At 40.1% G+C, this 57,671-nt stretch carries 41 protein-coding genes and 1 pseudogene (1 of these 42 running past the window's edge); 20 read left to right on the forward strand and 22 right to left on the reverse strand.

What is annotated here, in order from left to right:
• Positions 1-73: 73 nt before the first annotated feature.
• The 5 genes and pseudogenes from R9C00_07890 to R9C00_07910 form a co-directional block, all read right to left on the reverse strand.
• Positions 74-922 carry an SDR family oxidoreductase gene (locus R9C00_07890; GenBank protein ID WPO37368.1) on the reverse strand — a complete coding sequence of 283 codons (849 nt, stop codon included), beginning with the start codon at positions 920-922 and terminating at the stop codon, positions 74-76.
• A gap of 154 nt (positions 923-1,076) precedes the next feature.
• Positions 1,077-1,289, reverse strand: a pseudogene (locus tag R9C00_07895) (dihydrofolate reductase family protein).
• 1,853 nt (positions 1,290-3,142) lie between these two features.
• A complete protein-coding gene (locus R9C00_07900) occupies positions 3,143-4,060 on the reverse strand; it encodes an SDR family NAD(P)-dependent oxidoreductase (protein ID WPO37369.1) in 918 nt (305 codons plus the stop codon).
• An 84-nt stretch (positions 4,061-4,144) separates the two neighbouring features.
• A complete protein-coding gene (locus tag R9C00_07905; GenBank protein WPO37370.1) occupies positions 4,145-4,711 on the reverse strand; it encodes a Crp/Fnr family transcriptional regulator in 567 nt (188 codons plus the stop codon).
• A gap of 693 nt (positions 4,712-5,404) precedes the next feature.
• Positions 5,405-6,406, reverse strand: a complete 1,002-nt coding sequence (locus R9C00_07910) for an LLM class flavin-dependent oxidoreductase (protein WPO37371.1) — start codon at positions 6,404-6,406, stop codon at positions 5,405-5,407.
• 258 nt (positions 6,407-6,664) lie between these two features.
• Between R9C00_07910 and R9C00_07915 the strand changes: the two genes are divergently transcribed.
• From R9C00_07915 to R9C00_07925, 3 genes are all read left to right on the forward strand, one after another.
• Entirely contained in the window at positions 6,665-7,357 is a 693-nt protein-coding gene (locus tag R9C00_07915) for a hypothetical protein (protein ID WPO37372.1), read from the forward strand.
• Between the two features lie 153 nt (positions 7,358-7,510).
• Positions 7,511-7,987, forward strand: a complete 477-nt coding sequence (locus R9C00_07920) for a GNAT family N-acetyltransferase (protein WPO37373.1) — start codon at positions 7,511-7,513, stop codon at positions 7,985-7,987.
• A gap of 125 nt (positions 7,988-8,112) precedes the next feature.
• Entirely contained in the window at positions 8,113-8,862 is a 750-nt protein-coding gene (locus tag R9C00_07925) for a peptidase E (protein ID WPO37374.1), read from the forward strand.
• A 136-nt stretch (positions 8,863-8,998) separates the two neighbouring features.
• Here the strand turns inward: R9C00_07925 and R9C00_07930 are convergent, their stop codons facing one another.
• Positions 8,999-9,169 carry a hypothetical protein gene (locus tag R9C00_07930; GenBank protein ID WPO37375.1) on the reverse strand — a complete coding sequence of 57 codons (171 nt, stop codon included), beginning with the start codon at positions 9,167-9,169 and terminating at the stop codon, positions 8,999-9,001.
• Between the two features lie 597 nt (positions 9,170-9,766).
• Between R9C00_07930 and R9C00_07935 the strand changes: the two genes are divergently transcribed.
• Together R9C00_07935 and R9C00_07940 are read left to right on the forward strand one after the other, a co-directional pair.
• Complete coding sequence (locus tag R9C00_07935) at positions 9,767-10,315, forward strand: hypothetical protein (GenBank protein WPO37376.1); 549 nt, start codon at positions 9,767-9,769, stop codon at positions 10,313-10,315.
• 88 nt (positions 10,316-10,403) lie between these two features.
• On the forward strand, positions 10,404-11,915 hold the full coding sequence (locus R9C00_07940; GenBank protein WPO37377.1) for an arylsulfatase: 1,512 nt from the start codon (positions 10,404-10,406) through the stop codon (positions 11,913-11,915).
• Between the two features lie 278 nt (positions 11,916-12,193).
• On the opposite strand, the gene R9C00_07945 is transcribed toward R9C00_07940, so the two are convergent.
• Positions 12,194-13,276, reverse strand: coding sequence for a DUF4837 family protein (locus tag R9C00_07945; GenBank protein ID WPO37378.1), 1,083 nt, complete (start codon positions 13,274-13,276; stop codon positions 12,194-12,196).
• 441 nt (positions 13,277-13,717) lie between these two features.
• On the opposite strand from R9C00_07945, the gene R9C00_07950 reads away from it, so the two are divergent.
• Positions 13,718-15,652, forward strand: a complete 1,935-nt coding sequence (locus tag R9C00_07950) for a gliding motility-associated C-terminal domain-containing protein (GenBank protein WPO37379.1) — start codon at positions 13,718-13,720, stop codon at positions 15,650-15,652.
• Between the two features lie 78 nt (positions 15,653-15,730).
• Here the strand turns inward: R9C00_07950 and R9C00_07955 are convergent, their stop codons facing one another.
• A complete protein-coding gene (locus R9C00_07955; GenBank protein WPO37380.1) occupies positions 15,731-16,978 on the reverse strand; it encodes a glutamate-5-semialdehyde dehydrogenase in 1,248 nt (415 codons plus the stop codon).
• A 108-nt stretch (positions 16,979-17,086) separates the two neighbouring features.
• Positions 17,087-17,923, reverse strand: coding sequence for a hypothetical protein (locus tag R9C00_07960; protein ID WPO37381.1), 837 nt, complete (start codon positions 17,921-17,923; stop codon positions 17,087-17,089).
• A gap of 424 nt (positions 17,924-18,347) precedes the next feature.
• Between R9C00_07960 and R9C00_07965 the strand changes: the two genes are divergently transcribed.
• The 4 genes from R9C00_07965 (at position 18,348) to R9C00_07980 (ending at position 23,717) form a co-directional block, all read left to right on the forward strand.
• A complete protein-coding gene (locus R9C00_07965; GenBank protein WPO37382.1) occupies positions 18,348-19,622 on the forward strand; it encodes an aminotransferase class I/II-fold pyridoxal phosphate-dependent enzyme in 1,275 nt (424 codons plus the stop codon).
• A 243-nt stretch (positions 19,623-19,865) separates the two neighbouring features.
• Complete coding sequence (locus tag R9C00_07970; protein ID WPO37383.1) at positions 19,866-21,827, forward strand: amylo-alpha-1,6-glucosidase; 1,962 nt, start codon at positions 19,866-19,868, stop codon at positions 21,825-21,827.
• Between the two features lie 705 nt (positions 21,828-22,532).
• Complete coding sequence (locus R9C00_07975; protein WPO37384.1) at positions 22,533-23,093, forward strand: hypothetical protein; 561 nt, start codon at positions 22,533-22,535, stop codon at positions 23,091-23,093.
• A gap of 63 nt (positions 23,094-23,156) precedes the next feature.
• Positions 23,157-23,717: a hypothetical protein gene (locus R9C00_07980; protein WPO37385.1), complete on the forward strand. Its 561-nt coding sequence runs from the start codon at positions 23,157-23,159 to the stop codon at positions 23,715-23,717.
• A gap of 1 nt (position 23,718) precedes the next feature.
• On the opposite strand, the gene R9C00_07985 is transcribed toward R9C00_07980, so the two are convergent.
• The 3 genes from R9C00_07985 to pyk all read right to left on the reverse strand — a co-directional run bounded on the left by R9C00_07985 (position 23,719) and on the right by pyk (position 27,542).
• Complete coding sequence (locus R9C00_07985) at positions 23,719-24,627, reverse strand: DMT family transporter (GenBank protein ID WPO37386.1); 909 nt, start codon at positions 24,625-24,627, stop codon at positions 23,719-23,721.
• Between the two features lie 68 nt (positions 24,628-24,695).
• Complete coding sequence (locus R9C00_07990; protein ID WPO37387.1) at positions 24,696-25,772, reverse strand: LptF/LptG family permease; 1,077 nt, start codon at positions 25,770-25,772, stop codon at positions 24,696-24,698.
• A gap of 339 nt (positions 25,773-26,111) precedes the next feature.
• Entirely contained in the window at positions 26,112-27,542 is a 1,431-nt protein-coding gene (gene pyk, locus R9C00_07995) for a pyruvate kinase (GenBank protein WPO37388.1), read from the reverse strand.
• 683 nt (positions 27,543-28,225) lie between these two features.
• Here pyk and R9C00_08000 point away from each other — a divergent pair.
• Entirely contained in the window at positions 28,226-28,975 is a 750-nt protein-coding gene (locus tag R9C00_08000; protein ID WPO37389.1) for a geranylgeranylglyceryl/heptaprenylglyceryl phosphate synthase, read from the forward strand.
• 36 nt (positions 28,976-29,011) lie between these two features.
• On the opposite strand, the gene R9C00_08005 is transcribed toward R9C00_08000, so the two are convergent.
• Both R9C00_08005 and R9C00_08010 read right to left on the reverse strand, forming a co-directional pair.
• A complete protein-coding gene (locus tag R9C00_08005) occupies positions 29,012-29,938 on the reverse strand; it encodes an AraC family transcriptional regulator (GenBank protein ID WPO37390.1) in 927 nt (308 codons plus the stop codon).
• 147 nt (positions 29,939-30,085) lie between these two features.
• Positions 30,086-30,415 carry a tetratricopeptide repeat protein gene (locus R9C00_08010; protein WPO37391.1) on the reverse strand — a complete coding sequence of 110 codons (330 nt, stop codon included), beginning with the start codon at positions 30,413-30,415 and terminating at the stop codon, positions 30,086-30,088.
• A gap of 301 nt (positions 30,416-30,716) precedes the next feature.
• On the opposite strand from R9C00_08010, the gene R9C00_08015 reads away from it, so the two are divergent.
• Together R9C00_08015 and R9C00_08020 are read left to right on the forward strand one after the other, a co-directional pair.
• Positions 30,717-31,448: an electron transfer flavoprotein subunit beta/FixA family protein gene (locus R9C00_08015; protein ID WPO37392.1), complete on the forward strand. Its 732-nt coding sequence runs from the start codon at positions 30,717-30,719 to the stop codon at positions 31,446-31,448.
• 44 nt (positions 31,449-31,492) lie between these two features.
• Complete coding sequence (locus tag R9C00_08020) at positions 31,493-32,461, forward strand: electron transfer flavoprotein subunit alpha/FixB family protein (protein WPO37393.1); 969 nt, start codon at positions 31,493-31,495, stop codon at positions 32,459-32,461.
• 82 nt (positions 32,462-32,543) lie between these two features.
• Here the strand turns inward: R9C00_08020 and R9C00_08025 are convergent, their stop codons facing one another.
• From R9C00_08025 to speE, 3 genes are all read right to left on the reverse strand, one after another.
• Positions 32,544-33,035: an FKBP-type peptidyl-prolyl cis-trans isomerase gene (locus tag R9C00_08025; protein WPO37394.1), complete on the reverse strand. Its 492-nt coding sequence runs from the start codon at positions 33,033-33,035 to the stop codon at positions 32,544-32,546.
• Between the two features lie 110 nt (positions 33,036-33,145).
• Positions 33,146-34,048, reverse strand: coding sequence for an FKBP-type peptidyl-prolyl cis-trans isomerase (locus R9C00_08030; protein ID WPO37395.1), 903 nt, complete (start codon positions 34,046-34,048; stop codon positions 33,146-33,148).
• Between the two features lie 269 nt (positions 34,049-34,317).
• Positions 34,318-35,610, reverse strand: coding sequence for a polyamine aminopropyltransferase (speE, locus tag R9C00_08035; protein WPO37396.1), 1,293 nt, complete (start codon positions 35,608-35,610; stop codon positions 34,318-34,320).
• An 80-nt stretch (positions 35,611-35,690) separates the two neighbouring features.
• Between speE and R9C00_08040 the strand changes: the two genes are divergently transcribed.
• Positions 35,691-37,334: a sulfatase gene (locus R9C00_08040; protein WPO37397.1), complete on the forward strand. Its 1,644-nt coding sequence runs from the start codon at positions 35,691-35,693 to the stop codon at positions 37,332-37,334.
• A 54-nt stretch (positions 37,335-37,388) separates the two neighbouring features.
• Here the strand turns inward: R9C00_08040 and R9C00_08045 are convergent, their stop codons facing one another.
• The 4 genes from R9C00_08045 to R9C00_08060 form a co-directional block, all read right to left on the reverse strand.
• Positions 37,389-48,161 (reverse strand): leucine-rich repeat domain-containing protein, encoded by a 10,773-nt coding sequence (locus tag R9C00_08045; protein ID WPO37398.1) that lies wholly within the window; start codon positions 48,159-48,161, stop codon positions 37,389-37,391.
• Positions 48,162-48,299: 138 nt separating this feature from the next.
• Positions 48,300-48,770, reverse strand: a complete 471-nt coding sequence (locus R9C00_08050; GenBank protein ID WPO37399.1) for a hypothetical protein — start codon at positions 48,768-48,770, stop codon at positions 48,300-48,302.
• A gap of 416 nt (positions 48,771-49,186) precedes the next feature.
• Complete coding sequence (locus tag R9C00_08055) at positions 49,187-49,891, reverse strand: methyltransferase (protein ID WPO37400.1); 705 nt, start codon at positions 49,889-49,891, stop codon at positions 49,187-49,189.
• A gap of 77 nt (positions 49,892-49,968) precedes the next feature.
• Positions 49,969-50,397, reverse strand: coding sequence for a DoxX family protein (locus R9C00_08060; protein WPO37401.1), 429 nt, complete (start codon positions 50,395-50,397; stop codon positions 49,969-49,971).
• Between the two features lie 353 nt (positions 50,398-50,750).
• Between R9C00_08060 and R9C00_08065 the strand changes: the two genes are divergently transcribed.
• From R9C00_08065 to R9C00_08090, 6 genes are all read left to right on the forward strand, one after another.
• On the forward strand, positions 50,751-52,586 hold the full coding sequence (locus tag R9C00_08065) for a TonB-dependent receptor (GenBank protein ID WPO37402.1): 1,836 nt from the start codon (positions 50,751-50,753) through the stop codon (positions 52,584-52,586).
• A 243-nt stretch (positions 52,587-52,829) separates the two neighbouring features.
• Entirely contained in the window at positions 52,830-54,056 is a 1,227-nt protein-coding gene (locus R9C00_08070; GenBank protein WPO37403.1) for a carboxypeptidase-like regulatory domain-containing protein, read from the forward strand.
• Positions 54,057-54,386: 330 nt separating this feature from the next.
• Complete coding sequence (locus R9C00_08075; GenBank protein WPO37404.1) at positions 54,387-55,481, forward strand: putative zinc-binding peptidase; 1,095 nt, start codon at positions 54,387-54,389, stop codon at positions 55,479-55,481.
• Positions 55,482-55,516: 35 nt separating this feature from the next.
• Positions 55,517-55,807, forward strand: coding sequence for a YciI family protein (locus tag R9C00_08080; protein ID WPO37405.1), 291 nt, complete (start codon positions 55,517-55,519; stop codon positions 55,805-55,807).
• Between the two features lie 45 nt (positions 55,808-55,852).
• Complete coding sequence (locus R9C00_08085; protein WPO37406.1) at positions 55,853-56,563, forward strand: class I SAM-dependent methyltransferase; 711 nt, start codon at positions 55,853-55,855, stop codon at positions 56,561-56,563.
• 119 nt (positions 56,564-56,682) lie between these two features.
• Complete coding sequence (locus R9C00_08090; protein WPO37407.1) at positions 56,683-56,868, forward strand: hypothetical protein; 186 nt, start codon at positions 56,683-56,685, stop codon at positions 56,866-56,868.
• Positions 56,869-57,290: 422 nt separating this feature from the next.
• On the opposite strand, the gene R9C00_08095 is transcribed toward R9C00_08090, so the two are convergent.
• Positions 57,291-57,671 carry the final stretch of an IS630 family transposase gene (locus R9C00_08095; protein WPO37408.1) on the reverse strand. The gene runs 435 nt beyond the window's last position, so only the last 381 of its 816 coding nucleotides appear in the window; its start codon lies off the right edge, out of view; the stop codon is at positions 57,291-57,293.

Consider the following 57,671-nt stretch of genomic DNA (forward strand, 5'->3'; position numbering starts at 1 on the left):
TAGTAATCAAGGAACTCCTTTCTTTTCTTTTCATCTCAAGCCAGTACAGTACCTCGATTGGGCATAGTTTTCTCTAACTCTCTTTAAACTCCTTCATAATCTCTAGGGTAGACTTATGAGGTCTTCCCGTTGCCTTTTCAAAATCAGATTTCACGTAATTCACCCCAATTCTGATTCCATTGTATATACCTGCAATGACTGTCCCTATAAAATCTCCCAGTTCTTCTTTTCTTTCCTTTTCATATGCCTCTACCGAAACTGAGTTGTATGTCAAATCTGTATTAAACACCTGATTAATAAGTTCAGCTAATTGAAATTGTGAGATTGGTTCTCCTACCAAATTGTAGGTCTGCCCGTTGTGTTTGTCGTGAAGCAACATTTGTGTGTATGCGAAAGCCAACTCACCTCTGCTTGTATATCCACATTTTCCATCACTCGCACAGTTTCTAATCTCACCTTCTTTTACATAAGTGTCAAGATATTCAAGATCTGGTTCAAGGTAAATTCCATTTCTACCAATTACCCAATTCAAGCCTGATTCTCTTACATCCATTTCAGACTGACGATTACTTTTTACTATCGGGCTAAAAGCGGTTTTTTCTTCGTCACCAATAATGCTTGTATAGACTATTTTCTTGACACCATTTTGTTTAGCAGCCTCAATTACATTACTGTGTTGCCGAATCCTTTTTTGAGGGTCATCCATACCTGAAATTAGTAGCACTGAATCAACTCCTTTCAAAGCAGTAATGAATTCTTCTCGATTATTATAATCCCCTTTTCTTACTTCAATACCGAGGTGAGAAGCCTTTTCAGGTGTTCTAACAATCCCAATTACATTCCCTTTACCAATTTCCTTTTTTAATTCATTGACAATGGAAGTACCTAATTGCCCGTTTGCTGCTGTAACTGCGATTTTCATGTTCTGTTTTTAATTATGCCTAACGGTATCGGGTATGGTTTCGTTGCGGAAATGGACGCGAGTCACTTTCCGCCGTGGACTAAATTAGTAAAAAAGCGTGAATTTCCGATGAGGAAATTCAACCGAAATAAACTATACACGGTGTTGGGGTTCGTTATTTTTTTCGCTTGTAATACAATTGTACCAATCCCGTATCAAATGTTTTAGTACTTACAAACTCCAATAATTGCTCAGGTCTACCTTCTTTAAATAATCTTGTACCATTGCCAAGAAGAATAGGCACAATGGAAATAATAAGCTCGTCAATGAGGTCATTTTTAACTAGTTCGTTAACGACTTCAGCACCACCATCACAATAAATATCTTTCCTGGCACTTGCTCCGGATACAATAGAATTATCAATAAAAGTAATGTCATTGACTGCTGTTGAATTAATAACCCCACTTGTAAAAGTCGCTTCTATGCCAATATTTATTGGCGTATTTAAGGTTAGATTGTTAGAGGGCTTGTTTATTAATAATCGACTAAACGTTGGGGTAGTAGTAGCTGAAATAGACTGCGCAGAACTTCCCCAAAAAAAAGTAGATCCAGTGTCAGCACCAAATACGATACTGCCTACGCCATTGCAGGTTACGTTTGCATAAAACGCAGTAGTATTATTGTAGGCAGGTTCTAAAATGCCAAGTATTTGGTTAAAAGTTACTTCATTATTAAAGGTATCATTATTCATGGTGGCCAACCGAAGGGTAGCTGAAATATTATTACACGTTATGGTGGTAGTATCATTGAAATGGTTTCCTCCTTCACTTTCATTTAACCCAAGCTCAGTTTTATAGATTGTTAAAACATTATTGAACGTTGAGCCATTTAGAAAAAGTCCGTCTACAGCCCCATTTACTTCTACATTAAACGTTGTTCCTGAAAATGTAGCATCATCAGTACAATTTAGAGTTAGATTTGTATTGGAACCAGAATTAGTTATTTGACCTGTCTGAAAAGTCGCTTCATTGGCTATTGTTAAATTATAACCTCTTAGATCTATACTTCCGTTGTATCCATTCATGCGTATTGTTCCTACAGAAGTATTGGCATCTAAAAAACAAATGCCATTAAAATTACCCGATCCATCAAATATTGCGGTATCGCCAATTCCTGGGGGTGAGGCACCTCCAGGACCTCCCGAAGTAAGAGACCAGTTGCTAGGGTTACTCCAATTTTTATTACTATTAGTATAACTAAAATAATCAAACTCTATAGCTCCCTGCTGTGCTGTATAATTCGAACCACCAATTATAAAACGAATTTGTGTAGTAGAAGCATTCCATGTTATAGTACTTAAGTCAACTGAAAAATAACCAGTTGTATTTGTTCCAAAAAGAAGGTTTTGTTCTGTTAAATAAGTTCCGCTGGAATTAAATTCTTGAACTTGAAGAAAATAATTTTGAATACTTCCTGTTACAGAAATCAAATTAAATTCTACAATACCATTTATAGGATCCAACGGAAGTAACTTGGGAGAAGCTCCATCAACGTTAAAAATTCTATTGGCATATAGTCCTGCAGCATCATCCATTTTTAAGATTGCAGTTCCATTGCCAGAAAGTTGCCATGCTCCCGTTCCATTGTCTTCTATAAGGTTCCATTCATTAATTTCTGATGTTGTACTGAAATTAGTGAGATAAGTAGAGTTCCCTACCCAGTAGCGATTTTGAGAAAAAAGAAATGTTGAGAAAAAATAAAGAGGAATAAAAAATAATGTTGTTAATAATCCTTTCATTACTCTAATTTAAATTAGAAACACTACTTGATGTAATTTGTCAAATACTTATTGTACGAGTATCATTATAAGAAATTTTTGGTAGATATGTTAAAGAATCTAAGAGTTTTTTTAATGAGACCACCCAACAGGTTACCTTCTTCCAAGGGTATGTTGGATTGTCCCTTGTTAGAAGTCTTAATGTTGAACTGATATTTATTTTGTGTCATTGTTTCGACTATGAGTAGTTGCGCGGTTTGCACTTAACTTTGCAAGTACACACTAAGCTGAAAATCCGCGAGGATTTTCAGAAGTAGGCGAGAACAAGCAATTACTTATAGTCTTAGAATTCTAGTCCGTACGCTGGGTGGTGTGACCGGGCTGGCGTTCCAGAGGTGCACCGTGGGTTTATGGCTCACGGCCGTCTCGATTACCTGTTGCCATTTTTTTAAAGTTTCTTTATATTATTCTGTAAATGTGGTTTTTGTCAGTTCTAGGCTGCCATTCCACAGACTTTTTTGAAAAACTTTATTATAAGAATCAACAGATGTTTTAACCACTTTACCATCCGAGAAATAAATTCCTTTTAAGTATTTGTACTTTTCAGAAAATGCAAGGTTTGCTAAATTTTTTCCTGCTTGCGCTGGTGTATGGATATTGCTTTTGAATAAGGTCAAAACAGGGAAGATATTTTTCCATAAAAATCGCATAACAGGTGTGTAAGTTCTCGCAAGTCCTGTACCTGGTGTTAATCCTGGATCGTATGCGTTTACCCTAATATTTGTATGTTTTAAGCGCTCTTGCAATTCGTATGTTGTCATTATGTTGCACAATTTTGATGTAGAATACCTTCTTTGTCCAACTATGTTAGGTTTTTCGGAAGTTTCTTTTGGGTAAGCAAGTTCTTTGGCACTCGTATAAATAGGTGGTTCTATTGGTGTTTTGAGTGCTGGGTCGTGTGTTTCACTCGATGTGAATATTATATGTCCGTCATTTTTCATAAAGGGTAATAATTGCATAGTCAAGGCAAACGACCCAAGATGATTTACACCAAATGTCTGTTCAAATCCATCTGCCGTAAATTGTGTTTCGCCAATATTCTGTACTCCTGCATTATTTATCAAGATAGAAATGGAGTTGTTTTTTTCTTTGGCAAATGATTCAGAAAACTTTCTTATAGATTCTAAAGAAGCCAAATCTAATTCCAAGCATTTTAGGTTTTTATGACCTGTTTTGGATTTTATTTTTTCTATTATTCCTTTTCCTGCTTTAATATTTCTGGCAGGAATGATAATTTGTTCGTTTTTGGTTTTTTTAGCCATTTGTAAAGCACACTCAAAACCAATTCCACTGGTTGCTCCTGTAATAATTATTGAATCCATATTTTTTTTGTTTTCTATTAAAATGATGAAGCAAAGTTCAGCACTTCAAAAGCAAAAACTTTTGCCATTTGGCAAATAATGAATTCAGATGCTTTTTCGAATCCTGCTTAATGATGATTGCGTGATTCCTAAATAAGAAGCGAGATAGGAAAGTGGAATTCTGTTGGCTAAATTCGGGAATTTGTCTAAAAAACTAAGATACCTTGTTTTGGCATCTTCGGCTAACATTGGACTTAGTTTATTTACCTTTTCAACCAATGCTTTTTCGGTTATTTTATTGATAATGCCATCCCACTGAATGATAGTGGCTGACAAATCGTTGAGTGATTCTGTGGAAAACACAAGTAGTGTACAATCTGTTACGGATTGCACATATTCTGAAGAGGGGATTTTTTGATTGAAGCTGTTTATGTCCACAGCAAAATTGTTTTCATCAACAAAGTATTTGGTGATTTCATCCCCTTGGCTGTTGTAGTAACATACCCGTAAAATACCTTCTTCAATAAAAGCTACTTGTTTTGGTATTTTTCCTGCTTCGGAAAAGTAATCGCCCTTTTTCAATTCCAATACCTGTGCTTTTCTCTTTATCAAGTCAATTTGCTGTTGATTTAGCTGCCCAAATTCCAACAGATAGTTTATCAATTTATCCATAGTCACAAAGATTGTCATTACATTTTATTCGGAATTTGTCAAATGGCAAAAAGGGTTGGTTGATTTTAGTTTTGCTTCATTTGGTTGGGTTTTATGCTTGCAGGTAACAACGTTTTTATGTATGAGCATTAGCGGGTTTAAGCAACTACTTTTCAGATTACAATATACTTTAATATCCCTGTAAAAATCCACGTCCGTCCATAGGACGTGGATTTTTACAGGGATATTAAATTCAAAAATTGTTATCGCTTATTTTGGATGCAGAATGAGGTAAAACCGACAAGCATAGCAGCGCTACGTGCGGAGGTTTTAAGTATCTTGTAAACTAAGTTTTCGTGTTTTTTAAATAAAGCCTATTGTTGGTTTGCTACCGTAATTGATTGTTGCTGACGGTCCGCCGCTGCGATTGCTAGTTTTTTCTTAAAAAAATAATCTTTCACTTTTTAAGAAAAAGATAGTTAATCAACTCATTACTTAGTTGAAACTAGTAACCCGTAACTAGCACCTAGTAACCGTCAGCAGGGTCTAAAAATCAGAATAGTGATTCCCATTAAAATACCCGGTTATTTAGTTTACAGTGTACTTAACGAAAAAGAAGCACATAAGAATTTTGAAGTTATGTTTCTAAACAGCTTCTTAGGGCCTGACCAGTTCTTTTCATTACTATATGGTTCTTAATCGATGTTTTTATAATTACACCTCTGCCAAATGTAATTCCTTCAAAATCTCATAAGAGCGAAGTCTTGCTGCATGATCGTAGATATGCGAAGTGACCATGAGTTCATCTATTTGAGTGTTTTCCACAAACTTGCCGAGCTTGTCGCTTACTTTTTCCGCATCGCCAATGAATGAATAGGCTAGGAAAGGTTTGAGCGCCTGTTCAAATTCTGGGGGCAATACAAAGGAGCTATCCGGCGCTTGTAATGGGCGACGATCTTGCGTTAAGATACCCATGAATATTTTCTTCATGGAAGTAGCGAGGAGTTCTGCTTCCTTGTTGCTGTTGGCCGCGATCACGTTAACGCAGGCAATAGTGTAGGGTTTTTGTAACTGCTCCGAAGGCGTGAATTCGTTGTGGTAAATTTGCAAAGCTTGGTGGAGTTGTTGTGGGGCAAAGTGGCTGGCAAAGGCATAAGGCAAGCCAAAAGATGCTGCCAAATGTGCACTCTCCGTGCTCGATCCCAAAATCCAAATGGGGATATCCATACCCTCGCCTGGGATGGCTCTTACTGGCGAATGTCTATTATCTGTCGAAAAGTATTTTTGTAGTTCCCGAACGGTCTGGGGGAATTTGTATGCAGCACGTTCATCTCTTTGCAAGGCTTTGGCGGTATGTTGGTCGGTGCCGGGCGCTCTGCCCAAGCCCAAGTCGATCCTGTTGGGGTATAAGGATGCCAAGGTGCCAAATTGCTCGGCGACCATCAAGGGCGCATGGTTGGGTAACATGATGCCACCAGATCCTACTCTAATGCTGGAAGTTCCCCCTGCTACATGACCGATCAGTACGGAAGTAGCCGAGCTGGCGATGCTTGCCATGTTGTGGTGCTCGGCCAACCAAAACCGTTTGTAGCCTAATTCCTCTACTTTTTGTGCTAAGCTGAGGCTATTTTTAAATGCTTCTTTTGGACCAAAGCTCTCCAGTATCACTGCCAAGTCTAGCACAGATAGCGGGATGTTTTTCAATCTATTGTTCATATCGTCGATTCTCTCTTAGGTTAGTCTATTGGTTGATTTTAACTTAGTCTGTAACCGTATTTTGGGGCAAAAGTTCCATTTTAAGATTGAAAGGCAGGTAAACCAGCAGAAGAAGCGTCTCTACTCCACATAATATTTATTGAATTCTCTGTCCAATCTGAGCATACACCTTACGTTCTTTAAAAAATCGTGAACTACTGATCTATCGTTGAGCAGTTTTTATTCTAAAAAAAACCTTTCACAAACCAAATTGTATCTATGAGAATTCTTACGTTGTTAACTTTTTTTGCTCTCGCTTATTCAAGCACCCAAGCACAGTTTTTTGTACAAAAACTACCTCAAAGCGAGATTTTAAACAGTGAAAAAGCTTATGTGATTACCAATGCAGGTGATACTATTCGGGGACGAATTAGCGGGGCATCTCAATCTAATGGTCAGCTAAAAGCCTTTACCCTAAAAACTGACGAGGAAAAGCTGAAATTTAAGCCAATGGAGATTAGGTCGGTAGCCGTAGTGCCAGGAATGGGGGCTAATTATGAAGATATGGCCTTGATTACAACAATCAAAAGGGCTTCAGATACTACTTTCTTGAAGTTGGTAGAAACAGAGTGGGTGATTTTTGAGCGTATTCAGTTGCCAACCAAGAGAGAAAGTTACGCTTTAGTTCAGTTGGTGAACCCTGGCTTCGATTCCAAGATCAAGGTGTATGCAAACCCAGAAGCAAATGAAACTAGTACGCTTTCATCGGAGTCGATGATGCTAACTGGCGGTGACGATACTTCCCATTTTATTTCAGTAAACGGGGAAAGACCTACGCTGATAAAAAAGGGGAAGTATAAGAAAGAAGGTTTTGCCCAGCTATTTGGTGGATGTGATGCGCTGAACGATGAAGAACCAAAATGGAAATATTTCGCCAAGCATATTTTTATCTATGATCAAAAGTGCGAATAAGCTTTCTTAGTAGCTTCTTAAATAGAAAAGGCTCTCCAATTAGATTTGGAGAGCTTTTTTGTTTTCAACAAAGTATGATTTGAATGATAATCATTATTTATGTAGTAAGAAGAGCCCCGATCAATAGTTCAAAGTCAAACAAAACAATGCAACTTGGGAAATAACAATCATTCATCTGACTATATCATAGAAGGGTTACCAGCTGATTTGTCTAACGCTGCCCTAGAGTTTTTGGAAAGTGTTTTTTCCAAAGAGCAAAATATTCCTAAGGAATTGATTCCGCTTACCCAAGAAGAGCAAAAATGGTGGTGTATCCGAAAAGGTAAGGAGGTTGTGGGGACGGTTGCTGCTTGGAATCTTAATGCTGAATGGCACTGGGGAAGGCTGGCGGTTCATCAGCAATTGAGAGGGCTTGGCTTAGGCAAACAATTGGTGAGGAAATCTTTTAACGAGCTTTTCCAAATGGAAGTGGAAAAAGTGGTGATCGATGCGAGGGATATAACCGTTGAGATGGTCTTGGGGCTAGGGGGAAAAGTTACAGGGGAAAAGAGCTCCTTTTATAACTATCCTATAACGCCGATGGTGATTGAGAAAAAAGATTATATCTTTAAGTCAGAGCCAGGTTCGTGACCTGGTCTTACAACTTTTACCACAGAATCATCCTTCCTTACATATTATTTCACGCCTTAGCGAGCTTGCTTTTGGGTACGCTACACTGATTTATTTCACATTATTTACAACCACAAAAAAAGTCCATGAGAAAGTTTATTATTTTAAGTGTTATTTCTGTTTTTATTGCCAGAATGGCGGTTGCCCAAGACCAATATATTTTCCCTTCAGGAAGTGGGCCGAACAAACTGTTCATGAAGGAGATTATCAAACTTACTGGAAAGGAGCGACCAAAGATCTGTTTTTTGCCCACGGCTTCGGGAGATAGCGAGCGTGGAATTATCAGGTGGTACGATCTGGTGCACGACCTTTCGGTAGAACCCTATGTGCAGCGAGTTTGGATCAGCTCTTATAGGCAAAAAGAGTCGTTTGAGGATGTGTTGTTGGGTATGGATGCCATAGTGGTAGGAGGGGGGAATACCCTTAATATGATAGCCATTTGGAAGGTGCAGGGAATTGATACGGTGCTGCAAAAGGCGCTGGAAAAGGGTATTGTATTAGCAGGAGGAAGTGCCGGGTCACTTTGCTGGTTCGACAACGGGACTACGGATTCTCGACCTATTGAATTGACCGTGGTAGAAGGTTTGGGCTTTCTTCCATTTAGCCATTGCCCTCATTATGACAGCGAGGAGTACCGCAGGCCATTGTACCATAAGAATATAAAAAATGGCATTTTCAGAGCTGGGTATGCGATGGATAACAACGCAGGAATTATTTTCAAGAATGGAGAGCCTTTTAAGATAGTATCTTTAGATGAAGACCATAATTGCTATTTCGTTTCCATGAAAGATGGAGAAATAGTTGAAGAGAAACTCGACTCGGTTATTCTTAAATAATTCCAAAACAGCTTCTTGGAATTTATTTCTTCATGATGGTGAAGGTTTTCGTTCCTGTGGCTTCATATACTCGTAGGAAGTACATTAGCCTATCGGCAATTACATCGGTAGGCATCGAAAAGTAATCAAGTTCAGATCATATGTAGGAGTTATAGGTCTGCACTATAAGGTTACGGTAGGCATTTGAGCTGCCCTTGGCTCTCATCGTATCTATAAAAGTGTGGTTGTACGATTCTTGTACATCTATGTATTCGGCAGTAGGAGTGTTGTAGCCCGCACGAACCTCGTTTGTTCCTGAAAAAATCAAGTGCCCATCATAGCCTGTGTGGGCTGTGAGTAAAATAATTGGACCACAGTCTCGTGTGGTTTGATTATTATAAGAATTTGCATTGTTACTTTGTTGTTGACATTGCTTGTAACATTTTTCCAGAATGAGAATAGAGATGGAAAAATTTTATGAAAAAATAAAAACAACTTTCGCGTGCCTTTGGTTAGGTCAGTAATTGCTTTGTTAAAGGTGTGACTTCCTGTTCTGTTGCAAGATTGGCATTAGCTAATTTTAATGAAGTTCTATTCTACTATAAAAGTAAACCAGCATTTTTCTAACCAGCTCCGTTTTAATCAACATTGGTAAAACAGTTTTTATCAATACTTAGCTATGTATTACTATTCAACCTGCTGCAAAAGGGTTGAACATTACAATTGTGAGGGATTATTTCTACTGCTTTAATTGGAAAGAGTTGAGCTGAGCTCCCAAGGCCTCGGTGTGCCTAATCGTCTTGATTTAAGAATTATATAAATATTTGAACCATATATTCTCATGAAGAAAACGCTTCTGATTTTACTGGTAACATTTTTCTGCTTCAGTAGCGCTATTCATCAAACCTATAAAAACTGAAAAAGAATGAAAGCACCTGTACTTCTTATGTTTTTTTTCTTCTTGGTAAGCACCCTGAGTTGGGGGCAAGAGTATGAGACAGAACACGAAGAACTTGAAAGTGGGTTAAAACATCACAAAATCATGTTGGTTTTGGGGCATACTCATGTGCCTTCTGGAATAAATGTAGAGGGGAAAAAGACATGGTTGGCGCTAAGTAGTTGGGGGATAGATTACGACTATCGCATCAACCGACTATGGAGCGTAGGGCTTCACACCGACATGGTGCTGGAAAATTTTGAAATTGAAAATGAAAAAGAGGTCATAAAGGACAGAAGTCGCCCAATAGCTATGGCTCTTATGGCTTCCCGAAAATTGAATGGACACTTTTCTTTAATGGCCGGAGGTGGTGGCGAATATGCCAAGGAGGAAAGTTTCGCCTTGGTTCGGCTAGGCGCAGAATATAGCTTAGAATATAAAGAAGAATGGGAGTTTGGAGCTAGCTTGATGGCAGATTTTAAAATTGAAGGGTACAACTCTTGGGTAATAGGATTTGGGGTTGCCAAGCTATTTTGAAAAGGATGTTTATACATTAATAATGCATAAAACCTGATAGGTATTTGAGAATTTTTAATAGATAATATTTAACCTAATAACTGAAGCAATGAAGAAAATCTATTTTATCACATTATTGAGCATCTTTTTTAGCTCGGCAGTATTTGCCCAGAAAAAACCTAATATTTTGGTGATATGGGGCGATGATATTGGTTGGGCGAATGTGAGTGCTTATAACCACGGGATGATGGGGTACAAAACCCCAAATATTGATAGGATTGCCAACGAAGGTGCGATGTTCACCGATTGGTATGCCCAGCAATCATGTACTGCAGGTCGTGCGGCTTTTATCCTTGGACAGCACCCGTTCAGAACTGGTTTATTGACTATTGGAATGCCTGGCTCTAAGCAGGGTATTAAAGAGAATCAACCGACTATTGCGGAGCTGTTAAAGCCTCATGGCTACACTTCAGGTCAGTTCGGTAAAAACCACCTAGGTGACCGAGATGAACACCTGCCAACCAACCATGGTTTTGATGAGTTTTTTGGCAATTTGTATCATTTGAATGCTGAAGAAGAACCAGAATCGTACTACTATCCTAAGGACGAAGAGTTCCACAAGAAATATGGCCCAAGGGGAGTGCTGCATTCTTATGCCGATGGAAAAGTGGAAGATACAGGCCCTCTTACCAGAAAACGTATGGAGACTGCCGATGAAGAGTTTACCGATGCGGCCATTGCTTTTATAGAAAAAGCCCATGCACAAGGAAAGCCATTCTTTGTTTGGTTGAGCGCTACCCGTATGCACGTTTGGACGCACCTAAAAGAGGAAAGCCAAGGAGTGACAGGAATTGGTCTGTATCCTGACGGTATGGTAGAGCACGATAAAGCGATAGGAAGAGTACTTGCCAAGCTAGAGGAACTGAAGATTATTGATAACACCATCATTATGTATTCTACCGACAACGGTGCTGAGAAATTCACATGGCCTGATGGCGGAACTACTCCATTTGCAGGTGAGAAAGGATCGACTTGGGAAGGAGGTTTCCGTGCTCCATGTGCCATTCGCTGGCCGGGCGTTATCGAACCTGGGACTATTTATAATGACATCTTCTCGCATGAGGACATGATGCCTACCTTGGTAGCTGCTGCTGGTGAGCCTAAGGTTAAAGAAAAGTTGCTAAATGGCTATGAAGCTGCTGGCAAAACATTCAATGCCCACTTGGATGGGTACAACCTGCTGCCTTATTTTAAAGGGGAAGTAGATGAGGCGCCACGTAAGGAAATCTTTTATTTTGATGCGGCAGGTAACTTGAACGCCATCCGTTATAAAGATTGGAAGTTGCATTTTACCATTATGGAAGGTTCAATTAACGAAGCTTATCGTAAGTCTCCAAGCTGGCCAATCGCTATCAACTTAAGAGCAGATCCATATGAGGTTTCTTGGAAAGCTGCTTTGTACACAAGATGGTACGCTGATAATATGTGGCTATTTGTTCCTGCCCAAGAGTTTACTGCTAACTTCCTCGAAACATTTAAGAAGTACCCTCCTGTGATGGGTTCGTCTTTATCGGTTGATAAAATAGTGCAGAGCATGACTTCTCAATCTGGAAGGCAATAAGTGCTAGGAAATAAAGATTAGAAAAGGTTTAGTTTGCTAAATTATTCGGTGGCCGTAGATATTTTCTATGGCCATTTTTTATGACCTTCTAAAACTCGTCTATCCTCAAAAACTCCTGTTCAGCAGAGATTATTCCTGTTCAAATAGTTTGGTATGTGGAGAGGGGGAAATTCAGTGCATATTTGTACCAAGCAAGAAGAAAAGCAGAATTCAATGAGTGTTTTAAGTTAGAGAGGTATAAAAAAAACTCGGCGTTTTGCGCCGAGCTTTTTTTTGAATTAAAACGTCTGGAAAGTACGGAGGAGGACTTCCAGTTCGCGGATATGCTCCCGTTTGGTAGTGCCTGGAGCACTTACAAATCCTTCAATATAGAACAAGCGTTCACCAGCTTTGTCCACAAAAGTATAGCTTAAGAAAGGACCGCCCATAAACCGGTGTTTTAGCTTCCAAAGTCCTCTGGCCTCAATAGCATAGTTTCCGTTTATAGAAGTCTCTTTGAACACAGGCGGAATCAGTTCTTCGGTAACTACAAAGTAAGCGGCATTGTCAGGATCCTGCGTTTGTTTTTGCATGATATCGTTCCTGAGCTGTACTATATTTTCATGCTGAAACTCTTCGGTAGAGCGGTACGGTTTGTAGCTGATGAGAATATTTTTGTCAAACTCGTACTCGGTAAAGCGCAACCAAATAAAGTTGGTCGTGTCTTTTGCCAGCTTGTAACCTTGGGGAATCCTCATGCTGAAGTTGTGCTTCGTTTTCACTATTTCCATCAGCTTATTGTTCATTTTAGTTTTCCTGATGTCGCTGATAAGCCGTTCTCTTTCCACCTTATTGAAGGTTTCTCTTATTTTTTCCGCATTATTTTTTAGTTTTTGAAGAAGGGTGGCATCGTCTATGCCAAATAGGTTCACAACGAACTGCCCTTTGGCATATTCATCGGTGCTGGTTTGCATATAAAGGCTAGTGTCTATCTTGATGCGCTCGAGCGCTTCTGGCGAAAATTTTTTGATCATTTTCCTGTTTCCGGGCGTGTTGTCTTCCAAAGAGGTGACGAACAAAAGGTTTTTGTGCTGGGTAAGAAAGCTGCTAAACTTGAACGGGTCGATAGCCCTCACGGTGAACATGGGTTCTGGCTGCGGTAAGCCAGGTACTCGGGAGAGAAATATTTTCCTGAGCTCATCGCCTAAAGGACCGTTCCATCTTGCAGTGTCCATCACTAGTATTATCTCACCTTTGTCGCCCTTGGCAGAAGGAAGAAGCCCTGCGGCTTTTTTCTGTTTTTTATTACAAGAACCTAGTATGAGAAGGAAAACAGACAAAAAGAGTAGTTGGGAAATAGTTTGTTTCAGGGTTGAAATCATAAGTAATGGATGTTGTCTTTATAAAAAATATTCGGTTGATAATGTTCTTATTTATCTAATGCGATTAGCTAAAAAAGATACACATGTTTGGAGAGAATTGTTTTAGATTTATTCTTTTATAATGTCCTAAACAATGTTTAGCCGTGAGTATCTTATAGGTTAGCCCCAGCAAATTGAAGGTTTATTGAGCGGAAATGAAAGTGAAATAGAGAATATGTATTGCAAGGCTGTAAAATCAGTACTACTGCATAAGTACTTGGAAACCATAAGCAAAGTGAAAATTTAAAGAAGAGTGGCTGGAATAGTGAAAATAAGGTGCGAAATTTGTTCATTCTTGAGTACTATTTTTGACGAAATGTGAGAAAAATGGGTCTTGTGTTCATAAGCAATAAAGAAAAAGCGAATTGGGTCAAGCTCTTACGGAAAACTGAAATCTATAAAATGAAGACAATTTTGAATGTACATACCATCCAATCTATCATCAAACCAGCAAGCTTCTTCAGTTTGTTTTTTATGCTAACTTTTTTTTGGGCAGAAGTAAAAGGGCAGGGAGATCAAGCATGTTTTAGTTTAGTCGATTTCAACAAAGGTTGTGCTGCATTAACTGTTACAATTAGCGATTGCTCAGGCGCAAACCCAGCCAACGTTACATATAATTATGGCGAAGACCCTAATGAGTTCACCTCAGATATTACACATACATACACTGTTCCTGGTGTTTATACCATAACACAATATGTATCAATAGGTGATGATCGCCCCACCAAAACATTAACAGTACCTGTGTATGAACCAATTAGTCCTAAGTTTGAAGTGGCGGTCTGTGAGGGCAGAAAGGTAAGTGTCCAACTGCCCGATGATGAGGACTATACGGTATATACAATTGATTTTGGTGATGGAAGTATGGAGGTTACGGCAAATGCTGGAGAAGAGGTTGAGTACACATATGCAGATTTGAACTTAAAAAATATTACTGTCACAGGAGGCTTCGTGCAAGGCGGCGGTACATGTGGGTCTGCAGGTTTTCCTGTAACTCCCGTCGATAATATTCAGACGCCGAGCATTAGTCAAGTTTCCGTATTGCCTTCTGGCAATATCCGTTTGGATTTCAACCTTCCTCAAAATATTCCTTATGTATTGGAAGAAGCTTTAGGAAATACGGCATTTAACGAAATAGAGTCGCTTTCTGGATTCCAAAATAGCATAGAGTTGCCTAATAGGGAGTCGGATAATTTCAGCTATTGCTACCGTATAAAAGCCGTTGATGGTTGTACAGGAGGCGAGGTTTTTTCCAATGTGGTTTGTTCTATGTCCCTAACGGCTTTGGCAGATAACGGGCAGAACTTGGCAAACTGGAGGGAGTACCCTATTGTAAACGCCTTCCAATCTTATAAACTTGTGCGGACGAATGGCAGCAATGTGAGTGAGGTTGACTTTAACGATATAACAACTACTGTTTATATTGATACGGATGTGACTTGCAATGTGGAATACTGCTACCAAATTGAGGCGAATATTGCTCCAAATGTGAAATCTATTTCCCAATCGAAATGTGTGACTGCTCTTACCGATGAGCCGCCGGTAGCAGCTACGGATGTAATGGCGAGCGTGGAAGGCGAGTCAGTGGTGATCAGTTGGGAAAACCCAAGCGGAGCTACTATTACGAAACTAAGGAAAACGGATAGCGATGGCAATCAGCGTGATTATTTGGCTGGGGGAACGGATATACTAGACGATTCGGTCGATGTGAATACTACGGTGTATTGCTACGTAGTGACTTTTGAAGACCAATGTGGGAATTCTTCCCCAGAAAGTGCCGAAGCATGTACTATTCTCACTTCGGGTCAAAAATCAGGAGAAGATAACGAAATAAGCTGGACGCCATTTGCCGGCATGCAAGAAGGTTTTACTTATACCATAGAAGTGCTGGATGAAAGAGGGCAAGTTATTCGAACCATTGACGGCATAGACTCCTCTACCAATTCTTATATAGATCCTGCGGAAGATTTGGCAAACCCTATTGCCTATTACAGGGTGGTTGCCATTTCGGCAACTGATCCTCGTGTAAGGTCAAATTCGAATATAGCGGTAGTGGTGGAGTTGGCTCAACTAGATGTACCCACGGCTTTTTCACCCAACGGCGATAATCTGAACGATACTTTTTATCCAAGGGGAAAAGCATTGGTTGAGTTCAGGATGAAAATATTTAACCGTTGGGGAGAGCAGGTGTTTGAAGGGACAAACCCTCAAGAAGGCTGGGACGGAACTTACTTAGGAAGGGTACTTGAAGCGGGCCCTTATACCTACCAAATAGAGGCAATGGACTATAATGGAAATCAGTTGAACGCTGCGGGAATTGTGACGTTGGTGAAGTAGAAGATATATTTTATAAAATAGAACAGCCCCGTTTGCTTCTGCAAACGGGGCTGTTTTGTATATGCTAAAACCAAATAACTAACTCCTAATCTGGCCATTGCCTATGATCAGCCATTTGTAACTGGTCAGTTCTTCAAGAGCCATAGGTCCTCTGGCATGTAGCTTTTGGGTGCTGATGCCTATTTCTGCCCCAAGGCCAAACTGTGCCCCGTCGGTGTAAGCCGTGGTAGTGTTCACATATACAGCCGCCGCATCTATCAGCTTTAAGAAAAGCTCTGCTGTTTCCTTATTTTCGGTGACGATGGCCTCGCTGTGTTTAGAACTGAACTCAGTAATGTGCTCTACCGCCTCATCAAAGCTCTCCACTGTTTTGATGGACATTTTGTGAGACAAGAACTCAATGCCAAAATGCTCTTCCGAAGCGTGCTGCAATAGCTCGGCAGGGTAGTGGCCGTTTATGAAAGAAAAGGCTTTTGCATCGGCAAAAATCTCTACATTAAAAGCTTTCATCCCTTCCACTATGGCGGGCAAATCGCTTAGGCGATCTTGATGGATTACCAAGCAATCGAGCGCATTGCATACGCTTACCCTTCTTGTTTTGGCATTTACAATAATTGCCTTTCCTTTCTCAAGATCGGCTTCTTTGTCATAGTATGTATGGACGATACCTGCACCTGTTTCTATCACAGGTACTTTTGAATTATCTCTTACAAAGTTTATAAGCCCTTGGCTACCCCTTGGGATGATGATGTCTACATAATCTACCGCTTCCATGAGCTCGCCGGTCGCAGCCCTTTCTGCTGGAAGCAATTGGGCAACATTTGTGTCTATTTCATGTTTCTGCAATACTCGATGTATTAAATCGATGATGGCCAAGTTGGAATATTCCGCATCGCTGCTGCCTTTTAGTAAGCAGGCATTTCCTGTTTTAAAACAAAGGGAAAACACATCGAAAGTAACATTTGGGCGCGATTCGTAAATTACGCTTACTACACCCAAGGGCACGGTGATTTTAGAGAGCTCCAAGCCATTTGGAAGCGTCTTTTCCATCAATACTTTTCCTAGTGGGCTTTGCAATTTCGATACATTTATAATATCTGCGGCAATTCCTTCAATTCGCTCTGCAGTCAATTTCAAGCGGTCGTACTTGGGGTCTTCGGGATCCATGCGGTCTAGGTCTTTTTTGTTTTCCACCAACAAATATTCCGTGTTGGCCACAGCCTCTGCTGCCAAGTCCGCTAGTACTGCCTCAATTTTTTCATCAGACAGAATTCCTACTACCCTGCTTCCCTTCCGCACATTCTCAAAATACGCTAAGTACTTCATTTTTTTATGGTATTATTTAGTAAAATAAAACCCTTTCCCATAAGGTGATTAAAGGGAAAGGGTTGTTTGTTTAATAGCAAATATAAAACTTCTAATTAACTTCAGCTTTTAGCTGGCTGGTTTTACGTTTGACAAGTCAACCGTTTCGAAAGAAGAATATACCGATTCGGGGAGTGTGTCAAATACATAGATGTCCGATAACTTGCGACCGCCTCTATCACCAGAGAGCCTGATTTTTCCATAAGTTTTATAATCGAGCCAAGGCATGGTGAACCGAGCTTCTTCATCTTCGGCTTTTGGGAAATAGGCCCATTGGCTTACCAAAGAAGTCTCATTGTCAACCCAGATACAGTACTTGTTTTGAGGGGTTACGCCCACGCCATCGAACCGTAGTTCGAGCAGTTTAGCTTCTCTGCCGTCTTCCGTGGTGCTGTCACCAAGGTAGGAGAGGGTCACGCCCGAGTCTTTCAACTTGAAAGGCATCACCAACCAATAAGAATCGTTTATCCATGCCCTGCGACCTTTTTCTACATATTTCGCTACCGAATCGGGTTCGGTCAATTCCTCTCCATCCATCATTACCTTTCCAGTGTTATCGTTGATGTTGAGCAAAATAACCTGTGGGTCTTTTAGGCTTTCTACACGTACATTTCCAGTCCATTTGTCCCAAATAAGTTTTCGAGAGCCAAAGAATGTCCAAGCGATGTGCCTAGTGTTGTCCCAAGCTTTTCTTCCGCCCATTGCTTTCATTACTTCATCTGCTATCATGATGGCCTCCACGTCCGAGGAGTCAGTGTTGAAGCCTTCCATCGCAGGGTTTTTGGCTTGTAGGGTTGCGGGTTCTTGCGAGGCAATTTCTGTGCTTCCTTGCTCTTCAGTAGCTTTTTGTGGGCTGGAGCAAGCCAAAAGATAAAGGAACGGTATTACGAGTAATAACTTTTTCATGTTTGAGGTTTTTTGATTTTTATAATGTGACTGCTGGTATATTGATGGTTACTGGTTCCCGATTTTAGTTGCTGTATTGGTTATTAAAGCAATAAGGCTTTCATGGTGAAGAGGTTAGATAAAAAAGATGGAATTTTGCCACTTTCTCCCAAAACTCTAAACCTTTTTACTAGAGATGTTAAATCATAAATAAACATCTTATTCTACCTAATTAAGATTCTTGCTTTGAAAATGTTTTGAAAACCTAGATAGTTCAGATTAGTAGGCTTTTAACCTATCCTAGTTTTGGGTGAAAGTTTTCACTGAAAACTAGGTAATTATTGAGCTAAATTGTAAAAAAGTGATGTAAGTTTGCGAAAATTAAAAACTGCTGATAGCTAGCAGTTCAATATTCACCTGATTTACAAATATAAATACTGTTATTATGCCCGCTTACGAAGATTTGTCGAGAGAAGAATTGCAGCAACTTTTAGCAGCATCAGAAGATAGGTATAAAAAATTGCAAGCTGAAGGCTTAGCCTTGGACATGACCCGTGGTAAACCTTGCCCAGAGCAATTGGATTTGAGCTTAGAAATGCTCAGCTTGGTTACTCCAGAAGATTATAAATCTGCCAACGGAACCGATACTAGGAACTACGGAGGCCTCGATGGTTTGCCAGAAGCAAAGGAGCTCATGGCAGATTTCATGGAAGTGGGAAAAGACGAGGTGATTATAGGGGGAAACTCTAGTTTGAGCTTAATGCACGACACCATAGTACATGCATTGATCCACGGCGTGCCTGGTAGCGAAACTCCTTGGGGAAAGTTACCTGTCAAATTCCTTTGCCCAGCACCGGGCTACGATCGCCACTTCGCTATTTGCCAGCACAAAGGCATCGAAATGATCACTGTTGCCTGCAACGAAGACGGCCCGGATATGGACGAAGTAGAAAAACTTCTTGCTGAAGATGATACTATAAAAGGCATATGGTGTGTGCCAAAATATGGCAACCCATTGGGCAATACTTACTCCGACGAGGTAGTAGACAGGCTGGCGAAAATGACCACTAAAGCACCGGATTTCAGGATTTTCTGGGACAACGCTTATACCGTACACCACCTTGGCGAAGAAAAAGATAGCTTGAAAAACCTATTGGAAGCATGTAAGGCTGCGGGAAACCCTGACCGTGTGTTCATGTTCGGCTCTACCTCAAAAATCTCTTTTGCAGGTTCTGGGCTTTCGGTTTTGGCGGCAAGCCAAGCCAACCTCGATTGGATGCGCTCGCACCTTTCTATCCAGACCATTGGTCCAGACAAATTGAACCAACTTCGCCACGTTCGCTTTTTCAAAAACATGGCTGGAATTGAAGCACACATGCAAAAGCATGCGGCTATTATCAAACCTAAGTTTGAAGTAGTGTTGGATATTTTGGAAAGCGAATTGGCTGCATTGGACTTTGCCAGCTGGAGCAATCCTAAAGGTGGATATTTCATCAGCCTCGATACACTTGAAAACTGTGCAAAAGATGTAGTGGTAATGGCTTCTGCTGCTGGAGTGAAAATGACAGGAGCTGGTGCTACTTTCCCTTACAAGAAAGACCCTAAAAACAATAACATCCGAATTGCCCCAACTTTGCCTTCACTAGAAGAAATCAAGAAAGCGATGGAGGTAGTAGCGGTTTGTGTGAAAATAGTTTCTGCCAAAAAGTTGTTAGGATAACAAATTGAAGAATTTATTTTTTTTGTAGTATCTAGCCCCACGACTTGCCGTGGGGCTTTTTTATGTTGCTTACGTTTCTCTGTAAGATGAATGTTGTGTTAGGTATTTGTGACTAAACGTTTTTCTTTTTAATAAAAACAGGAAAAATACTGTATAAACGTTATCTATCACTAATTTTATACAGGAGATAATAGAAGGGGGGAGACGAAAATTAACTCAAAGCTCAATTAACTACTTTTTGAAATGAAATCTTACGAATTAGCAGAGAACTCGTTGGCAGAGCTCACAGAGAAAGAATGGATAGTGACCAATGGACTTGGTGGTTATGCTTCATCCACTCTTTGCCACATGAATACGCGGAAATATCACGGTTTGCTAGTGGCTTCTCATTTCGCTCCCGTCAATCGCCATGTGCATATCAGCAAAATCGATGAAACGGTGGTTACAAATTTCGGTTCGGAATCTAAGCTGGCTAATAATCAGTTTCCCGGCTTGGTGAGCCCAGAGGGGTATAAGTTCATAAAAACCTTCGAAAGAGATCCGATGCCGAGCTTTGTATACGAAGGAGAGGGATTTCGTTTGCAAAAAACAGTTTTTATGGTGAACCGTTCTAACACAACGGTGGTGGAATACCAAAATATTTACGAGCATGGGTTTCACCTTCGCCTAGCACCTTTATTTGTAGAGAAGGATTTTCACCACTTGTTTTCTAAAAGTGAGGCCTTTAACTACCACATGGAGGATATGGGCAATGAATATGAAATATATCCTTGCTATGGAGCTAGTCCCATCCATTTGTCTTTTTCCACAGGGGAATTTAAAGAAAAACGTTTTTGGCTTGATAACATAGAATATTTAGCTGATATGAAAATGGGGCAAGCGTTCAGGGAAGGCCTGTTCCATTTGGGAGAAAATAGCTGCTATTTAAATCCAGGAGAGAAAGTGTATGTGGTGATGAGTTTGGATAAAGCGCTGATGGGACAGTCACCTGAAGAGCTGAAGAACCGAGAACTCGACAGGCTTGCTTTTGTAGGGTCGAATTTGCCTGAAGGGAGTTTTGCTAGGGACTTGGCAAAATCTGCAGACCAGTTTTTTGCTTACAGGGAGAGTACTCATTCGGAAACCATTATGGCTGGTTTCCCTTGGGTGACCGATCGTGCTCGGGATACGTTGATAGCTATGCGTGGAATGACCATTGCTGCAGGGCATTACGAGCGTTCGAAGCAGCTGATAAGAAGCCTTGCCCAGCAGGTCAGAAGAGGTTTGCTACCCCATAAATTTGCCGACTACAAAGGGCATGAATTTCATTACGATGCCGTGGATACCTCGTTGTGGCTTTTCCAAGTGCTTTACGAGTTCGATCAGAAATTTGACGATACCGACTTTTTGAAGGAAATGTACGATTCATTGGTTGATATCCTCAATTGGTATATAAAGGGAACAGATTATAACATTCACCTTACTGAAGAAGGCTTTATCTATGCTGGGTTTATCAATACGCACGTAACATGGATGGACGCACAAACAGATGAATTTGTTGTCACGCCCAGAAATGGCTGCCCTGTAGAGGTGAATTTGCTTTGGTACAATGCACTTGAGGTACTTGAATATGTAGGCGGGCGTACCAATAAAATCGGTTTTCAGTTTCGCTACCTAAAGGAGCTTTTCAAGGAGAATTTCAAATCATATTTCTGGAATAGAAAAGGATATTTGAACGACTTGGTGAGGCCTGGGGCCACGCCGGATAACCGCATTAGACCTAACCAAATTATTGCGCTCAGTCTTCCTTTCAGTCTGTTGACAGAGGCGGAGGAAAAGAAAGTGCTTAAAGCTATGGACAACGAGCTATGGACTCCTTACGGCTTGCGGACGGTTAGCGTGAAAGACCCGGGTTTCCAACCAAACTACGAGGGGGACAGATGGGCTCGCGACAAAGCTTATCATCAAGGAACTGTGTGGCCATTTTTGCTAATGGATTACTACTTGGCATATTTGAAGGTGTACAAAAACTCGGTAAGAGCAAGGAAAAAAGTGGCAAAAGACCTAGCGCAGCTCAAGCACCATTTTTATGAGGAAAACTGCTTGTATGGAGTTTCAGAAATTTTTGATGGACTTGCTCCTGAAAAAGGGAAGGGGTTGCCAAATCAGGCTGTGGCAATTGGGGCATTGCTCAAGATTTTGCTTGATTTTGACCTAAAAGTTTAACTTTGACTTAATGACTGTTTGTTAAGGATTTGTTAAAAATGGGCTAGGGATTACTTCTGAGGTTAGAGATATTGAAAATAATTCTTTGTTTGTTAATGATATTTTTATCATAAAAGCTTTCCTTCAAAAGGAATAATCCCTAACCTTGCTAAAATTTTTAGAGGGGAGAAAAAAAGTGAGTATATAAAAAAAAGTAGAGGGGATGAATGGTTTTTACCAAAATCTCTCGTTATAAAATAAAAAACACTGACCTAGTAAGTCAGTGCAATTTTTTTTGATAAAAATTTGTAGTTTAATATAATTGATCGATAGTTGAGAACGGCTTTACTTTTAGTGAGGTCGTTCTTTTTTTAATGAATTGTCAAAACCTTATGGTCTTCAATAATTAGAAAGAAAGCCTTTATAACTTCTTCTTATTCCAAATCTAACAAATGATTTTCTTTTTAACCAAAATTATTTCAATAATAGCTTTGGAAAATGCTATTTTCCAAATTGAGCTTGATTATAAAATATTAAATAGAACAGGCTTTAAATCAGCAAGTTTGAATTAATAGGCTAACCTGCTCAAATCCATTTCCAGCTTTTAAAAAAAAGATTTTGAGTAGATTGGTAAAGCATAATTCATAAGTCCAGTATTTTAATAAGGTTTTGTGAATAGATAGTTTTATTTTTACCCCATCATTCACCGTTTGGTTAAACTGACAGATGAAGAAAATTTTAAAAAGAACTTTGCCTTTGCTTCTTATCGGTTTGCTTATGTCTTGTGGGGAGAAGCTTGATATTTATAATTGGACGAAAATCCGAATTTACTCGCACGATAGCAGTAAAGTTGAAGATATTCCAACAGAAGGCTCGGTCGAATTGGACAATTATGCAATCAGGCTTGAGTTTACTCCTGAAGCTATCATTTCGGTGAGCTCAAGTGACTGGGTAAATGCGAGTAGTGCATATCAGTCTAATGATAAGATTGTAAGCCTTGAGATAAGGAGCGTGAATACAATTAACGAGAATATTGGTCCCGATGAAATTCTGAACGAAGTATTTAGGGCGGGTCCTATTGGGGCTACCTCTTCAGAGCTGAGATCTATTGAGGATTATATCGAAGCCTTTGGGTCTAAGTCTGGAGAAGTTGATTCTGAATTTGCCTTGTACCTCACTCCTGGGCTCACGGTCATAGATGATTTTATTCAATTGAATGTGTTGGTAGAATTACAGAATGGTGGCTCTTTAGGTTCAAAAACAGACAAAGTCACGCTTATCAGGTAAACCTTTTAGAAGCCCTCAGGTTCATTAGAAGTGTACCAACTTATTCATTCCAACGTATAAGCTATGCCCGAAAACCAAACTGTTGAGTCATCTTTGAAAGCTGAAGAAGATGGATTTTTTGTATTGCCTACTGGAGTTTCTGGTTTTTTTGAAAGTGGGGGAGAGTTGCCCCAAATTTTGTTCGAGGACTTTGAGAAAGCCTGCCTCCAAATTGCTGCTGCGAGTCATTTTGACTTAAAAGAAACGTATGCATTTGAAGATGAACCTACCAGAAACTATTATTTAGCATTTCTTACTTCCGAGCAAGGCAATGTGCTGGTTTTTTGCAATAAATATTTCCAGCTGATAGCAGTTAGCGAGCTGATGGAAAAGATTAGCTCGCTTAAAGAATTCTTGGCAAAAGGGAAAATGCCCCAAAATCAATTTGCCGATGTCCCCGAGGTTTTCCAAAGTCTTCCTAAAGGATATGATTACCTTACCCCTACCTATTTGGCTAAATCGGTCAATGCTGATAACGAGGAAGATGCGCTGGCGGTAAATGCGCTGTCAGATATTGAATTTGCCGAATTTTCCTACTGGGAGCCCCGCCAACTCAGTGATATTGTTTTCAATAATTGGGGCTAGGCTAAGCTGTCAGTTCTTGTTTGCGCCTCCTGCGCTTCGATAAGTATTTGTCGAGAACAGGGTAAAGAAGAACCGAAACAAGAATAACCAACGTGCCTGCATAAAACCCTGGGCTCATTTGTTCCTTCTCCCCAAACATTACAAAAGCTAGGATTATTCCATAAACGGGTTCGAGGTTAATGGTAAGGTTTACATTGAAAGCAGAGACTCTTTTCATGATATCTACACTCACATAAAAAGCCAGTACGGTGCATACCAAAGCCAAAATAGACAAATAAATTCCATCCATAAGCGTGATGTCAAGTTGTAGGCTTCCGCTTTCAGAGAGGAAATTACTGTAAAAAGGGAAGACGAGTATGCAACATAGGCAAGCTCCTACCATTTCATAAAAAGTGATGACAATAGGGTCTTCTGCTTTGGAAAAATTGCTGTTTAAAATAGAAAAGATGGCGGCAGTGAAGGCTGCCATTAGGGAAAGGCTTAAGCCGAGGAAATGCCCAAATTCGAAGTGGAAGATAATGTAAAGGCCGGATAATACCATTAACCCTATCATTACTTCGTACCATTTTATGCTTGTTTTTTTGATGAGAGGTTCTAAGAATGCGGTGAAAAGAGAGCAAGTAGCCACTCCAGCCAAACAAATACTGACATTGGATACTTTCGCCGAGGCAAAAAATAAAATCCAATGGAGCCCTACTAAAAAGCCTGTACCTACTAATTTTAAGACCATTCGCCACTTAATAAAGGGCGTTTTATTAAAAGCCCAAAGCACGCCCACAAGCGCTATGGCTGAAATTAAGGTGCGATAGAACACGATTTCTACGGAGGGAATGCTGATCAATACGCCCAGTATTGATGTGAACCCCCATATGAACACAATGAGGTGTAACTTGATTTGGTCAGAATACATCTTTTATAAACCAAAGACAAAAGTGAACAATAGACTAAGAAGTGCTATAGGATAGGTCGGTCATTAAGTTATCTAGGTACGGTAAAGTACATAAAGGTAGTAATAAAGGTAAATATAATATTTGGTATCCATGCAGCCAACATAGGGTCAAACCCTCCTTTTTGGGCAAGGTTCCGGCTCATGATGAAGAAAATGATATACACAAAGGCGAGCATAAACCCGATGGCAATTTGCATACCTGTCCCTTGTCTCGATTTTCTAGCAGAGAGAATGACGCCCATAGCTGTGAGGATAATAATAGCAAAAGGATAGGCGTACCGCTCGTATTTAACGCTTAAAAAGCGCTCTATATCGCCAACTCCTCTAAGCTTTTGTTCGGCTATAAAACGGTCAAGTTCTTCAAATGTAAAAGTTTCCTCTAGGTGATAGTCGTTTTCAAAATATTTTGGGAGTACATTGAGGGCTGTATCGAGGTTGGTCCCTTCCCATTTTTTCTCTTTCTTACCATCAAATTCGTACACCTCGTATTTGTCGATGTGCCATTTTTGTAGCGTAGAATCCCACACAATTTTATCGGCGCTCATCTTAGAGAGAAGCTCCTGCTCTTTTATTTTTTCAAGGGTGAATTTAAAACCCGTCTTCACGCGGTTGTTATAGTGCTGCATGTACACATACGTGCTGTCACTCGTGCGGAAGTGGATATCTCTGGCATCGTAATAGAATGGCCCTTTTACATATTTTACCTCAAATTTTACCTTCCCAGCCGCAGCTTTAGGAATTACCCAGCCAACCAAGTAAAAAGTGACGGCAGCTAGAATACATGCCCCAAATACATAAATGCCTATCAGCCGCCTAAAGCTTACGCCTGAGCTGAGTATAGCAATGATCTCACTGTGAGAAGCCATCTTTGAAGTAACGAACACCACAGTGATGAACACGGCAATAGGGCTGAGCGTATTGGCCATGTATGGGATGTAGTTCAAATAATATTCTTTCAAGATGAAGGCGAAGGTGAGGTTATTTTTGAGGAAGTCTCCCGACTTTTCGGTATAGTCTATCACGCAGATGACCGCTATTAGAATTAGCACAACAAAGAAAAAGGTTACAAAAAACTTTTTCAGGATATAACGGTCAAGTATTTTCATTGGTTAAATTTTTGAAATTTCTGCTTGCTTTGTTCTAAACCGCTAAGGTTTCGTGCTGCAAAGTTATCTATTTTTTATGCCTCGAATAAATCAGATAGTAAAAATTCAACCTGATGGTAATCCCTCTTTTTCAAACCTGAAAAATGACAGGCTCAGATTAGCTTGGAAACGAAAGAATATACTTTCAAATATGCTCTAATAGAGACAAATAAAAAAACTTTGCCAACAAGCTATTGAACTCCTACCGACGACTTTTGTCATCTTTTATAGGTTTTTAACAGTTGGGCAAAGTTTTTTAACAATAATAGGGGAAAGTAGAGCTTGTTCAAGCCTGGCTTTCTATTCTACTATTTGGAATTTCATCATGTTGGTATGCAGCTCTCCTCCTAGCGGTAAGCTACCAGTGTTTACATACACGTCACCTTTTCTCAACAACCCTTCTTTTACAAGGATTTTTTCGAAATCGGCGAAGATATTATCAATAGCACCTTCCTTGTTGTAAAAGAAAGCTCTTACTCCCCATACCAAGTTGAGAGTGCTAAGCAAGTCTTTGTTTGAGGTAAAGATGAAGATGTCAGCTTTTGGTCTGTGGCGAGCCAACCTGAAAGCGGTAAAGCCAGAATCTGTAATTCCTATAATTGCTTTTGCCCCAATTTTATTGGCAAGCTTTGTGGATGTCTCTACCAAGATGTTACTGCCAAAGTGTTGGCTTAATGGGTCGTACTCATAATATTTATTATAAATATTGTCCATGTTTTGCTCAACTACCCTAATGATGTTGGTCATGTGCTGGATAGTTTGTACAGGGAATTTACCCATGGCAGTTTCTCCACTTAACATTACCGCATCCGCGCCGTCAAGTACTGCATTGGCAACGTCGTTTGCTTCAGCTCTTGTAGGCCTAGGGTTTTCAATCATGCTTTCCATCATCTGGGTGGCAATGATCACCGGTTTTGCTGCCTCGTTAGCGTAGGTAACAATCCTTTTTTGCTCCAAAGGCACTTCCTCCATTTGAATTTCAACACCCAAATCGCCCCTTGCTACCATCAAAGCATCGGCAGCTTTCACAATATCCTTAATATTTTTGATAGCCTCAGGTCGCTCTATTTTAGCGATCACCTTGGTTTTCTTTCCTTGTTCTTTGATGTGGCGTTTTAGTTCCAAAACATCGCCAGGAGTTCTTACGAATGAAATAGCTACCCAGTCTACATCGTGCTCCAAACCAAACTCTAAATCTCTATTATCCTTTTTGGTGAGGGATGGTTCTGAAATGTCGGTATCAGGAAGGTTCATTCCTTTTCTTGACCTTAGAACACCTCCATAAACTACCTTGGTGTGTACATTTTGCCCACTTACTTTGTATACCCTAAGTTCGATTTTGCCATCGTCAATCAAAATCGAATCTCCAGCTTTTACATCCCTTGGCAGTGCAGTATATGAAGTACTGGCTTGAGTACTATCACCTTCTATTTCCTGCTTTGTGGTAAGCATAAAATCATCGCCTTCTTTTAGCTCTGATCCTTCCTTCATAGTCCCAATTCTTATTTTAGGACCTTGCAAATCTTGGAGGATAGTGATGTTGTAGTTGAAAGTCTTGTTGAGGTCTTTTATCGCCTCAATCACTTTTAAGTGGTCTTCATGTGCTCCGTGTGAAAAATTGAGCCTAAAAACGTTAACCCCTGCAATGATCAATTCCAAGAGTTTTTCTTTGGTGTTGGATGCGGGCCCAACGGTGGCAATGATTTTGGTGTTGTTGAAAACTGTACTCATATTGTTAAACTGTTTTTCTTTTCAAATTTGAAAAAATATGGGTAGAACTATGTTCCGAACTTAATTATTCATGTAAGATTAATTGCTAGCGTTTTCGTCAATAATAATAACGCTCTATTTTACAAACGTTTGCGGTAGCCGAAAGCACTACATGTTTTCAGTTATTCTGCAAAAATACATTGATTTTAATAAATAGAGGGTTTATGGTCTGAACAGAGCATGTGGTATACAAGCGTGTGAAAACTAAAAATCACTAAAGATATGTTCAAATTAATATTGAGTTAACTGGCTATTGTAAATCTAAATCTTGTCGGCTTTTGCTTTTGCAAGCGAGCTAATTGAAGCCTAAAAGAGGCTTCTTTTATAGTTGCGGAAGGTTCTGTTTTATATCCTCCCATCTTGTTGGTGTTTTTCCATATTTCAAACGAAGGCGTAAAGTAAATAAAACTTTATGAAAGGAGCATCGATATTTTTATACAAAATTCAAATCTGAAGCTTGAACTTTAATTTTTCTGCTCAAAGAAAGTATACGTTTTGTCCGCTGGCCTCCCAATTGAATCGGGATTTCAAATTTGTTTGTAAGTGCTTATTGGTTTTGGTTGTTGAAAAGAGATTTGTTTTAAATTCCTTTTTCGGGTAAAATTGTGTCTTCAAATGAAAGGTGATACCACTTTATACAAGGCATGGCAAACAAAATTATCAGCAACATCTTAGGCGGAAAGTCAAAAGGGAGAAAACAGTTGGCTGTTTTGGTAGATCCCGATAAGGTGGATAAAAAGAAATGTGAGACCTTTTGCCAATTGGCTGCACAAGCCAAGCCCGATGTTGTGTTAGTAGGAGGAAGCGTCATCACTACGGGCGATCTTGAAGAAACCGTAAATACCATTAAGGAAAATTTGGCTATTCCAGTTGTTTTGTTCCCTGGTAATAGCATGCATATAGCCTCTCAGGCAGACGGTATTTTGTTTTTGAGCTTGGTTTCGGGACGAAACCCTGAATACTTGATAGGTCAACAAGTTGCAGCAGCCCCTCGGTTGAAAAAAACTGACATAGAGGTAATTCCCACTGGATATATATTAATAGATGGAGGAGTGACCACTACGGTTCATTACATAAGTAATACTCAGCCAATTCCACATGGAAATACTGCGCTGGCTATGGCTACTTCTTTAGCTTCTGAAATGTTGGGACAGCAATTGGTATACCTCGACTGCGGAAGCGGTGCGAAGAACCCTGTAAGCTCTGATATGGTCAAGATCGTAAGTGATCATTTGAGTGTTCCGCTTTTAGTAGGAGGGGGGATAAAAACCAAAGCCCAAGCTGAAATTGCTTATGCTTCTGGTGCGGACATGCTTGTGATAGGCACTGCGATTGAAGATAAGCTAGGACTTATGCAAGAAATGTGTGGGGTGAGGGATCGATTCAATGCTTGAGTCTCTTTTTTACTTCGGAAGATAGTTTTTTATTTATTAAACATCGATCAAGCTTTCTCTGCGGCGCATTTTTCCAGCAGGAATTCCAAACATCATTTTGAACCTACGGCAAAAATATGCAGTGTCCTTATAGCCCACCTCTGTTCCAATAGCACGGATACTTTTCTTGGAAGTCCTTAAGAGACTTACAGCCTGTTCCATCCGTTGGTATTCAATATAATCTTGAGGATTGATACCAGTGAGCATTTTGAAATATTGCCCCACATAATCTTCCGAAACATTGGCAACGTTAGCCAAAACTTTGTTGGAAAGATCTCCTGCCAGGTTCTCTTTTATATAATTGAATATATCGATGAGGCGTGGGTCTTTGAAATAGTTGATGTTGGTAGACAGCTGTTCCACAAAAAAGTTGTTGTTCAAGATGTACCTAAACAAGTCTATCACCAACTGGTCTATGTAAAGATTGGTCATGCGTGAGCTGCCAATCTTGTTTTCATGCAATTCTTGGTTGATGTTGTCGATCAACCTTGTGATGTTGCCATTTTGAGCAAGCAGGAAAGGAGGTACGTCTAGCGAGGTGAAGAAATGGACAGAGTCAAAAGCCTTTACATCGAAGCTTACCGAGGCCATGCTGGCTACGGTTTCTATCATTATCCCATTGCTATTTGTCCGAGGTTTTACAAAATCGTCTTTCTTCCCGATAAAATCCTCATTAGTGACTTCTTCAGCAGTTCCAGTGCCAAATGTGAGCCTTACGTTACTTCCACCCGGAATAAAGAGGATGTCTCCTGGGCTCAATGTTTCATTATTAGGGCCAAAAGAGATGCTCCCGCTTTTGAGAAGTAACATTGTATTTTGGAAATCGTAATAATTGGTGATAGTCACTGGTTTTACCACGTTCAAATAACCAGATCGGATAAACTTGGAAGTGAGGGATTCTATGATTTTGTTATAATCTTCCATGTGCCTGCTAATTCAAAAAGTCCTGTGTAATAAGTGTTTTTTGATAAGTTGAAAAGAGAATTGTTCTTAAAAAATAAATCTAAACAAAATCTTTGAAAAATTAAATATTTCCTCGAAAAAATGATGGAATTATTAAAAAATAATCTACTACAAATCGTCTGTATCGAAGAGGAAATTATTGTATGCACTTTGCAATTCTGAATAAGCATGATGCTCACCGAGTTTTTGGCAAATTTCCATCCCTTTTTTGTATGTTTCTTCTGCCTTTGTATTGTCACCTAAAAGCGCATACAAATTTGCTGCGTGGTAATAGGTCGCAAAATAATCTTCATGTTTTTCGAGTAAGAATTCATATTGTTTTATAGCCTTTTGAGGATCTTTCTCCAAATATTCTCCTGCAAGGGCATAAATTAGGAAGGGATCATTTGGGTCTTCTTTCAAAAACTCCTGCAATTTCTTGATTCTGGCTTCTTTCATATGTTCTCTGTCCTGTCAAAATTAGTTTGCTAATATAGGGCAGCCATCAGGAAAAAATGCAAATACCAAATAAATTCTTAATTCTCACAACTTTTTTGGACGAGAAAAGGTTATTTATTAAAATTGTTATGCATGCATACAAAAAAATGCTTTATTTGCATTCGTAAACGTTTTAACTAAGTCTAGTTCTCCAAAAGCTTATGTTGTGGTAAAAATATTTCAGAAGCTTGGGTTTGGGGATTGGTTGATGAGTAAATGAAATAAATCGTAGTTTAATTCAACTTTATAAAATTATAGAAATATGAAAATATTGGTTTGTATTAGCCACGTGCCAGACACTACTACCAAGATCAAATTTGTAGACAATAAACTTGATAAAAATGGTGTACAGTTCATTATTGCCCCTTATGATGATTATGCGCTTGCAAGGGCTATTGAGCTGAAAGAACAACATGGGGGAACAGTTACCGTGCTAAATGTAGGCACAGCCGAAACCGAACCTACCATCCGCAAAGCGCTGGCTATTGGGGCAGACGATGCAATTAGGGTAGATGCCGACCCGATAGATGCATTTTTTGTGGCGACACAGATTGCCGAAGTGGCAAAAGAGGAAAATTATGACCTTATCCTGATGGGGCGCGAGTCTAGTGATTTCAACGGTGGTTTAGTGCATGGGATGGTAGGGGAAATGCTGGGCGTGCCGTCTGTTTCCCCTTGCATGAAAATGGAAATTGAAGGAACTACCGGTACGCTTTCGAGAGAAATTGAGGGAGGGAAAGAGGTTTTAACTGTTGAATTGCCGTTTGTGGCAGGTTGCCAAGAGCCAATTGCCGAATGGAAAATCCCTAATATAAGGGGGATTATGATGGCACGGAAAAAGCTGTTGAAAGTAGTGCCTGCTACTGGGGTAGAAGGGGTGACTGAATATCGGTCATTTGAGTTGCCAGCTGAAAAAGCAGGTTGCAAAATGGTGGACGCAGATGATATGGCGGGCTTGGTTAGCTTATTGAAAAATGAAGCCAAAGTGCTTTAGTACCCTCATTCCTTAAGATATTTTTCATTCAAAATAAAGATAGTATGTCAGTATTAGTTTTTGTAGAATCGGATGGCGGTAAGGTAAAAAACTCCTCTTTAGAAGCGGTAGTTTACGGAAGAGAAGTCGCCAAGTTGACTTCGGGAAGTGTAGTTGCCCTTGCCATGGGCGATGGCGTTAGTGCCGATGGGTTGGCTAGCTTAGGTAAATACGGAGCTGAGAAAGTTTTTCATGCTTCAGATTCAAAATTCAATGAGGCAAATATAAACGCAACATCTAGTTTAGTAGCTAGTGTAGCCAAAGAATCAGCTGCGCAAACAGTGGTGATGGCTCGTTCATCTTTAGTAGATGCAATTGCGAGTAGGGTGGCCATAAAATTGGGCGCTGGCGTAGCTGCCAATGTAGTTGCAGTTCCCGATGTATCGGCAGGTTTTGTAGTGAAAAGAGGTGTTTACACAAGTAAGGCATTTGCTAATGTATCCATTCCTCAATCTGCTAGGGTGCTTACCATAGCCAAAAATGCTGTAGGGCTTGAAGCTGGAGAAGGCACGGCAGAAGTTGTTGACTTCAATACGACCATCGATGACACTGATTTTACAGTGAAAAGAGTTTCAGTTGAAAAAGCAGAAGGGGATGTGCTATTGCCAGAAGCTGATATGGTTGTTTCGGCAGGAAGGGGCTTGAAAGGACCAGAGAACTGGGGAATGATAGAGAGTTTGGCAAAGACTCTTGGAGCGGCTACGGCATGTTCAAAACCTGTATCGGATATGGACTGGAGACCTCATCACGAACACGTTGGGCAAACGGGTATCAAAATTAGTCCGAACCTTTATATTGCCGTGGGTATTTCAGGGGCCATCCAACACTTAGCAGGGGTAAACTCCTCAAAAGTGATTGTCGCGATCAACAAAGATCCAGAAGCTCCTTTCTTCAAAGCAGCCGATTACGGAGTAGTTGGAGATGCTTTTGAAGTTGTTCCTAAATTGGAAGAAGCGTTGAAAGCTGCTTTGTAAAGGCAGGTTCAAATGATAAATAGAAACCCTGTAAGCTAGCTATTTTGCTTACAGGGTTTCTTTGTGTAAAACACTGGATAGATCACTCAAAATCTATCAGCTTTATTTCATAAACCATTACTGAATTAGCAGGTATAATTCCTTGGTCATTGTTTCCATATCCCAAATGACTAGGGATGAAAAGCTGTATTTCACCACCTCTTTTTATCAATTGCACCCCTTCTTTTATACCATCAACCAATTGCCACAGACCAATTACAAAAGCTTCTTCTCTATCGCCTAAGTTTTCAAAAACTTCACCGTCTAAAAAGTAACCCTTGTATTCTAATGTAACTGTTGCGTCAGAGGTAGGATAATCATTGCCCTCTTCACCTTCGTCTATAATCACATAATAAAGACCTGAATATGATTTGGTAGCATTGATATTGTTTTTGCTTAAATAATTTTGAATTAGTTGATCGTCAATAAGTTTCTGTGCTTCAACCAGCTCTGCTGCTTCATCTTCACTGTTGCTGCATGCCCCCAAAATGCTCAAAAAAAGCCCAGCTGTCATTATTGTAAAGGCATATTTCATAATCGATAGTAAATGTGGTTGAATTTGATTGTTGTTGTGGTAATTAAAGAAAATAGTTTATCGGGGTTGGCTTCCAACCCCGATATGTAAGTTGAATTAAACTCGTTTGTTTAAAAACCGAAATCGATCAATTCTATTTCAAAAATTAGGACAGAATTTGCAGGTATTGATCCAGTAGCGTTGCTTCTATAAGCTAATGGGCTAGGTATTATCAATTGGGCTTTTTCTCCTTTTTTCATTTTTTGTACGCCTTCCGTCCATCCTTTTATTAGATTGTTGTCAAGTATAAAACTAATACTTTCGCCATCTGCAGTGCCGTCAAATTCCTCATCATTTATAAGTGAGCCTGTATATGCTACTTTTATAGAATCGTTAAGTGCAGGATGCTCGGTGCCCGTCCCTTCTTCCAACACCCTATAATGCAAGCCCGATGCCGTTACTTCTGTATCGGTAATATTTTTCTTTTCTAGGTACATGCGAATTGTTTCTGCGCTTGCAACAGAATATACGGTGTCATAGCTAGCTGTAGAAGGAAAGAAATCGAGAACTTCCATTTCAAATTTCAAAACGGAATTAGCAGGAATAGTTCCCAGTTGCTGGTTGCCGTATCCTAAGTGACTAGGAACGTAAAGCGTCGCTTTTGAGCCTCTATTGAGCAAAGGCAAAGCAATTTGCCAACCATATATCAGGTTTTGTGGAATGAGTACTGCCGGTGCAGCTCTCTCTTTTGAGCTATCGAACAGCGTACCGTCTAGTAATCTCCCTTCGTAATGGAGCACTACAGGGCTATTGTAAATGATAGAGTCTGTACTGCTAATTCCAGGCTCGTCTATGGTGTAATAGAGGCCTGAAGAATGCCTTGTGGCATTAGTGATCCCATTTTCAGCAAGGTGGGTAGATATTAGTTCTTCGTCCCTTTCGCTGTAGTCCACCGCTGGTTCAGGGTCACCAATACAGCCAGCAAGCCAAAATGTAAAAAATGTAAATACTAAGTAAATAAACGTGTTTTTCATTACCATTAATTAGTTTATAAAATGTATCATTTAAGTCCGCCAAGCATGTAACTTGGTTTGCTATAGATCAAGACCCTGCCTTTAATAAAAAGGCTGCAAGTGCTATGGGTTGAGTAGTGAGAGGGGATAGTAACGGGCGTGCAAATATCCTTTTGGTTTTGAAGGTGCAAATATCGGTAAAAAATCATTCCGAGTAGCACTCCTTTAAATATGTGCTTGGAGATGAGACAGGTGATGTGATAAGGTTGACAAAATCATTAACTTTCAAATTACCCCAACATCTCCTTCAAATAATTAGGCAAGGCAAAAGAAGCTTGGTGGAGCTCAGGGTTGTAATAAGCAAGTCTGTGATTTTCTACCAAGTTTTTTTGTTTTTTCGAATCAATTTGGATGGTCGGGCTTCCTTTTTTACACAGAGCCAAGCCCCACATACCCGAAGGGTAGGTTGGAATGGAAGTGAGGTAACAGCGGACATTTTCTTTACCAAACTGCTGCTTTAAGCTCTGGAAAACCTCTTTGAACTGATAATCGTTGAGGTTTGGCGATCCTGCTTGGGTTACTAAAATCCCATCTTGCTTTAGGGCTTCGTAGGCAAGTGAAAATAGTTCGCCTCCATTAATTCCTTCGCCTATTCCCACGGCATCGGCGGTGTCTACCAAGATGATGTCCAAACTTTCTTTTTGTACTTTTTTAAAGAATTTGAAGGCATCCATCAGTACTAGGGATGTTTTTTTATTCTCAAGTCCTTGGGCAGCAATACTTGGGAAAAATCGCTTGCTTACGGCCACAATTTCCTCGTCTTGTTCTAGTACTGTCACATTTTCTACTTCAGGGTGCATCAAAACCTGCTTCACAATTCCACCGTCCCCCCCGCCAACTACTAATATGTTTTGAGGTGTGGAGTGGGAGAGAAGAGGTACATGCGCCAGCATTTCGTGGTAAGCGGCTTCATCTTTCTCGGTAGTAGCTATCACGCCGTCAAGCACCAACATTTTTCCAAAAAGCTCGGTCTGATACACCTCTATTTTCTGAAATTCACTTTGGGTTCGGAAGAGTAGTTCCCCACTGTGCCGCACCGAAAGAGCCATGTTTTTGGTGCGCTCGGTGAACCAAAGTTCCCGTCCTTCGTGCTCGGCTTTTTCGTAGGAATCCAACCCTTCGGGCAATGCGGGTTGGGGCAAGAGGTGCTTTTGTCCCCTCAACATTTCTATGGGGGAATAATGGTCGGCTTGGAGTGCTTCCGATAAATATTCGGAGGAAACCCAAGGGTCAATGTCTTCACCACACGTAAAAATATCGACCGAGGCAAAGCCATATTCGGGCCAAGTATGGATAGCCAAGTGGCTTTCTTGGATTACGACTACTCCCGAAACCCCATAGGGTGAAAAGTGGTGGAATGTAGAGTTGATGATAGTTGCATTGGCTTTTTTTGCCGCCTCTATCATACTTTTTTCTATGAAAACAACATCGTTTAATAGAGTTTTTTCACAACCAAAATATTCTGCTATAATATGTTTTCCTAAAGATTTCAACTGCTCTGTGGTATTTGCTTGTTTGTTCAAATGTAGAAGAACTTAGCTCTTTTAAGGGGTTAAAATGAATTCTCTTGCTTGTCTTTGTTTTTGCTTCTAAGCTTTTTAGCTTGAGTAAAACTTTTCAAATCCCTTACGAACTTACTATGAAATTCACATTGCCTTTACTCCTTATTTTGCTTTATTTAAGTGCTTGTAATTCTACAAAAGAAGAAGCTCAAACCGAAGAAAAACGTCCCAATATTCTATTTGCTATTAGCGACGACCAGTCCTTTGCCCACACAAGTTTTGCTGGGGCTAAGTTTGTAAATACCCCCGCCTTCGACCGAATTGCCAACGAAGGGATCTATTTTAAAAATTGCATAGCAGGTTCTCCGGGTTGCGCCCCTTCCCGGAGTGCTATAGTAACAGGGCGCTACCCTTGGCAAAATGAACAATCGGGGCAACATGCTTCCTCGTGGATGAAAAAGCATGTTCCATTCATAGATTTACTCGATGCAAATGGCTACAAAACCGGGCGGACTGGAAAAGGGGTTGGACCTTTTTATTTCGATAAAAACGGAGAAAATCCGACTTGGAGAGCGAGCGATCCGGGAGGGAAACTCCACAGCAATATTACTTATGGAAAAGACAACGATGAGCGGACAGGAGGCGGGATAAGTTCAAAAAACTACTTTGCCAACTTTAAATTCTTTTTAGATTCTGTGGTAACCGATGAGCCATTTTTCTTTTGGTACGGAGGGCATGAACCACATTTGCCCTACGAGCAGTATTCTTGGAAGAAAAACCAAAAGCAGTTGGAGTCAGCCGAAGTTCCGGGTTTTTTGCCCGATGTAGATGTAGCCCAAGGCGATTTGCTGGACTATGCAGTGGAAATAGAATGGTTCGACTTGCACCTGATGCGGATGCTCGATTACCTAGAGGAAATAGGGGAATTGGATAACACCATCGTGATCGTTACAGCCGATAATGGGATGCCTTTTCCAAGGGCTAAAGCGAATGGGTATGAATACGGAATCCATGTGCCTTTTGCAGTTCGCTACCCAAAAAGTTTTCCCGGCAAGAGGGTGGTGGGAGATGTGATTGATTTTACCGATATAGCACCGACCATTTTGGAGATGACAGGAACAAGTCCTGAAGGGATGATGGCTATTTCGGGGAAAAGTATCCGTGATATTTTGGAGTCTGATAAGGAAGGAATGGTTCATGAATCAAATAAATACGCTTTTTCTGGCAGGGAGCGCCACTCCTCATCTCGGTACCAAAACTGGGGTTATCCGCAACGAATGATCCGAAGCGAGGATTATTTGCTAGTATGGAACGCAAAACCTGATAGGTGGCCGGCTGGAGCTCCTCAAAGGATCAAACCTGAAACTAAAGGCGAGTTATTGCCCATGTATGGAATAGATGATGATGGGAAATTCCACAGTGATTGGGCATATACCGATATCGATGCCATCCCAACCAAAAGCTTTATAGTAGAGAACAGAGAGAACCCGAAATTCAAAAAGTACTTTGGATGGGCGACAGCCAAACGGCAAGAATTTGAGCTTTTCGATATTAAAAAAGACCCTTACTGTATTACTGATTTGAGTGGAGATGAAAACTTGGCTGTAGTGGAAAAAGAACTGAAAAAAGCCTTGTTTGCCAAGCTAACAGAAACTCAAGACCCTCGGGTCGTTGGCCCAGATAAGGAAATATTTGATAGCTATATTCGGTACAGCAGGATGCGAGAGTTTCCGAAGCCGGAGTAAAAAAAATCCCCGAAGCTCGCACTCCGGGGATCATTCGTCGACCAGATTTATAATCTACTGTTTTAACACTTTTTTCAGAGAAGTTCCCTGATCAGAAACGAGCTGGATGAGCAGCATACCGCTAGGCGCAGTAGAAAGATCGATGGTGATCAGTTCGCCTGCCTTTCCATCTTGTTCAAGAATCAGCTTACCAGTATAATCAGTCACCCTGATCTTAAGGGTTTCCCCATTTCCTTGCGGGCTTTCTATATTGAGCAACCCGCTGGTTGGGTTGGGGTAAGCTTCATATGAATTGAATTCTGGTTGAAAAGTAGGGGCAAAGCCGCTAGCTATTCCAATAGAAGCTTTTCTGGCGAAGCTTCCTTTTGCCCAAACTTCCAAGCCACTGAGGGCAGCCTCTCCACCTTCGGTCTCAATGCTGATGCTGCCATCGGTTACATCTACATCCCAAGGTCCGAGCTTTCTCCATTCCTTGGCTTCCAAGCCGAAGTCATCTTCTACTATCTTTCCATTCAGCTTAATATCGTATTGCTTGTTGCCTTCCCATTCCATCACGTACAAGTAGACCTGGTACTCGCCGTTCGGTACTTCGTTCATTTCTATTCCTGATCCTTCAGGTTCTTTAATGAGTGCCTTGCCAAGCATCGTGTTCTTGTTGGCTTCGGTAGGGGCATCGTTGAGAGGAATCCAGCCCATGTTATAAGATCCACCATGGTTCACAAGGTCAGCTGAATAAGTTGCTTCCCAAGGATTGCCCTCAATAGTGAGTGCCTCACCGCCAAGGTTCACAGCTCGGTAAAGTTCGAGTTCTTCGGTTGGAGGTTCTGGTTCTTCCGATTTCTCCCATGTTGCGATGTTGCTATAGCTGGACTCCCCAGTGTTATTCCAAGCTTTCAGCCTAAAGGTAGCCACCGAGTCAGTAGGGGTGCTCATTATGTAGGAGATGAACCCTTCACCCAAGCTATCAAGTACCGTAAAATTCCCATACGTTTTGGATTCGAGTACAAAACCAAGCTCGTTATCCGAGTTGTCCGACCATGTTAACTCCAATTGGTCATCTATTTTGGTAACAACTAAGCCACTTGGTGCAGCAGGTGCTACTTTTGGTTTAGCAGGAGTAAATATCCAAGCTGTATCACTAGTTTCCGATCTGTTTCCTGCTTCGTCTTTTGCGTAAACTTTGAAAATATATTCGCTTTCTTCGGAAAGGTCTGTCACATCGAACACGGTATCGGTTACCAATTCGCTGTTGAGCTTGGTACTTCCTTCAAAGACGTCGTATCCTGCAAGTGCAACGTCATCTGTAGACGATTCCCAAATTAGTGTCAATGAATTGTAAGTGACATTTTTGGCTGAAAGATGCCTCGGTGTAGAAGGAGGCGTGGTATCTTTTGGAGCAGGAGTTCCTGTTCCTTTCCATACTTCCAAGCCGCAAATTGCCGCTTTTCCGCCCTCGGTCTCAATGCTGATCTTCCCATCGGTCACGTCCACTTCCCAAGGGCCGAGCTTTCTCCATTCCTTGGCTTCCAATCCAAAATCGTCCGCTACAACTTCTCCGTTCAGTTTTATGTCGTATTGCTTGTTGCCTTCCCATTCCATCACATACAGGTACACCGAATAGGTGCCTTCTGGAATGTTGAGCATATCCATACCTGCACCCGAAGGGTCTTTTATCAGTGCCTTGCCCAGCATCGTATTTTTGTTGACCTCGGCAGGTGCATCGTTGAGTGGGATCCAGCTCATGTTGTACGAACTACCCCTTATAGCAAGGTTCGTGGCATAACCCGATTCAAAATCAAGCTCGTCGATGGTGAGTGCCTCGCCTGCAAGATTCACTGCTCGGTATAGCTCTAGCTCTTCCTCAACAGGTTGGTTCATTGCATCGTGAAGTGCTTGGATCTCCTCTTCGTTTAGCTCTCTATCATAAACCCTCATTTCGTCCATCGCTCCATTGAAGTGGTAGCCATTTGGTACGTCCAATGTAGGTTCAAAACCAATATAAGTATTAGCAAAACCAGGGTCAATTACATTTTCCATCAGACTATTTGACCCACTTAACACACCATTGATGTATACTTTTCCAGTGTTGTACCCATTTGAATTATAGTTAAAAGTATATGTAACCATATACCATGCGTCCAAACTTAAGGTTTGATTTCCCATAACCTGACTACTTTCATTCAGACCTTTAACCGTGAGCGCTGGGCGTCCCCACTGACCTGTAGCATTTCCTTTTCCTTCAATAGCAGGTGAAGAACCCTTGAAGGGAGTGCCATTAGCTCTGTTGGAAAGGATTACTGAGCCTGCTACCTCTGAATAGGCATTCAATTTCACCCAAACATTGATAGAGAAATCAGAACTATACCTTTTTAGGTCTGGGTGGTAGCCACAATCGATGTAGCTACTTGTTCCGTCAAACTGAGCTGCTCCACTAGCATTGCCCAACTTGTCTTCAGCGAAAGTGATGTTTGCAGGCGTACCATCTTGTTGGTTGGTAGAATAATCTTTAGTATCTCCATCAAAAGGATAGTAAACTACTAAGCCACTTTCCAAATTAATTCCAGTTGGCTCTGTTTCTTCCCAATCAACTTCGTTGGAATATTCAGATTCTCCGTGGTTGTTCCATGCTTTCACCCTAAAGGTAAACAGGGTATCGTTTGCTGGGCTTATGGCATGGTTGTAGGAAGACGTTCCTGCAGCCAAGCTATCGAGAAGTTCAAAGTTGCCATTGCTATTTTTTTCTATCACAAAGCCAAGCTCGTTGTCCGAGTTATCCGTCCAAGTGAAGTTGAGCTGCCCATCTGTTTCAGCAACTGCTAATTCAGATGGAGCTGTAGGGACAGTTGGTAGTGGAGGTAACGTGCTGATAGTTAGAGTTCCACTAGTATCCGAAGAGTTGCCTGCCGAGTCTTTCGCCAATACAATGAACTTATATTCAGTATCGATCTCAAGGCTATCAATGAACAATTCTGTTTCGGTAATGAGTTCTTCGCCTAGTTTTTGCCCGTCTTGGTAAACTTCGTAACCAGCGAGAGCTGTTTCGTCCGCAGAGGCATCCCAAAGGAGCTTAAGCGAGGTCATGGCGATGTTTTCGGCTCGTAGATTTTCCGGAACAGTTGGAGGTATGGTATCGCCTGGTTCAGGAGTGTCGGCATTTCCAGACCAAACTTCCAGACCGCATAGCGCCGCTTTTCCGCCCTCGGTCTCAATGCTGATCTTTCCATCGGTTACCGCAACTTCCCAAGGGCCGAGCTTTTTCCATTCCTTGGCTTCCAGACCGAAGTCATCTTCTATTATCTCTCCATTAAGTTTTATGTCGTATTGCTTATTCCCTTCCCATTCCATCACATACAGGTACACCGAATAAGTGCCTTCTGGTACATTGAGCATATCTGCTCCAGCTCCATTTGGATCTTTGATAAGTGCTTTGCCCAACATGGCAAGTTTGTTGGCATCGGCAGGAGCGTCGTTCAGTGGCAGCCAGCTCATGTTGTAAGAGCTGCCCCGAATAGCTAAGTCAGCTGCATAGTTCGATTCCCAGTCATAACCATCAATTGTAAGCGCTTCACCGGCAAGGTTTACCGCTCGGTAGAATGCCAGTTCCTCGGCAACTTCCTGCACTTCCACAAACACCGTGTCGCTGAAGAGCGTAAGGTCAGGAACGTTTACGTTCGTCGCGCTGGCGTGGTACTCGCCCGAAAGCGACGGGTCAAACTCGGTAAAGAACAGTGTATCGGTAGAAGTAGTCGCCACCAACGAATCTCCCCTAAACCACTCGTACGTGCTCCCCGCAACATCCTTGTCTATGCCCCAAGTAATGAACTTGTCGCCTTCTCCACCGACCATCATCGAGTCTGACTGGAAGGGGATGGTTTTTTGTGCTTGGAGACCTGCTTTTATGTTTAAATGAGAGTTTCGGGTAAAATCTTCAAAAGTAAAAAAGTTGCTCTTGATATATAATCTCATATGAATATCATCGAAATTATGAAAAATTGTCAGTTTTGGAAGGTGATGTAATTTATTGTTATAAACCTGAAAATATTTGATGTCCTTTAGTTTATTTAGGCTTTCAGGAACTTCCCCTTCAATGAAATTGTCGTTTAATAGAATTGTATTGATTTTCTTTAAATTGCCAATGTTGTTTGGTATCGAACCCGTTAAATGGTTTTTATTTAAGAATAGGTATTCTAGTGAATCTAAATAGGTAATTGAGTCAGGTATATTTCCATTCAATTGATTTGTGCTTAATTCAAGCCAATTCAATTTTTGAAGTTGTCCTATTGTTGATGGAATTTTTCCAGTCAATTCATTGTTATATAATTCTAATTTCTGCAGGTTAGAAAGTTTGCCAATTGAAGTAGGTATATTGCCCTCTAGCTTATTGTTTTCTGCTTCAAATTTTACGAGATTAATTAAGTTGCCTATCGAGCTTGGTATTTTTCCACTGAGTTTGTTATTAAAAAGGTGTAAAATTTTTAACTTTTTTAAATTACCGAAGGACTCAGGTATTGGACCTTCAAAGTCCGATACAAAAAGTCTGAGATCTTGGAGGTTAATCAGTTTACCATAACTTTCTGGGATAGAACCTGTAAATTTATTAGCTCCTATTTCTAAGGTTTCAAGATTGGTTAATTCTGAAATCCATTCTGGAAGATTGCCTTCAAAATTATTGAGGACGATATCAAGATGTTTTAGCTTTGACCAATTTCTCATTCCTTCTGGCAAGCTTCCATACAATTCATTGGATCTAACATTAAAAATTTCAATTTCTGATAAATATTGTATGGAGTTTGGTAGTACTCCATATAAATTATTATATGCTGCACCTGAATTAATAAAGTCAACTCCTTTCACTCTGCCAGATGAGCTTGTGGATATCCCTAGCCAATTATCTATTGGGTTAGTACTTAACCAGTTATTGTTTTTTACCCATTCGTCCCCATTAGTAGCATGATAAAAGTCCACTAAAACTAGTGAGTCTAATTTTCTAGAATGCTCCAAAGGTTCAAATCTTATTTCCCATTGGAAGGCTTTGTCAGAAGCCCATTTGATTAGGAAAGTATCTTGAACATCAGTAAGGAGGCTGGATTCTGATTGTAAGCCATCAGAGTCATCGTTATATGCGATTAAGCTACTTTCGCAATCTTTGTATATTTCAAGTTCTGTATCCGCATCTGTATGGTATACAGAAGAAATAACAAGGTTGCCCAATGAAGGTGCTACAAATTTGTAATAGACTAGGGTGTTTTCAGTTTGATATATTCCTTCGGGAATAAATTGAGCAGACTCACAATCTAGGCCTTTAACCTCTTCAACTTCCACAAACACCGTATCGCTGTAGAGCGTAAGGTCAGGTACATTCACGTTCGTAACGCTGGCATGGTACCCTCCCGAAAGCGACGGGTCGAACTCGGTAAAGAACAGCGTATCGGTAGAAGTAGTCGCCACCAACGAATCTCCCCTAAACCACTCGTACGTACTCCCCGTAACATTCTTATCTATGCCCCAAGTGATAAACTGTTCGCCTTCGCCACCGACCATCATCGAGTCTGACTGGAAGGGGATGTTTTTTTGTGGGGAGATGCTGTAATCTAATAAGGTATTATCTTTATTTAAATTTAAAAGAATAGATGAAAACGTTAATTTGTTATTGTCAATATGAAATGTGGAATAATAACCTGATAGTTTTTCTACAATATTTGGGAAGGTGGTAAAATTGTTTTTTTCGGCTTTAAAGTGATATATCGATGATGATTCAATGTTGGGAAAGCTACCTTCAAAATTATTATTATCTACAAAAATGTCGTATAAAGCTATTGAAGAGGATAAACTAGAAGGGAGTTTACCATAAAATTCATTGTTAGATAGATTAAGGTAAAATAAATGATAATTGTATGGTAAATAATAATCAGAGGTTCTAAAAAGACTGTCAGGAAGTTCTTGCCTGATTTCATTATTAGATAAATTTAGATAGTGAAGTTGACCAATAATAGGAAAAGCATCTTTTGATATACTTACCAATTTATTTTTACTTAAGTCTAAGTAACTTAAGTGTTTGAGTTTACTCAATTCAGCTGGAATGTCTCCATCAATATTGCAATCGATTATCCCTAGTTGAGTTAGCTCATTAATTCTAGTAACAGATAATGGAAACTTAGTTCCAAGATTACATTGGTCGAAGGTAAGCCCAGTAATTGAATATTCTAAAAAACGGTTTAGATCTTCCTCAAGAAGAATATAATTACCTAGTGAGAGGGTTTCAATATTAGTCAATTCTTTGACAAAGTCTGGAATGTATCTATGGGGCTCGTTTTGAGTTTTTAAAGCGGTTAGTGTTAGTCGCTTTATACCTTTTAAAAGATTCAGGTTGTAATCAAATTTAAATGTATCATTTATTTGATATAGATATAGATATTCCAATTTGGATAGATGGATTATTTCTTCAGGTATCCCTTTGACTTTGCTTGTATTTCTGATATATAATGATCTTAGTTTACTTAATAAACCAATTGTTCGGGGTAATTGACCAGATAAGTTTAAATCATAAAGGGTTAAATATTGTACTCTTTCATCTCTTAATCCTATACCATTCCAGTAATTCATTGACCTCAAAGAGTCCCACCTTTTAAAGCTCCAATTCTCCCCATTCAAATTATGGTACATATCAACCAATACCAACGAGTCCAACCTCCTAGAAGGCTCGATACTTTCGAAGCTTAAATTCCATTCAAAAGTGGAGCCTGCGTCCCATTTTATGAGGAAGGTGTCTTGTGCATAGGATAGCTCGCTTGCTTTGGACTGCAAGCCCTCGGCATCGTCGCTAAAGGCGAGGAGGTCGCCACCGCATTGGAGGTAGATTTCCAAGTAGGTATCGGCATCGGTATGCCCCACGGAGGAAACAGTGAGTTGTCCAGTAGAAGGGGCGATGAACTTGTAAAAAGAGGTGTCTAAACCGCTTTGGTGGATGCCCTCGGTTATAAATTGGGCAGACTCACAGTCTGAGCCTGAAACTTCCTGCACCTCCACAAATACCGTATCGCTATAGAGCGTAAGGTCAGGTACGTTTACGTTCGTAGCGCTGGCATGGTACGTACCCGAAAGTGACGGGTCGAACTCGGTAAAGAACAGCGTATCGGTAGAAGTAGTCGCCACCAACGAACCGCCCCTAAACCACTTGTAGGTACTCCCCGTAACATCCTTGTCTATGCCCCAAGTGATGAGCTTGTCGCCTTCTCTTCCAACTTTTAGTGAGTCTGATGAGAAAGGAATGCTTTTTTGGGGAGAGATGCTGAAGTCGTATATGCCATCTTTAAAATTAAAATTTGGAATTAATGATGAAAAGGAAAGTCTATTGTTTTCTGCCTTGAATTGTTTAACAGAATAATCTTGAGCTGATTTGAAGATGTCGGCTATCAACGGAACTGAAGTAAACCTATTGTTGTGAACATCAAAACGGGTCATTTTATCTGATGATAATTGAGGGAAATCCCCTTCAAACTCATTGTTACCTAGTTTAAGAGTTTGTAAGTTGCTCCAGTCATTAATAAAATCAGGTATTTTACCAAAAAACTTGTTGTTTGATAAGTCTAATGATGTAATATTTTTTAAGTTTTTAAAACTAGAAGGGATTTCACCTTTGAGGTTATTATTGTTTAAGGATAGTGTTCTGAGTTTTTCTATCTTAAAAATTTCACTTGGTATAGTATCTACAAGATTGTTGTATGAGAGATCGAGAAAGTAAAGCTCGGGTAGTAATGATAAAGAATTACTTTCAATGGTTGATACATTATTTTTATAAAGTGATAATCGCCCAAGGTTTGCTAGTTTATTTATGGATGCTGGTAAGGCTCCTGAAAAATTGTTGAATCCCAAGTCTAAAATTTGTAGGTTATTGAGGTTTGAAAGCTCATCGAGTATATCAAACGTAAGATTGTTGTGATCTGCATCAAAAAGCATCAGGTCATTAAGCTTTGACAAAGCTCCTGTTTCTATCCCATTAAACTCGTTTTCATAAATAAAAAGTTGTTCAAGTTTAGTTAGGTTATTTAATTCTTGGGGGATTTGTCCCTTTATTTCACAATTGGTAAGATATAAAATTTCTAATGTGTTTATTTTCGTTACTTGTTTTGGGAACATGTTGTTTAGGTTACAGCTCTTTATCCTTAAGTGACTTAAAGGGATATTAGAAATTCCATTCAATTCATCATCATATATGGTTAAGTTGTTCAGAAATAATTGTTTAAGTGAGCTTAATTGATTGACAAAACTCGGAATATGAGAATTGCTGTTATAGAATGAAAGGGATAGATTCTTTAATTGGATTAAAGAATCTGGAAATAAAAAGTGTTCAGGAATGTTATTGATTTCAAGATTTGTTAATTTACTTAGATTTTTTGTTTGATTAGGTAGTTCATGTAAATGTTGAGCATATGAAATACGCAGATCTCTTAACTCTTCCAAGAAACCAATAGATCTTGATATTTTTCCGTATTCAAATGATTCCCAAAGGTATAGACGATCAACCCTATCGTTAGTACCTAGGAAATATATACCTGCCCAAGAATCAATTGGTGTTGAAAAATCCCATTTATTATTATCTGGCCAATTTTCACCATCTAGTGCATAGTACATGTCAACCAAAACCAACGAATCCAGTCTCCTAGAAGGTTCGATAGATTCAAATCTAAGCTCCCAATCAAAAGGCTTATCAGATTGCCATTTGATAAGGAAAGTATCTTGTGCGTAGGATAATTGGCTAGCTTTGGACTGCAATCCTTCTGCATCGTCATTGTAAGCGAGTAGCTCACCACCGCACTGGAGGTAGATTTCTAAGTAAGTGTCGGCATCGGTATGCCCCACAGAAGAAACGGTGAGTTGCCCAGTTGAAGGGGCGATGAACTTGTAGAAAGATGTTGTTGAATCACTTTGGTGGATGCCTTCGGTTATAAATGGATAGCTAGAGCAATCCAAACTATTTTGTGGAACGATTTGTATCTCCGTAGTTTCAAGGAAAAAATCAGGGACAGAATCGTGTTCTATCTGACAATAATATGTTCCAAACATATCAGGAGTCAGTTCTTTGATTTCTAATGTGTCGGAATTTGTCGTTTGGAAAAAATTATTGTTTTTATACCAATTGTACTTCAGTCCTTCAACTTTGGACTCTTCTTTTAAACCTAATACTATTTCAAGAGGTTGGTTTTGAGTTCCCCATATAGTGTCATTTTTGATTTCAATTGATGCTTGGGGGTGTACTGAAAAGTTGATTATATGTTTAAGTGCTTGATTCGGGAAAATAGATGAAAAGTCTAACTTGTTGTTTTTTAATTCAACTGTTCTATAATAGTGTTTTTTACTTCTATCGAAGCAATGAGTCAAATCAGGAATATTAGTAAATCTATTTTGAGTTATGTTAAATATGTAAAGAGAGTCAATGTTATTTGCAAAACTATTTGGGAATTCGCCCTCAAAATCATTTTGCTTAAGATAGAGATCAGTTAAGTTTTTTAAATTACCTATTTCTTTAGGAATGCTTCCATAAAATGAATTTTGAGATAAATCTAACTCGTGTAGAGCAATAATATTACAAAGTTCGATAGGAAACACTTGGGTGAATTGATTGTCAGAAAGGTATAGAATATTGAGGTTAGAAAGTTCAGCAAGCACATTGATTCCCCCAGTTAAATTATTTTGGGATAAATTAAGTGATTGAAGGTTTGTAAGTTGGTTAAATGTAGAAGGGATGTCTCCAGTGAATTTATTGGAATATAAATTTAGGCTTCTGAGATTTTTTAGAGTTCCTATTTCTTCTGGTAATGTTCCTTCAATATTTCCATTGGTAACTGATAGGCTTTCTAAATTTTTCAATTCGATGAGAGATATTGGAAACGTTTTATCTTCCCATTCTCCGTCTAAATAAATTGATGTTAAACTTTTAAGATTACCTATACTTGTAGGTAGAGAGTCTTCAAATTTAGAGGCTGAAATAGATAAAATTTTTAGTTGAGGTAAAGTAGTGATGCTAATCGGGAATTTAACCAAAGATTGATTATCGTATTCATAAAATATCCTAAGTTCTGAGAGTTGTTCAAGGGTTTCAAATGATTTGGGTAAAATAATATCTACATCTATATAGTCGAGATACATATTTCTCAAGCTGGATAGATAGTCTATTTCATATGGCAATCTCGTTACATTGTTTGAAGAAAATCCAAAAATGCTTAATTCATTTAAAAGCCCAATACTTCTCGGGATTTTACCATGTACATGGTTACCAGAAAAATAGAGTGAATATATTCTGTCATTTGAAATGTAATAAGGACCATCAGGCCAAGTATCAAAATTTTCAGCTAAATTCCATTGCTTCTCTTCAGGCCAATTCTCCCCATCTAAAGCATAATACATATCCACCAACACCAGTGAATCCAACCTCCTAGAAGGCTCGATGCTTTCAAAACTTAGATTCCATACGAAAGCGGTATCTGCATCCCATTTGATGAGGAAGGTGTCTTGTGCGTAGGTGAGCTGGCTGGCTTTGGACTGCAAGCCCTCGGCATCGTCGCTAAAGGCTAGGAGGTCGCTACCGCATTGGAGGTAGATCTCCAAGTAGGTGTCCGCATCGGTATGCCCTACGGAGGAAACGGTCAGTTGCCCAGTTGAAGGGGTGATGAATTTGTAGAAAGATGTTGTTGAATCGCTTTGATGGATGCCTTCTGTTATAAATTGGGCATTTTGGCAATCACTTCCGACTTGAGCGAATAGCAATTGGGTGGAGAAAAGTATGCCCAACAAGGACAGCAGGAGCTTTGGAGATAGAGTTCTCTTCATGACAAATTTAGAGTTTCAAAAATGAGTTTACCCATGTCAAAAAATGACATTGATTTAAAAAAGTTAGTTGTGCCCAAAGATTGGTACTTGGCAGTAGTATAGTGGTGGTAGGTTAATGTAATTTCCGAAAGAAAGTGCTTACTGCTTTTTGCTTTGCGCTTTTTTGATCCTTTCGTATTCTTCGGGGTTGGCGGCTATCCACGCTTTTTTTGCGTTGCGGTAGTTTTCCGCTTCTATGGCTGGGTCGCTGTTGGCTTCGTACTCAAAGGGGAGTGCCTTGCTTTGTTTCATTCTCGGGCCAGAAAGCAACTGCATTTGTGCCATTTGAGGCTGTGGGGCTTCCTTGCCGTTTAGGCCATAACGCTCTTCTATAGAAGGTAACATTTCGGGGTGTTCTTTGGCTATTTCTAGTTCCATCTCTAGTCTGTGCACTGTTTCATACTGTTCGTGGATGGCTAGGCTGGTGTCTTGCATGATTTTCATGCGATACTGCTCTACTAGTTCATTGAGCTTTGTTTGGTCAAGTTTAGTTCCCTTGCTAGGGTTTTCTTGTGAAAAGGCGATAGTGGAGATAAAGAACGATAACAAGGTAATTAATGTAAGTCTCATTAGATAAGTGCAATTTTATGGTTGAAAAAAACAATTTATAACCCAATCTAATGTGCATTCTGTTTTGTAGCAAACCTTACACAGGTAACAAATGTTAATGTTGCGAGATGTTTTGAATTTTACAGATGAAAGGTGTTGCGCTTAGAGAGACTTAGGTGAAAATCTCCCTAATTTTAGGGAGATAGACCTTGTGCATTACTTCAACATACCCAGTTGAGTTGGCTCAAGTGCCCAAACTCTTCTTTCCATATACAAATTGATATTGTCCAAGACAGCCTTTCTCCATAAATTCTTTAGAAAATTCGATTCTTACCTTGAAGCTCTTAAAAAAAAGACGGTGCTAATTGAAATGTTAGGCAGACATTGAAATCGATTTGCTTGCCTATATTGCATTGATAATTATCATAAAATTCTACTTAAAAAATCAAAAAATAGTCTTTCAGAAGCTGAGCGTAGGCTACTGTATAGTCTCCTGTTTTGTTTTTTACTATAAGCACTTTTTGCTGATGTGGGGTTTTCTTTCTGCCAAACTTCAACACGTATCGAGCGGGGTTTTTACCTTCTACCGTCACTATTGCCAATTTCTCTTGTAGGAACAGGTTTAGTTTTGCTGTCAGTGTTTCATATTCATTTGCCGAAAGACTGGGGACTACCACATAAAAAAGACCTTGTTCGCCGAGTAAAGAGTCTGCTTTTTTTAGTAACGTTTGGGTGCTGAGCGAATCGCTGTGGCGAGCGAGTTGGCGTTTTTGGTCGGGAGAAGCCAAGGAGCGGTGAAAATAAGGAGGGTTGCTCACGATCAGGTCGTATTTATTTTCCCCTTCAAAGGTTTTTATATCTTGCTGGTAGACGTTCAGTCTTGTTGCCCAAGGGCTGTTTTTGAAATTAGAAGTTGCTTGCGCAGAGGCTTCGGGTTCGATCTCCACAGCGTGTATGGGGCATGTGAACCGTTGGGCTAGCATCAAAGCCAAAATGCCGGTACCGGTTCCTATGTCCAAGATGGCAGAAGGGTCGGGGTGGTTTGCCCATGCTCCCAGCACAGCACTGTCCGTCCCAAACTTCATTCCTGCCAAGGCTTGCTCTAAGCGGAACTGTTTGAATTGAAAATAGGAATTTGCCATATGTTGGTTTTATACTAAGGCACAAAAAAACCTGTGAAATCCACAGGTTTGAACAAGTTGCAAAGTAAATACTTTGTCTAATATCTTCTCGACTGTTGGAACATGCCGTCGATGCCGTACTTGCCAGAGCCGGTTATCAGCAAGGCTATAGCTACAACAAAATAGAGGATAGCTTTTTCTTTGATGCTGTATGAATCAGGGCCGTGGCGCAAGAAAGCGGCAACTCCCATGGTAATTGCTAAGAAAAACGCGGAAGGTCTAGTAAACAAACCAAGGGCAATGAAAAGACCGCCTACAAATTCGGAAAGACCAGCTGCCCAAGCAAAAATTTCAGGTAGGGGAAAGCCTAGTTGTTTGGTGCTATTGATGAAGCCAAGGCTTGGGGGCAATTTGCCAAGACCATGGGCAAAAACCATAGACAAGCCAAAATATATTCGAAGTAGAAGTAAGCTGAAGTTTATAGAAGATGATTGAGTTTGGGCAGTCCCCATTAAAAAATCGCGCATAATATTTTTGTTGATGTGAAGTAAACGTCCAAAATTAGCAACTATCTGTTAGAGATAAAAGCGATGTTAAATCAATGCCACATATATCACTATTTATAGTGATATTCTTTTGCCCAAAAATAAACTTCAAAAGGTTAAAAAATAAGGATTGAAGCTAAAAATAAGATCTATGTCATAGAAGAAAGATTACAAAATGTATTTGATTGCCCTTCTTATCTGCCTAGCTTTGCAGACAAAAAAAAGAGTATTGCTGTGGTTGGGATTCAACTTTTTGAAAACCAATTGATTAATGAACTATCTTCTTTTGAAATGGTTTTATATTATTACAAGCCAAGGCTTAAATCACTCATCAAATGAAAAAAAATCTACTATTACTAATCTTTTTTTTACTCGGTTTTTTTGCTGTTAATGCCCAAACCGATACCACGACTACCATCATTTTGGAAGATGTAGTGATTGAAAGCAACCGTCTTTCTGTTCCTTTTCCCGAAACTTCACGTACCTTGGAAGTGCTTACGAAGCAGTCGCTAAAGAACTTGCCTGTACAAAGTGTGGTGGAAGTGCTTACGTTCATTCCCGGAGTGGATATCCGCCAGCGCGGGGTGATGGGCGTACAAGCTGACCTGAGCATAAGGGGAAGCAGCTTTGAACAAACCTTGGTCCTGCTCAACGGTATGAAAATGACCGACCCGCAAACGGGACACCACGCCATGAACCTTCCTATGGATTACGATAACGTGGAACAGATTGTGGTGCTGAAAGGGCCTGGGGCCAGAATTTATGGGCAAAATGCTTTTGCCGGAGCGGTAAACATTATTACTAAAGTTCCCCATCAGCGAGGGGTTTCTTTCAATGCTTTTGGCGGTGATTTTGGCTCATACGGAGTGCAAGCTTCTGTTGCCTTACCTTTCGAATCTAACAAACATTATATTTCTGTTTCCCGAAAGGCTTCAGATGGCTACCGTCATAATACCGACTTTTTCATCAACAATGCTTTTTATCAGTCCGAAATAGAGGCTGGAAATGGCGTGTTCAAATTGCAAGGTGGCTATACTACCCGCGAGTTTGGGGCAAATGGATTTTATGCTTCGCCCGATGCTACAGAGCAGTGGGAAAAAGTGAAAACTGGCATGGCTGCTGTAGCTTATGAAACTACCGTAGGCAACGTCACTTTTAAGCCAAGGGTGTATTGGAGGAACAACTACGACCAGTACCAGTTTGTGAGGGGCAAGCCAGAAATTTATGAAAATATCCACAAAACCAATGTGTATGGCGCAGAGCTAAATACGAGTATAAAAAGCAAGTTGGGAACGACTGGTTTGGGTGTTGAACTAAGGAAAGAAGACATAAACAGCAGCAACTTAGGTGACTGGGAAAGGGATAATTTTGGTGTGTTTGCCGAACACCGTTTCCTTTTGGGCGAGCGCTTCGACATGACTCCCGGTGTGTATGTAAACTGGTATTCGGACTATGGTTGGAATGCTTTTCCCGGCATAGACATGGGCTACAAAATATCGCAGAAGTTGAGGTTGTACGGAAACGTGGGTCGCTCGTTCCGTATCCCAACCTACACCGATTTGTACTACGTGGACCCTGCCAACCAAGGCAATCCTGACCTAAAGCCAGAAGAAGCTCTTTCGGGGGAAATTGGTCTGAAGCATGCTGTGAAAGGGCTTTTTGTGCAAGGAAATGTTTTTATGAGGGAAACGGATAACCTGATTGACTGGATAAAAAATACGCCTGATGACAAATGGAACGCTCGCAACATTACCAATTTAACAACCAAAGGGACAGAGCTTTCGGCTGAACTGTTCTTTGATGAATTGGTAGGGGAGAACAGCTTTGTGAAATCGCTGAACGTGAGCTATGTATATATCGAAAACGAAGCAGAGGAAAGTGGCGATTACCAATCGCGCTATGCTTTGGAAAATATCCGCAACCAGTTTGTAGCAGGGCTGAGGCATAAAATTTTCAAAAATATTTACCATCAGTTCACATTTCGCTATGTGGACCGAGTGAACATGGACAACTACAACGTGGCCGATTCGAGGATTAGCTGGCAACCAAGCACCTACATGGTATATGTGGAGGCAACCAACATCTTCGATGCCCAATACACCGAAGTAAACCTAGTGCCCATGCCTGGGCGTTGGTTCAGGGCTGGTGTAAAGCTGAACTTTGGGTTTTAAAAAATAGCTTTTCAGAGTATGAAGTCGCAGCTTTTTTTGTGTTTTTCCTCATTTGGGTAAATGGACAATTGTAACCATACAATGAGATTCTGTGGGGGGAAACCTAATCCAATATTTTATTTAACCCTCTGGAGCTGATTGAAAATAGGTGTTAGAAATAAACAACATAGCTAGTAACACTGTTGAAAAAAACAAATAACATTTGACCAAGCCGTGTATTTTAAAACATCTAAATCAATAGAAATGTATTTGAAACTAACTGTAGTTATTTGGTGTGCCTTTCTTTTTATGTCAATCCATGTTGACACTTTAGCACAAAGCGATTACACCACTATAACAGGAAAAATACTTAACAAGAAAACGAAGGAGCCTATACCATTTGCCTCAATTTATTTGAAAAACACGTCCAACGGGACAAGATCCAATAGTGAAGGCGTCTTTGTCTTTCACATTCCTAAAAACCTTCACAATGTAAATGTTGTGGTTTCGAGCATTGGCTACAATGCGGTTGAGCGGCTTCCTTCAGTGTTTGAAAAAGAGAATGTCATATACCTAGAGGAATCGGTTTTAGAATTAAATGAAGTGGTGATTAGCGCAGAAGAACAACTTACCGCCAAACAAATTATAAAAAGAGCTTATAAATTATTGGAAGAAAATTATCCAACTAGTGAATATATACTTGAAGGGTTTATTAGAGATCTTCAGAACGAAGATAGTTCTTATGTAGAATTTCTAGAGTGTGCGGTTAAGTTAAAATACCAGAAATACAACGTGAAATTTGAGCCACAAGTGGAATTGCAAGAAGTGAGACGAAGTTTTATAGCTAACAAAAATCCTTGGAACGATGAGTGGGACCGTAAAAACTTGATTTTTGATATAATAGAAGATGATTTTATAAGGTTCAATTATGGTCCAATTAAAGTTAAGAAAGGCTGGGACTACGAAGTTGAATCTGTGTTGCCATTTGGCAATAGTTATGTATATAAAATCAATGCTGGAAATAAAGGAAATAGTAAAGCTGTACTGTTTATTGATATTGATACTTTTGCGTTTGTAAGAATTGAATATAGCCGCTCAATGCGTAATGGGAAGTATTACTCGCGAAGACTTTCCAATGGGCAACAAGAAAAGTCATATAACCTTGTTGTTGAGTATCAGGAATATAAGGGCAAATGGTATTTAAAGTATCAGAAAGAAGAAGATTCTTGGAGTATATTTAAGGGTTTGGAATCTGATGAACTATTGTTTACTAAATACCCTAAAAAAGAGCTTTTTATAAATAAAATAATTGCTGAAAATGTCAACCAATATCTTTTCAATAAGAACCTTGTAATTAGTAAGAGTGTAGAAAGCCAAGCGAAACCCTATAATCCAGAATTTTGGGAACACTATAATGCTCCAGCTCAGACGTATGAATTGAGTAAAATAGAGGAGTTTTTAAAGCAGGCAACCAATTCTGCTAAAGAATAAATAAATTTTAGTTAAACACTATTCTCGAAACTGGGAATAGTGTTTAACTAAAATTTAGTGCACAAAAAGGAAATATAAAATAGATGATCTGCATCTCCACCAGGTCTGTCCCTTCTCAGAGTATTTTTTTTGATAGTCATTGACTTGAGGATTAGTAAACGTAGAGAAAAGCAATCATTTGTCTAAAATTACGGTTTACAGAACTTCTATAGGGACTATACTAGCTCCAAAAATAATTCCCAAAGAATCAATCAATTTATCTGAACAAAAAACCATTTTTGGCCTTATAGAAAAACTATAGTCAATTGACTTTTCACATAGACTAAAACAATGAAAATATACTCTTGTCAAAACTGTGGGAACTCTCTTTATTTTGAGAACACAAGTTGCTTAAAATGCAAGTATTCGGTAGGTTTTATGCCCGAAGAGTTTTCCCTGTTAACGCTTCGCCCTTTCGACCAAAATGGTGTTTTTTCTAAGGTCAAAAACCATCGCAAAAAATATAAATACTGTGAAAACCACCAGCATGGAGTTTGTAATTGGTTGATACCTGCCCACCAAGACAAACCATATTGCAGAGCCTGTGAGTTGAACAATATAGTGCCACCGCTCAACGACGATGAAGTGAAAACGAAATGGGAAGGGATAGAAAAAGCAAAGCACCGTTTGGCGTATTCTCTGCTTAAGTTGAACCTGCCTTTATATCCAAAAGATGAAGATTCAGAAGTAGATAATGGAGGGCTTGCTTTCGATTTTCTTTCCCCAAAATACACCGAAAAACCAGTAATGACGGGGCATGCCAATGGGCTGATTACCATAAATATAGTAGAAGCAAATGAGGCGGAAATGGTAAAAAACAAGGTGGAAATGGGTGAGAAGTACCGTACGCTTTTGGGGCATTTTAGGCACGAAGTAGGCCATTATTACTGGGAAGTACTGATTAGGGATAATCCGAAAAACTTGGCAAAATTCCGCCTGCTTTTTGGCGATGAGCGGGAGAGTTACCAAGAAGCACTAAAAGTTTATTACAGCATAGTGACGCCCAAAACCTGGACGGAAGAATACATTAGCAAGTATGCTACAGCTCACCCTTGGGAAGATTGGGCGGAGACTTGGGCGCATTATCTCCACATTATGGATACCTTGGAGACGGCGAGTTATTTCAATATTGCCATAAAGCCGAAGGGGGTAAAGCGGCTGCTTATGAGCACCAGTTCTATCCCCGATCCGTACAAAATCAAGGATTTCCAAAAGATAGTAGATATGTGGTTCCCTTTGTCGTTTGCGGTGAACAGCCTCAACAGAAGCATGGGCTACCAAGATTTTTACCCGTTTGTTTTTTCAAATAAGATCATAGAAAAACTGTCTTTTATCCATGAAGTAACGCACCAGCCTAGGGTACTAAGGCATCTGTCAGGAGCATAGATTTTTATATTTTTCACCTTTCAAATTCAGATTTTATGTTTATCGTATCATTGACCTACAAAGTGCCTATAGAGCGTGTAGAGGAGGAGTTGGCAAACCATGTAAGTTATTTGAAAGAGCAATATGCTCTGGGTACTTTCCACGCTTCGGGCAGGAAAGTACCCAGAACTGGCGGCGTGATCTTGTCGCAGCTCAAGGACAAGGAACAACAACAAGAGGCATTGGAAAAAGACCCATTTTATATCCACGAATTAGCAGATTACAGCATCACAGAATTCATCCCAACCATGACCAGTAAAGAGTTAGAGTGCTTGTTGGAAGGGTAAGGACTGTGCTTTGTGTTTTGGTTTCAATCTATTCAACAAAAGAAAATGAGTAAGGAAAAAATAATTTCCGCCTATGAAAGTATGGCGGAAAGCTATAATGACAAGATTGATCACAAACCGCATAATGCTTATTACGATCGTCCGAATACCCTTGGGCTGATACCTGATGTGGATGGTAAAACAGTGCTTGATGCAGCTTGCGGACCGGGGAAATATGCAGAAATTCTACTTTCCCAAGGCGCAACCGTTACAGGGTTCGATATAAGCCCACAGATGGTAAAATTTGCCAAGGAACGTAACAAAGGGAAAGGCGAGTTTTTTGTCCATGACCTTACCCAACCTTTCTCTAGCTTAGAAGATGAATCTTTTGATATAGTGCTATGTGCCTTAGCGATGCATTATGTAGAAGATTGGAAGCAGACCATTCAGGAGTTTTGCAGGGTGCTCAAGCCTTCGGGGCAATTGATTATTTCTATAGAACATCCTTTTTTCGAATTTAACTATTTCAACTCGACGAAGTATTTTGAGGTAGAGCCAGTGAAGTGTACTTGGCAGGGCTTTGGAAAACCTATTGAGGTAAATAGTTTCAGAAGACCCCTCGGCGAATGCCTCATTCCCCTTACGGACAATGGGTTTTATATAGATAAACTGATAGAGCCAAAGCCTGTTGACGAATTTGAAAAACTTGATCCAAAGCATTTTAAGGAGCTAAATGAGTTTCCCGCATTCATGTGCATAAAGGCGGTGAAGAAATGATTTTTTGAAGAACTTATTTAGAGTATGTTTAAATTTTTAGGTAAATTGGTTTAAGTCTCCTCTGCCAGAAATTGTTTATGTAAGAAAATTGGTGTTTCCATCATATATTTTACCAAGGAATGGAAGATCGTCCATTGATAGGCTCTGTCGAAATGACCTTCGGCGGACACTTCCAAGGCCTCCGAGACATGCACCTGCCTTGGTTATTGGCATCAGGGCTGCCCACGGCAAACTCGTCCACCTCGGCATGTCCCGTAAGCGGATGGTTAGGGCTGCTTTCCATCGCTTTTAGACTTTTCTCCTAAAATTCAGGCAGGTCTCATAATGGATGCCCAGCTCTTCGAACAAGGATAGACTCGACACGGTCTTTTTCTTACATGAGACCTGAAATATCAAATCAAAAGCACTGCGAGCAAAAACTTGACCTTATGGAACAAGGTATGGCTGGTAACCGATTCGTCATATTTGCGGTGGCGGCAACGCCTAGAGTAGGCACATATCATGGCCGCATTTCCTACAAGTAAATGCCCAAGGCCGCTACAGCCCCGATAGGTACTCCATGCTACTTAGGTCATCCACAAAACGGGCGTAAAACTCTTAGCTTTTGATTCCTGTAAAGATCATGATAAACGGGAGGGATGGTTTGGGACGAAAGATAACCATCTCGTAGTACTGCTAGTTAAGTACTATGAGATGGTTGAAGGGTATCTATCTCTTTTTTAAGTACCTACCCAAAAGAAATCGAATATTGTTTTCCATAATTTTGTAGGATGTACAAGGTGGCCTCTATGAGAGATTGCATGGATGCATAGTGCCTTGGCCTGATCCAATAATGCTTGAGCATCTTCCACAAGATCTCTATCAGGTTGAGTTCGGGACAGTATGCAGGGATAAACTGTAGGTACAGGCCTTTTTTCTTCCATTTTCCCATAGCTTCCCCTACCTCTTTGGATCTATGTATCGCTGCGTTGTCCAAGACCAGTACGGTCTTCTTCGTGATCGTCTCGGAGAAACTGTCCAGTACCTGTATGACACATGCCGAGTTTGCCGCGCCATGGTAATAGCTCCCCGTGAAGGTGTTGGCCAACGGGTCGAGTATGCCCAAGAC

This window comes from Flammeovirgaceae bacterium SG7u.111, from assembly GCA_034044135.1.
Classification (GTDB): domain Bacteria; phylum Bacteroidota; class Bacteroidia; order Cytophagales; family Flammeovirgaceae.

Coding starts and splice junctions, on each gene's coding strand:
- R9C00_08020 (WPO37393.1), top strand. CDS start 31,493: ATGTCAGTATTAGTTTTTGTAGAATCGGATGGCGGTAAGGTAAAAAAC.
- R9C00_07910 (WPO37371.1), bottom strand. CDS start 6,406: ATGAACAATAGATTGAAAAACATCCCGCTATCTGTGCTAGACTTGGCA.
- R9C00_08055 (WPO37400.1), bottom strand. CDS start 49,891: ATGGCAAATTCCTATTTTCAATTCAAACAGTTCCGCTTAGAGCAAGCC.
- R9C00_07970 (WPO37383.1), top strand. CDS start 19,866: ATGAAATCTTACGAATTAGCAGAGAACTCGTTGGCAGAGCTCACAGAG.
- R9C00_08025 (WPO37394.1), bottom strand. CDS start 33,035: ATGAAATATGCCTTTACAATAATGACAGCTGGGCTTTTTTTGAGCATT.
- R9C00_08000 (WPO37389.1), top strand. CDS start 28,226: ATGGCAAACAAAATTATCAGCAACATCTTAGGCGGAAAGTCAAAAGGG.
- R9C00_07915 (WPO37372.1), top strand. CDS start 6,665: ATGAGAATTCTTACGTTGTTAACTTTTTTTGCTCTCGCTTATTCAAGC.
- R9C00_07985 (WPO37386.1), bottom strand. CDS start 24,627: ATGTATTCTGACCAAATCAAGTTACACCTCATTGTGTTCATATGGGGG.
- R9C00_07925 (WPO37374.1), top strand. CDS start 8,113: ATGAGAAAGTTTATTATTTTAAGTGTTATTTCTGTTTTTATTGCCAGA.
- R9C00_08015 (WPO37392.1), top strand. CDS start 30,717: ATGAAAATATTGGTTTGTATTAGCCACGTGCCAGACACTACTACCAAG.
- R9C00_07890 (WPO37368.1), bottom strand. CDS start 922: ATGAAAATCGCAGTTACAGCAGCAAACGGGCAATTAGGTACTTCCATT.
- R9C00_08030 (WPO37395.1), bottom strand. CDS start 34,048: ATGAAAAACACGTTTATTTACTTAGTATTTACATTTTTTACATTTTGG.
- pyk (WPO37388.1), bottom strand. CDS start 27,542: ATGAGTACAGTTTTCAACAACACCAAAATCATTGCCACCGTTGGGCCC.
- R9C00_07900 (WPO37369.1), bottom strand. CDS start 4,060: ATGGATTCAATAATTATTACAGGAGCAACCAGTGGAATTGGTTTTGAG.
- R9C00_08085 (WPO37406.1), top strand. CDS start 55,853: ATGAGTAAGGAAAAAATAATTTCCGCCTATGAAAGTATGGCGGAAAGC.
- R9C00_07975 (WPO37384.1), top strand. CDS start 22,533: ATGAAGAAAATTTTAAAAAGAACTTTGCCTTTGCTTCTTATCGGTTTG.
- R9C00_08005 (WPO37390.1), bottom strand. CDS start 29,938: ATGGAAGATTATAACAAAATCATAGAATCCCTCACTTCCAAGTTTATC.
- R9C00_08070 (WPO37403.1), top strand. CDS start 52,830: ATGTATTTGAAACTAACTGTAGTTATTTGGTGTGCCTTTCTTTTTATG.
- R9C00_07940 (WPO37377.1), top strand. CDS start 10,404: ATGAAGAAAATCTATTTTATCACATTATTGAGCATCTTTTTTAGCTCG.
- R9C00_08010 (WPO37391.1), bottom strand. CDS start 30,415: ATGAAAGAAGCCAGAATCAAGAAATTGCAGGAGTTTTTGAAAGAAGAC.
- R9C00_07990 (WPO37387.1), bottom strand. CDS start 25,772: ATGAAAATACTTGACCGTTATATCCTGAAAAAGTTTTTTGTAACCTTT.
- R9C00_07905 (WPO37370.1), bottom strand. CDS start 4,711: ATGGATAAATTGATAAACTATCTGTTGGAATTTGGGCAGCTAAATCAA.
- R9C00_08090 (WPO37407.1), top strand. CDS start 56,683: ATGGAAGATCGTCCATTGATAGGCTCTGTCGAAATGACCTTCGGCGGA.
- R9C00_08075 (WPO37404.1), top strand. CDS start 54,387: ATGAAAATATACTCTTGTCAAAACTGTGGGAACTCTCTTTATTTTGAG.
- R9C00_07965 (WPO37382.1), top strand. CDS start 18,348: ATGCCCGCTTACGAAGATTTGTCGAGAGAAGAATTGCAGCAACTTTTA.
- R9C00_08060 (WPO37401.1), bottom strand. CDS start 50,397: ATGCGCGATTTTTTAATGGGGACTGCCCAAACTCAATCATCTTCTATA.
- R9C00_07945 (WPO37378.1), bottom strand. CDS start 13,276: ATGATTTCAACCCTGAAACAAACTATTTCCCAACTACTCTTTTTGTCT.
- R9C00_07960 (WPO37381.1), bottom strand. CDS start 17,923: ATGAAAAAGTTATTACTCGTAATACCGTTCCTTTATCTTTTGGCTTGC.
- R9C00_07955 (WPO37380.1), bottom strand. CDS start 16,978: ATGAAGTACTTAGCGTATTTTGAGAATGTGCGGAAGGGAAGCAGGGTA.
- R9C00_08050 (WPO37399.1), bottom strand. CDS start 48,770: ATGAGACTTACATTAATTACCTTGTTATCGTTCTTTATCTCCACTATC.
- R9C00_07980 (WPO37385.1), top strand. CDS start 23,157: ATGCCCGAAAACCAAACTGTTGAGTCATCTTTGAAAGCTGAAGAAGAT.
- R9C00_08045 (WPO37398.1), bottom strand. CDS start 48,161: ATGAAGAGAACTCTATCTCCAAAGCTCCTGCTGTCCTTGTTGGGCATA.
- R9C00_08080 (WPO37405.1), top strand. CDS start 55,517: ATGTTTATCGTATCATTGACCTACAAAGTGCCTATAGAGCGTGTAGAG.
- R9C00_08065 (WPO37402.1), top strand. CDS start 50,751: ATGAAAAAAAATCTACTATTACTAATCTTTTTTTTACTCGGTTTTTTT.
- R9C00_07935 (WPO37376.1), top strand. CDS start 9,767: ATGAAAGCACCTGTACTTCTTATGTTTTTTTTCTTCTTGGTAAGCACC.
- R9C00_07950 (WPO37379.1), top strand. CDS start 13,718: ATGAAGACAATTTTGAATGTACATACCATCCAATCTATCATCAAACCA.